Source organism: Bacillus sp. 196mf (assembly GCF_003217275.1).
Lineage (GTDB): Bacteria > Bacillota > Bacilli > Bacillales > Bacillaceae_G > Bacillus_A > Bacillus_A thuringiensis_S.
Genome location: NZ_QJTG01000003.1, coordinates 1 through 57671 on the forward strand (window position 1 = coordinate 1; position 57671 = coordinate 57671).

Consider the following 57671-nt stretch of genomic DNA (forward strand, 5'->3'; position numbering starts at 1 on the left):
TCATTCTCTGATTGGAGTCTTTTCTTTATCATGTTTTCAAATCGGAAACATGTATTTGGCATGCCTTGTTTCCTAACTAAGCTGAGTAGTTACGAGTATAGTATGCTCTTTTCCGTATAATACAAGTATAGATATAATACTAGTGAGAAAGAAGTGCAAACAGGAGGCGCATGTATGAAATTGGTAATTAAAGTTTTAGCTGTATTCGCCATCATTTTAGGGGGAACAGCATATTATTTAAACACAAAAACAGAAGGTGTACATGCTTTTGTAGACAACTTCTTTTCAAATAAAGAAATACAAGATTATTATGCGGTTGTAGATAAAGGTGAGAAAAAAGACGGTGAATATTTGTATACATTTAAAGGGTATACAGAGGACGGAAAGCAACAAATTATTAAAAGAATGGTAAATCGTGAATTGCATGCAGGTGCTTTTATAAAAATTTATGCAAAAGGTATGCAAGGAAAAGGATGGGCTGAAATAACGAAAGAGTCAATCCCGCAAAAAGCATTGCAAAAAATAGAAAAATCATAAAAGGAGCGAATCGTTCGCTCCTTTTTTAGTGCGTTAAAATAGTGATAGATGTATTTTCTTTGTTAGAAATGATTTTGGCACGTCCACCAATTGGAAAAGTAAAAATTGGAGTTGTATGTCCAAAATTTGCATTTGCAATGATAGGAATATGTGCAAGTTCAGGTTTTGAAGAAATCATTTCTTGAATGTCCGCTATCGTACATTCTGCTTCTTTTTGCATTCTTCCTATTACAATACCTGTTATATGTTCAAAATCAGGTTGCTGCATAAGGGAATGTAGATAGCGATCAAAAGTTTTAAGCGTTGATTTTCCTGTTAAACTGTCTTCTTCAAGGAATAAAATTTTGCCCTTTAAGTTTGGCATATATGGTGTGCCTTGTAGTAAATTAAGTGTGCTCATATTGCCACCGATAATTTCTCCTGTCGCTTCCCCCTCTTGAATTGGAACATACCCTTCATTTTTTATAAATTCTCGATTTTCCTGATCCATATACCAAGAATCATCGCTCCACGTTTCCGCCGGAATGATTTCAATAGGCTCATTAGTGGTTAAGCATTGTAAAAAGTAATCGTTTGTATACTCGAGCCCTTTCTCCATTCCAAATGAAGAGAAGTGGGGACCCGAATATGTAACAAGCCCTGTTTTTGTGTAAATTGCATTATTTAAGGCAGTAATATCAGAATAACCACAGAAAAATTTCGGGTTTTTACGAATTAGATCATAATCGAGATGTTTCAATAAACCATTGGAGTTGTATCCGCCAAGTGTCGTCAAAATAGCTTTTACATTAGGGTCTCCAAATGCTTCATGGAGGTCTTGAATGCGGGAAGAAATAGAAGAGGAAGCAAATTGATCTATCTCATCGGCATATTTTGAGAATGTAACTTGAAAGCCCATGTCAGTTAATCTTTTTGTAGCAAGTTTTCTATTTTCATTTGAAACAATACTTAAACTACAGGATGGTGAAATCACGCGTATTTCATCACCCTTTTTTAACTTTGTTGGTATCACTGAATTCACCTCTATAATTAAAAGAATATTTAGATTTAAAAAATATTTTATCACATGAAATAAAGTAGAAGTGAATTATTTTTTGAAATGGAGTTTTCCTGATTTTTCAGCAGACAGACAGCGTCTTTTTTTGATATGATAGGAAAAGTGATTTATTATAAGTAGTATTTAATATCTATAACATTTGAAAGGTGTGCAAGACGTGAAGAAACAACTTGCAGGCTTGCCGGTACACGTTCATTTCGTAACAGAAATCCGTGAAGGGGCGAGGAAGGAAACCGTTGCTTTTGAAGCAAATGGTCAATACTATGTAAAAGGTCAAGGTACATATGTAACATTCCAGGAGCCGAACGAACAAGGCGAAGTGAAAACAATTATTAAAATTCAAGATGAACAAGTTCTCATTATGCGTTCAGGTGCTATTTCTATGCGTCAGACGCATGTGAAAGGTGAATGGACAACGGGTACGTATACGAGTGAACTTGGTACGTTTGCACTGCAAACGAAAACTGATAACGTTCTTTTTAAATGGTCGGATGAAAAGAAAAAAGGACAACTCTTCTTAACGTACGCATTGCTTCTAAGTGAACAAGAAGCTGGCAGATATACAATTACAATTAATTTGAAGGAGGCAAAATAATGAATTCCTTAGAACAGGTAAAAGGATTGATTAAAGAAGAAATTCAAGCTGCTGTATTAAAGGCAGAATTAGCGACAGAAGAACAGATTCCAAACGTTGTATTAGAATCTCCAAAAGATAAAACAAATGGTGACTTCTCTACAAATATGGCAATGCAACTTGCACGCGTTGCGAAAAAAGCACCTCGTATGATTGCAGAAGAACTAGTTGCAAACTTCGATAAAGCAAAAGCTTCTATTGAAAAAATCGAAATCGCTGGTCCTGGTTTTATTAACTTCTATATGGATAATAGCTACTTAACAGATTTAATTCCAACAATCGTAAACGCTGGTGAAGCTTACGGTGAAACGAACACTGGTAAAGGTGAAAAAGTACAAGTTGAGTTCGTATCTGCGAATCCAACAGGTGACCTTCACTTAGGACATGCACGTGGTGCGGCAGTAGGTGACACTTTATGTAACGTATTAGCAAAAGCAGGATACGATGTATCTCGTGAGTACTATATTAATGATGCTGGTAACCAAATTCATAACTTAGCTCTTTCTGTTGAAGCTCGTTACATGCAAGCATTAGGTTTAGAGAAAGAAATGCCAGAAGACGGTTACCATGGTGCGGATATCATTGGAATCGGTAAACGTTTAGCTGAAGAGTTTGGTGATCGTTACGCAAAAGCTGATGAAAAAGAAAGCTATGAATTCTACCGTGAATATGGTTTGAAATATGAGTTAGCAAAACTTCAAAAAGACTTAGAGAGCTTCCGTGTTAAATTTGATGTATGGTTCTCAGAAACATCATTATACAAAAACGGAAAAATTGATGCTGCACTTGCTGTATTAAAAGAGCGTGATGAAATCTTTGAAGAAGGCGGAGCAACTTGGTTCCGTTCAATGACTTACGGTGACGACAAAAACCGTGTATTAATTAAAAATGATGGTTCTTACACATACTTAACGCCAGATATCGCTTATCACCGTGATAAATTAGAGCGTGGTTTCGATAAGTTAATCAACATTTGGGGTGCTGACCACCACGGTTACATTCCTCGTATGAAAGCTGCTATTCAAGCGCTAGGTTACGATAAAGAAACACTTGAAGTAGAAATCATCCAAATGGTACAACTGTACCAAAATGGTGAAAAAATGAAAATGAGTAAGCGTACAGGTAAAGCAGTTACACTTCGTGAGCTTATGGAAGAAGTAGGCGTGGACGCAATGAGATACTTCTTCGCGATGCGTAGCGGTGATTCTCATTTAGACTTCGATATGGACTTAGCTGTATCAAAATCTAATGAAAACCCAGTATACTATGCACAATATGCTCATGCTCGTGTATGCAGTATCCTTCGTCAAGGTGAAGAGTTAGGATTAGCTGCAGATGGAGACGTGAATTACAAACTTGTTACTTCTGAGAAAGAAGTAGAGTTACTGAAAAAACTTGGTGAATTCCCAGCTGTAGTTGCGGATGCAGCACAAAAACGTCTGCCACACCGCATTACAAGCTATGCATTTGAATTAGCAGCAGCATTACACAGCTTCTACAATGCAGAAAAAGTATTGAACCAAGATAACTTAGAATTAAGTAAAGCTCGTTACGAGTTAATGAAAGCAGTACGCACTACACTTCAAAATGCATTAGCAATCGTAGGAGTATCTGCACCAGAAAAAATGTAATTAAGAAAAGCGAAAGCGGCTCGTTTAGAATAGGAGGGGGATGGAGCTCCTGACAGAGAGGCGTACTTTGCCTCGGAGGAAGGCACGAAGCCACCGAGTATTCTAGCAAAGCGGAGCCGATTTTTCGCTTTCAGTAAAAGGCAATCACACGATGTTGTGATTGCCTTTTTGTATGGAGATAATAAAAAAATAAAATTTTATCAAACAAAAGGATAATTTGCGTCGTCTTATATAAATGACAGGAGGCTTATGATGGAAGAAAAGGTAGAAGAATTAATTGATATATATAAGCAGCAAATATATTCCTTATGCTATAAGTTAGCGAAAACGAAAGAAGATGCGGAAGATATTTTTCAAGAGACGTGGATAAAGGTTTTTTCATCAAGGCACCAACTTTCTTATGTGGATAATTATAAAAAGTGGATTACTACAATTTGTGTTCGTACGTTTTATGATTTTTATCGTAAGAAAAAAAGGTGGAAAGATCGAATATTGGATTTGTTTCATAAAGAAGATGGTGGAGAAATAGATTTCGCAGATGAAGTGAATATATCAGAAGAATTTATTCAAAAAGTGGAAGCGGAAATGATACGGGAAGTAATACAGTTATTAAATGAAAAATATAAAACGGTACTCGTACTCTATTACTATGAACAATATTCTTACAAGGAAATGAGTGAAATATTAAATATACCGATTGGTACGGTAATGGTGAAAGATGGTTTTGTAAAAGTGAATTGGGAAGCAAAATAAAGGGCCCTTGAGAAAGGCCCTTTATTTTATTGGATTGTATAAGTAACAGAAAAACTAACAGGACTATAGTAAACGTAAGGTGCATGAAATTGAACGTACATATTTCCATCTGTTTTTGCAGTGAAAATTCGGCCGTAACCATCAGAATAACGTCCAATAAGGTTATGATTTGAGTCATAAACACTGTAACTAGGAGTTTTGCTGTTAGGTTGAATTGTTAACTCTTGTCCCTTTTGAAGGAAAACAGGTTCTTGTTCAGAACTACCTCCAGTTTGCAAAGAATAAAATTTTGTAAAGCTTTGTTCTTGAGCGGCAGCAGCGACTTTTGTTTCAGGAATAAACGCGGTAGCGCCGGTAATTCCTGCTAAAGTTAACGCACCTGCTAAAATCATTTTTTTCATAATAGAAAAAGCCTCCTTATAAGTTGTAATCGATATTGTTACAGTTAATATTGTATACGATAATGAGGAGGATAAAATATGCTTTTATGCATATATATTTTTTCTCAATAAAAGACCACTGATAAAAATCAGTGGTCTTTTATTGATTAAGCAGCTTTCTGTTCAGTTTGAGTAACAGGTTTTTGAAGCGAGTTATAAACCCCTGTTCCGATAACGTCTAATGCTATTTTCATTCGTTCAGGTGAAATATTTTCTAATACGTTATCTTGAGGTGTATGGTATACCTTCTCAATATGATAGATTAATGGATTCCAACTATCGACACCCATCCAAATAAATAGAGCAGCAGGAATACCAGCTTCAGCAAATGGAACATGATCACTAGAACCGAATTTACCTTGTAGGACGAGGTCATTATTTAGTTGTTTACCTGCTTGCAAGGCAGTATCTGTTACAAAGTTTGTAGAGCCATCAGGTGTCATAGCGTATAAATTCTTTGCTTTATCATAATTTGTTGCAACCATGTCTGCGTTAAAGACACCTAAAATTCGATTGCGTTCTTTTTGGGATAGACTATTAACGTAATAATCGGAGCCAAGTAAGCCAGTCTCTTCAGAACCAAAGGTAATAAAACGAATTTCCTTATCAGTTTCTACATTTTGAAAAGCACGAGCTAGTTCTAATACTAATCCAGTTCCAGAAGCATTATCATTTGCGCCAGGTGCTCCGACAACACTATCATAGTGCGAACTTACAACGACTGCTTTTTCATTACCGGTACTCTTTTTTGGTTTCTTTTTGGCGATAACATTTAGAGATGTTAATTTAGATTCATGTCTCGCTTTTAGGGAAAGAATTGTTGTCCCTTTTTTAGCGATTTCTTCTTTAAATGCATTTCCTTGCGCATAAGCAAGACCAAAGACAGGGATAGATTGCTTTTTCGTTAGGCGGGGATTGAAGGTTTGTCCATAATTTCCGCGTCCGCCAATTAAACTGTATAAAAGAACACCTTTTGCACCTTTGCTAACAGCATTTTCAACTTGTTTATTATAGTCTGTAATTGTCGTTCCTCTTTCAAATAAAACAATTTTACCGTTTACTTCATTTGGAATATCTTCTAATTTTGTCCCACCTTGAACAAAGATAAGGGGAGCTGTAACAGCTTCTGTAGAAATTAGTGAATTAGGAGCAGCACCAGCTTGCCAATTACGTTTTATTGACAGTGGTGATTCAATGAATCCAACGTACTGATCGGGAACCTGAAATGGCTGATATTCTACTTCATAGCCCATCGATTTAAGCTGCATACCAATGTAACGAGAAGCCCATTCTTCGGATTTTGTTCCACCGGGTCGAGGACCAATTGTTTCAGATAAGAAACGAACATGTTCAATTGCGCGGTTTGGATCAATCTGTTTTGTAATAGATGGAGTTTGTGTAACCTCTGACGTGGAATCCGCTTTTGCTTGCCCAATTGGAGCTAAGCTAACAGCGAGTGATACAGCAAGCAAAGAGCTTACTATTTTTTGTTTCAATGATTTTCTCATTTTTTCCTCTCCTATTCTTCTATTCTCTGTGACTGACAAAAGAAGACGGATAATGACTTTATTTTACCTTCGCGTCTTTTGTTTTTCAATATTCTGACATTGAGAAATAAAAACAATATATGCATATTTGCATATTTTTGAGGAAGATATGTATGCTATCATTTTAAACGAAGGTTCGCTTTCTACTCTGAAAGCTCCTACATTGCATGAATCTAGTGTACCCAAACTTTAGATTATGTAGAGAAATGGAACCACTGTAGGGTTTCATTTCTCATGTTTGAATCAGTTGATGGTAATTATGTTTCCGCATTTCATAATTATTATCAGTGATATATGTAAGGCATCCATATGAAAATAAGAGGCTGTTCAAAGGTTTTCCGTACTTTTGGGCAGCCTCACCCCGTTAAAAGGACGATACTTTATGTATCGTCCTTTTTGTATAAAAAAACATTATTAATAATGTTTTTTGCGTTTTGTAGCTAAAATACTTAATAATCCAGCTAGTAGAAGGACGATACCTACTGTTTGTGTAGGGTCTTCTTTATGACCTGTATTTGGAAGGTGTTTATCCGTATTTCGATCATCTTGCTGTTTGTTATCTGTTTCATTTGATGTTTCTTCGGAAGTTCCGTTTTTGTGTTTCTCAGATGTTTCATTGCCTTTGTTTTCTTCTTTATTTGGAGGAGTAACTGGCTTGTCATCTCCACCTGACGAAGATTCAATCTTTTTATTTGAAACTGTAATTTGTAGTGGTGTAGCTTGGGCTTTATCAATTGTAAAGTTTATTGGTGATGCATCTAATTGATAGCCTTTAGGAGCCTGTGTTTCTACTAATTGATAATTACCAGGTTTCAAATCATTTACGATTACTTTTCCGTGTTGGTCTGTTTTTAAACCTTCTCGGATGATTTTTCCATCTTGGTCTAAAATATTGAAAATGGCACCTTCAAGTGTTCCATGGTGATCAATATCAACTTTAGTTAACTCAATTGAACCTGTTGTTAAACTATTTAAAGCTGTAACAGAGGTAATCTGAGATTGTCCTTTCGTAATTGTGAAAGGAATTGGTTTAATGTTTAAATCATAGCCAGTTGGAGCTTTCGTTTCAATGAACTGATAATCTCCTGGACGTAAATCAGAAACAGAAATCTTACCATCTTTATCAGTAGTTAAATCAGAATGAACATCCTTACCGTTCATATCTACAATTTTAAAGATAGCCTCTGCAAGAGTAGTACCATCGATGTCATCAACTTTAGTTAATTCAACTGCGCCTTTAGTTAAGCTGTTAGTAGCAGTAACAGAAGCTTTAGCAGTTTGACTCTTTTCAACAGTAAACTTGATAGGATTTTGGTTTAAGTCATAATGCTTAGGAGCTTTCGTTTCAATAAACTGATAATCTCCCGGACGTAAATCAGAAACAGAAATCTTCCCATCTTTATCAGTAGTTAAATCAGAACGAACATCCTTGCCGTTCATATCTACAATTTTAAAGATTGCTCCTTCAAGAGTAGTACCATCGATGTCATCAACTTTAGTTAATTCAACTGCGCCTTTAGTTAAGCTATTCGTAGCAGTAACAGAGGCGATTTTTTCTTGGCCTTTTTTAACTGTGAACTTAATAGGTGTTTTGTTTAAGTCATAGTGTTCAGGAGCTTTTGTTTCGATAAACTCATAGTCTCCTGGCGGTAATTCATCCACAACTAAACGGCCGTTTTTATCAGTAGTTAAATCGGTACGAACATCGTGTCCATCCTTATTAACAATTTTAAATACTGCACCTTCAAGTGTTGTGTTTTGCTTGGCATCATCAACTTTAATTAACTCAACACTACCTTTCGTTAAGCTATTAATAGCTGTAACGAAGACATGCTTTGTTTGACTTCTTTCGATTGTAAACTTAATTGGTTCTTCATTTAAGTCGTAATGTTTAGGAGCTTTTGTTTCAATAAATTGATAGTCTCCTGGTTGTAAGTCTTTAGCGATGATTTTTCCGTCTTTATTGGTAACTAAATTCGTACGAATGTCGTTACCGTTCAGATCAGTAATTTTAAATACCGCACCTTCTAGCATTTCTTTCTTATCTATAGAGTCAACTTTCGTTAATTCCACGCCACCTTTTGTTAGGCCATTCTTAGCAGTAACAGAAGCGTGAGTTAGTTGACTTCTTTCGATAGTGAAGCTAATAGGTGTTTTATTTAAATCGTAATGCTTAGGAGCTTTCGTTTCAATGAATTGATAGTCTCCTGGGCGTAAGTTCGTAGCAGTAATCTTACCATCTTTATCAGTAGTTAAATCAGTGCGAACAATTTTACCTTTCGCATCGATGATGTTAAACACTGCATCAGAAAGTTTTGTATCTGAATTTATATCATCCACTTTTATTAATTCTACAGCACCCTCAGTTAAGCTATTTGTAGTAGTAACTTGGAGCTTTTCTTTTTGGCTTTTCTTAATTGTAAACTTAATAGGTGTACTATCTAATTTATAGTGTTCAGGAGCTTTCGTTTCAACAAACTGATAGTCCCCAGGACGTAAATCAGAAACAGAAATTTTTCCATGTACATCTGTTGTAAGCTCAGTACGAATCTCGTTACCATTCAGATCAGTAATTTTAAATACCGCATCTTTAAGAGCAGTACCATCTACATCATCCACTTTAGAAAGTTCCACAGCGCCTTTCGTTAAGCTATTTGTAGCTGTAACGGAGATAGGATCAGCTTGGCTCTTTGTAATTGTGAATGGAATTGGCTCTTTGTTTAAATCGTAGTGTTTCGGAGCCGTTGTCTCGATGAATTGATAATCACCAGGACGTAGGTCAGAAACGCTAATTTTACCTTGTTGATTCGTAACAAGATTTTTGCGAATTACAGTACCATTCATATCCACAATTTTAAATACTGCGCCTTCAAGAGTAGTGCCATCGACGTCATCCACTTTAGAAAGTTCCACGCCGCCTTTTGTTAAACTATTTTTCATAGTAACGGTAGCAATATCTTTTTGGCTTTTTTCAATTGTAAATATAATTGGTTTTTTGTCTAAATCATAGTGTTCAGGAGCCGTTATTTCAACGAATTGATACGTACCAGGACGTAAGTTTTCGATAACGATTTTACCTTCACTGTTTGTTTTTAAATCTGTTTTAAGTACTTTGCCATCTTGATCCAGTAAATTAAATACCGCATCAGCAAGTTTTGTTTGAGTGTTTAAATCATCAACTTTAAGTAATTCGATACTACCTTGTTTTAAGCTATTTGTAGCAGTTAAAGAAATAGCTTTCTTCTGTCCTTTTTCAATAGTGAATTTGATTGGTGTTTCATCTAAAACGTAATGCTTAGGAGCTTTCGTTTCGATAAATTGGTAATCACCAGGACGTAGGTCATTAATTTCGATTATTCCTTGTTCATTTGTAACAAGGTCTTTATGAACTACATCACCGTTCATATTAACAATTTTAAATACTGCATCTTTAAGAACAGTGCCATCAACATCGTCTACTTTAGAAAGTTTAACTGCACCCTTTGTTAAAGCATTTGTAGCAGTGATATGAAGAGTTTCAGTTTGGCTCTTTTTAATTGTAAATACGATAGGTTTTTTATCTAAATCGTAATGTTCAGGAGCAATTGTTTCAACGAATTGATACGTACCAGGACGTAGGTTTTCAACAACAATTTTACCTTCATCATTTGTTTTTAAGCCTTCTTTAACTAGCTCTCCGTCTGCATCTAATAAATTAAATACGGCGTTAGCAAGTTTTGTAGTTATATCAATATCGTCAATCTTTGTTAGTTCAACGCTACCGTTTTTCAAAGCATTTTTGCCTGTAACATTGATCTCTTTCGTTTGACTTCTTTCAATTGTAAATGGAATCGTTGTTTCATCTAATACATAGTGCTCAGGAGCTTTTGTTTCAATGAACTGATAGTCTCCAGGGCGTAAATCAGAAACAGAAATTTTACCGTTTTTATCTGTAACAAGATTCGTATGAACTTCCTTACCATTCATATCCACAATCTTAAAGATTGCACCTTCGAGCATCGTACGATCGATGTCATCAATTTTTGTTAATGTTACTGCACCTTTCTTTAAACTGTTAGTAGCAGTAACAGTAATATTCTCTTTTTGACTTTTTTCGATAGTGAATGGAATAGGGTCTTTGCTTAAGGTATAGTCTTTTGGAGCTTTTACTTCAATAAATTGATAGTCTCCAGGACGTAAATCAGAAGCAGAAATTTTACCGTTTTTATCAGTTGTTAAACCTTTGCGAATTACCTTTTTAGTATCATGAGCGTCAACGATTATAAATTCTGCACCTTCAAGAGTAGTGCCATCAACATCATCAACTTTTGTTAAAGTGACGCCACCTGTAAGTAAACTATTTTTTACAGTAACAGGGATAGGAAGATCTTCCTTACTACCTTTTTTAATTGTGAACTTAATAGGTGTTTTGTCTAATTTATAATGTTCAGGTGCTTTTGTTTCGATAAATTGATAATCCCCTGGTGCTAAATCAGGAATAACTAACACTCCGTAATCATCTGTTGTTAAATCTTTCATAATTTCTTTGCCAGTTGCATCTTGCAATGTGAATACAGCGCCGGCAAGAGCTTTACTACTTTCCACATCATCTTCTTTAATAAGTTTAACTTTTCCTTTCGTTAAACTATTTTTAAATGTAAGTGGAAGGAGTTTTTGTTGTCCTTTTTCGATTGTAAATTCAATTGGTTCTACATTTACATCGTAATAAGTTGGAGCCTTTGTTTCGATAAGCTTATAGTTACCAGGACGTAAGTCATCTACAACTAGCATTCCTTTACTATTCGTAACAAGGTCCGTACGAACATCTTCATTAGTATCTCTATTAACGATTTTAAATACTGCACCTTCAAGTGTTTCCTTTTCATCTGCAGCATTCACTTTTGTTAACTCAATACCGCCTTTTGTTAAGCTGTTTTTAGCGGTAACAGTAGCCTGAGTTGTTTGACTTTCTGTAATCGTAAATTTAATTGGTTTTGTATTTTTGTCGTAATACTTCGGTGCTGTTACTTCGATAAATTTATAATCGCCAGGGCGTAAGCCAGTAGCGATAGCTTTACCATCCGCACCAGTTTTTACATTTTCGCGAATAACTTTCTTTTCATCATTTGCATCAACAATTTTAAATACAGCACCTTCAAGAGCTGTACCATCGATATCATCAACTTTTGTTAATTCAACATCTCCTGGTTTTAAAGCATTTTCAGCTTTCACAAGTAGAGTTTCTTTCTGACTTCTATCGATTGTAAATTCAATAGGTTCTGCTCGTAAAACGTAATGTTCAGGAGCAGCTATTTCAATAAATTTATACGTACCAGGACGTAGGTTACTAACTTTAACTTTACCGTGTTTATCAGTAGTTAAGTTAGTGTGAGGGGAAACGTCATTATTATTTGTATCGACAAGTTTGAATACAGCACCTTCTAGTGGTTTTTTCTCACCAAACTCATCAACTTTTAATAATTCAACCTCGCCCGTTTTTAAGCTGTTATTTGCCGTAACAGTAGCAAGAGCTTGTTGGCTTTTATCAATTGTAAACTCGATAGGGTTTGTACTTAACGTATAATCCTTAGGAGCTTCTGTTTCGATAAATTTATAAGCACCAGGCTCTAAATCTTTAACGGTAACTTTTCCATCTGAACCTGTTTTTATATTTTCACGAATTACTTGTTTCTCGTCATTCGCATCGACAATTTTAAATACAGCACCTTCAAGGGCAGTGCCATCGACATCATCGACTTTCGTTAAAGTGACACCACCTTTAATGAGGTGATTTGTCGCTGTAACAGTAAGTGCTTTCTGTTGGCTCTTTTCAACTGTAAATTTAAGCGGTTTTTTATCTATTTCATAATGTTCAGGTGCTTTTTCTTCAACAAATTGGTACTCTCCAGGAAGTAAATTTTTCGCTTCGATTTGTCCGTTACCATTTGTCGTTAATTTGGTATAACCAGGAATTCTTTTGTTATTTCGGTCCCGTACACTAAATACTGCACCTTCTAAAGTATTACCCTCTTTATCAACTTTTGTTAGGATAACTGAGCCTCTAATCAAGTTGTTTTGGGCCTCTTTATTAATTACTGTTGTTTGATCTTCCTCGATTGTAAATTCAATAAGTCGATCATCTAATTGATAATGCTCAGGAGCCTTTATTTCTTTTAAGTAGTAAGTTCCTGGTTTTAAATTATCTACAGTAATTTGTCCTTTATCATTTGTTATTAATTCTTTATGTTCAGGAATGACATTATGGTTTTGATCAAGCAGAGAGAAAACTGCATTTTTAAGCTTTTCTTTGTTATGAGCATCAGTCTTTGTAAGTACTACTTTTCCAACAAATTTCTCGTTTTTAAGAGTATATGTTGTAGTTTCTTCTGCACCAAGCTTAACAAGTTTACCTGCTTTTAATTCTTTACTAATGACATAGCCATCAAGAGTTTTCATTTCTCTAAGCAGATATTCATCGCGTTTTAAGTTGTTAAACTGAGCGATACCATTGTCGTCTGTTGTAATTGTTCGAATAGCAGTTGTACCTGTGCGATCGAATAAAGTAAATACTACGCCAGATAAAATTTTATTTGGATCTGCAGTATCTACTTTTTTAATTTGAAGGTTTCCGCGTCCCTTAGTAGCAGAACCGCCTCCAGATCCAGAAGATACTTTAACTACTATTTCTTCAATTTTTTCAGTTTCTGTTAATTTCAAACTATTACCAGTAATCTTCGCTTTATTGCTTACCTTTTCATTATTGTCTGCATTAATGAGTGAACGGTATTCTAAAATATAAGCTCGATCAATAGTATGAAGAAATTCAATTGTAAATTGTTGTTTCCCCGTATTGTTGTCTGTTGTTATTTTGAGTTTATAGTCTTTTCCTTCTTTTAATTCGTTTGTTGTATCTTTCGTTAAAGTGCCATCCACGGCTACTGTTGTCCCATATAGGTGGAATGACTTTTCATCGAGAATTTGATTGTCTGTCGGATCGTCTGTTACGACAGCATTTTCAATCGTTGATTGACTTGCATTAATAGAAACGCTCCAATCAATGTACTTGTCATTTTGTTTTGCTTTTTTCGTAACGCCGCTACCACCATTTTTGATCTCGAATGCACCATGAATATTGGCGATAGTTTCCGATCCATCTTTTAATTTGGCGTAATTATCATAGCGCTTATTAATTTCTTCACCTGCAAGTGAAGTTTTAAAGCTGATATGGTACGCTGTTTTAATTTCATTTTTAAAATGAATCGTTAATGTATTTTTATTATCTTTCGTTGCATTTTCTACCGTATATTCGTCAGGGGAAACAAGTGCCCCTAATTTATAACCGTCTGCACCACCAGTTAATTCCATATGATGAATCTCAATGGAGTCTGGTATAAGTTTTTGATTGTTTTCTAGTACGTCAACGATAGAAGGGTCTTTAATAGTCCTGTTATTATAGTTAAACCCTATGTCCCATTTGATTTCTTTCGTTTGGGCATTGTAAGAACCGTATTTAAATCCGTTTCCTTTTGTATAGCCGTCAGGATTGAATCTATCATGAGATTTACTATTTTTATCGTTCCCATTTATATCTTTCCATGATAAATCAGCTGTATTTTTGAATGATTTATTATCATCCTTTTTAGATAGAGTCTCGTAATTAAAGTCTGTTGTGTACGTGATGGTTAAAGTTTTATCCATATTAGACTTATAACTACCAGCTAGTGTTACTTTGAATCCGTCAGCTGTTACATCAAGTGTGTAATCAGAGTCTAATTTCAGTTCAGTTGATCCATCAGTAATTTTGAAACTATCTTTTTGTAATGTAAGTCCACTATAGTCAAACGTATCAGTGATAACAGCATCATTTAACACGTAATTGTTATCATTTACAATAATTGTCCATTTCGTTGTTTTCTTATTGTAATCTGTATCGTTTGCATTTTTATTATGTTTCTTTATGATGTTTTGTTGTTGTAATGTAACTTTGTTTGTTTTACTCCATTTTCCATCTGCAATAATTGTATTTTCGATTTCGCCATCTTGTATAACATCATTCTTGGCTTTCGATGTATAAGTAATCACATAGGCACTATTAATATCTTCATTAAATTGTAAATCAAATCCCTCATCGGTTTCTTTTACAGTAAAGTTTGTGGCGTTGTCACCTGTAACAAGTTTTCCGTTATTATCATAAGAAGCATTTTTAACCACGATAGAACTTGCATCAACTTTATGAGATTTGTCCAAGATGTCTTTTAAAAGCGCATCAGATTGTTTAATATCTCTTTGGTCACCGTTGAAAGTAATTGTCCATTCAATTGTTTGTGTTTTTGGATTATATTTACTAGTTTTCTCTAGATGTGTACCGCGTGAAACAGTTACAGTTGCATTTGCGGATACATCTCCTTGATTCTTGCTGGATACTTTTGCTTCATTTTTGAAACTAGTAACACTTTCGTCAGTAATTTTTGTCGCATATTCAATTTGATATGCTTTTTTCGTTTCATTTTTAAAAGCGATATTTAATTTATCGGAGGATGAAGTGAGTGTATATTCTTCTTTACTAACTTCGGCTCCACGAGTCGTTTTCCCGTTAATATCTACTTCTAACTCATAAACCTTAATAGAATCTTCATTGAGACTGGCTCCATTTGGAATATTGTCTTGGAAGACAGCGTTTGTAAGAATGTCTTTTGTTTTGTTCATTTCGACTGTCCAATTGATTTGATTCGTATTAATCGGTCTATCAGGTATACCTTTTTTATTCATAGATTTCTTTACATTAGGTTTGAAATCAAGCTCGATAATAACGTCTTGTTCTTTAATTGGGAAAGGAATTTTTTGTTCCGTAGTCCCTTTAATTTTTGTTTTATTGAATTCCGTACCAACTTTTAAATGACCATCTATATTAGGATTGTTTTCAACGTACTCGTTAAAAGTCATAGTTACTTTTCCGTTTAAGTCAACAACGAACGTCCCAATTTCATGTCCTGTTCCATCAACTAAAGGCTGTGTAATGGTGTTGTGGACGATAAAATATTCCGGAAGTTGGAAAATATAGTAATCTCCCTTTTTTACTTTTAATGATTCTAAAACTTCCCATGTAAAATCGATATTGGCAGCAGAATCAGGATTTGGACGATTATCTGTATCATTAAATGGTTTTCCGTCTTTATCTGTTAATTTTACGCTTGTTAAAATATTTTCTTTAATTTGCTTAGGTGATGGGTCTGGATTTTCAACAGGTTGCCCTGTTGTGTTATCACCAGGGTTCTCAGTAGGTTGCTGTGTCCCGCCATCTTTTGGCTGTTCCGTAGGCTGCTGAGGATTCCCGTTTTTCGGCTGTTCCGCAGGTTGCTGAGTGTTCCCGTCTTTTGGTTGTTCCACAGGTTTCTGCTGTGTCTCACCATCTTTTGAATGTTTCGCAGGCTGCTGAGGATTCCCGTCTTTTGGTTGTTCCGCAGGTTTCTGCTGTGTTTCACCATCTTTTGGCTGTTCAGTAGGTTGCTGTGCGTCACCGTTCTTTTGCTCTTCGGTAGTCTGCTTAGCATCATCACTATTAATAGTAGGTGAAGTAGGGTTATCTACTTGAACAGGAACTGAGATAGTCTTAGCTACTGTACCTAGAGGGAAAGTGAGTGGGACGGCTTTTATGCCAGGTTTTAAATCTGGATTGAATACAGTGTCAAATTTAATTTTCCCCTTAACACCTTTTGAATCTTTTACTGAATCGTTAAAGACTATTTTCATTTTGTTATCGTTTGCCGTAACAAAATATTGACCAATAATTTGTTGATCTGCCATCAAGTTTCCTTGTTGGTCATTTTTTACTTTTAATGCGTTAGGTATTTGAAGAACTGTTGCATCTTTTTCTTGTGCAATTTGATGATCTTTTATTGACCAAGCATATTCTAGGTGAATGATTGATCCTGCATTTATTAAGTTTTTAGGATTTAATGCTTCGTCAATAATATGATTCGTTGCATCTTTCATTTCAACAGTGTCAAATAAGGAATCTCCTGTTAAGGTTTCCGCTTTTACTTGATTGTATGGAAAACTAGCAAGTTGCGAAAATAGTACGAATACAATTAAACATACATTGAAAAGTTTTTTCATTTTTCCTCCTCTGAACATTCATTTGTCCATTGGGGACTTATTCCACATGAACAAATGGAATATAAAAAGTATTTTTTATAAGTTATTTACTTTTTGCTATCCCTCCGTTTCTATACGCGTTCTCAGACAAGTAGGATTATGTTCAAAGTAATATTATTTAACGTAAAACAAAATGTATATTTACACAGTTCTGTGGAAATATACACAATTCGACAAAAAATGTCGAAAAAAATACTGATATTAAAGAATGATATCAGACCTTTATATGTGAGATAGTTTTCATGTATATCTAGTAAAAAAGAATGGTTATAAAGGTAAGTTTTACGATACATACTAACCAATGTAGTGTATCCCTTTGTGAAGGCTTATTTTTGCCTTAAAGTTATGTGGAGATAAAAAGCTAGATAGGGTTGGTTTTGGTCAGAATGAAGACAATATGTACTTTGAAAATAGTCATTTATTTTGTCTAAAGAGAGTTGTGCGATTAGTGGACCGAAGTTGAAAGATGATAGTTTCTTACATTGTTAGAGGAATATAAGAATTACAGAATATTCGACTAACACGTTACTACGGTCATTTTTGAGACGTTTAAACAATAAGAAAGAAGGTGTTTTACTCCTTAGTTACAATATCTTTTTAGTAAAGATAAGCTTAAGTAACCTCCGCTAAAGATTATATACTTAAATGATAAAGAGTTCAACAGTAGTTCACATATTTTCCCAAAAATAAAAACGGCTGTTTTATGTGGAATAAATCTACAAAACAGCCGTTTTTGGTATTAGATTTCTGTTAAAATTATTGGTTCGCCGCGCGTTACGACAACGGTATGTTCACATTGTGCAACAAGACTTTTATCAGGTGTAACGAATGTCCAGCCGTCGTCACCACGTTCAATAATATGATCAGCTTTCATAGAGATGAACGGTTCTACAGCGATAACAAGACCGTCTTTTAGAAGCGCATTATCCATTGGATCATAGTAACTTAAAATGTGATTTGGTGCTTCATGTAAGCTAAGACCAATGCCGTGACCAGTTAAGTTTTGAATAACATTGTATCCACTTTTATGTGCGAAGTTTGAAACAGCACGACCAATTTGATTTTGTTTTGAGCCAGCTCTAACCTTTTTCATTGCTGCCCAAAATGCATCAACTGCTGCTTGGCAAAGCTTTTCTTTTGCTTCGTCTTCTCCAAGAACAAATGAGATACCTGTATCTGCATAATAGCCATCAAGTGCAGCAGATACATCGACGTTTACTAAGTCGCCTTCTTTTAATACGCGATCTCCTGGAATACCATGAGCAACTTCCTCATTTACACTAATGCAAGTTACACCTGGGAAATCATATTCTTTTTCAGGTGCAGAAATAGCACCATGCTCATCTAATACTTTTTTACCGATCAAATCAAGCTCTTTCGTTGTCATACCTGGCTTCGCTTGTTTTTTCATTTCTTCACGTGCAAGCGCAACGATGCGGCCGATTTTTCGTAAGCCTTCTAAATCTTGTTCATTACGAATAATCATGAAAACCACTGTCCTTCCTCGAATATATATCTTATCCGATTGTATCATGTTTATTTTCGTCCTGCTACTCGCTTGCGGTATGCAGCTTGATTCCTCTCATAAAGAATACATGACAATTGTCATATCGATGTCATGACGCATCATACTGTTTCCTAAGTTTTCCAAGTAATACAATGTAAATATAAGAAACAGCGGGGGTGGAGAGATGGAAAAGATTATTGAAGTAAATGGTGTTTCTAAAACATTTAAACATAAAAACGCAGTAAATAATGTTTCATTTCATGTAAATAAAGGGGAAATAGTAGCGTTACTTGGTCCGAATGGTGCGGGGAAAACAACGACGATGTCGATGATGCTTGGATTAAAGGACCCAACAGAAGGTAAGGTCTTTATATTTGGAAAGAGTCCAAAGCATAGAGATGTTCGTAATAGCCTCGGTGCGATGCTGCAAGAAGTAAGTGTCATTGATAGTATTACAGTCGAAGAGGCAATTGAGTTGTTCCGTAGTTATTATACGAATCCGGTAGAGAAAGCAACGTTATTACAGCTATCAAATTTAGAATCGGAGCGAAAGCAAAGATGTGAGAAATTATCAGGTGGGCAAAAAAGAAGGTTAAACTTTGCGCTTGCACTTGCGGGAAATCCGGATTTGTTATTTTTAGATGAGCCGACAGTCGGAATGGATATTACGTCTCGAAGAACGTTTTGGGAAACGATTCGAAAGTTAGCAAGTGAAGGGAAAACGATTATTTTAACGACGCATTATTTAGAAGAAGCAGATGCTTTAGCAAATCGTATCTTATTATTTGCGAACGGAAAGATTATCTCAGATGGTACACCAGACGAAATGAAAGCAACGATTTCGAGAAAAACAATCACATTTTACTCAAAGGAAAGCATTCCTACAAAATTACTAAAGGAATTACCAAATGTAATAGAAGTAAAGTCAAACGAAGGCCGCTTCATTTTAACAACGGAGGATACGGATGCAACTTTAAAAGCCATTTATCAAAGGAGTTTACCTGTAACAGATGTTTCAGTTGAACGTGGAAGCCTTGATGAGGCATTTGAACAGTTTGTCGCAAATCAGAAGGAGGAAATCGCATGAGAGCGTTATGGATGCAGTGCAAAATAGAAATTTTACGTACATTCCGCAATAAATTATTTATCTTTTTCTCAATATTAATGCCTGTTATGTTTTACTACATTTTTACAAATGTTGTTCAAGTACCACAAAACGGAGATGCGTGGAAAGCACATTATTTAATTTCGATGGCAACTTTCAGTATTGTAGGGACTGCACTCTTTAGTTTCGGTGTGAGACTTTCTCAGGAAAAAGGGCAAGGATGGACACATCTTTTAAAAATTACACCGCTTCCAGAGGGAGCATATTTAACAGCGAAAATTATCGCTCAAACAGTAGTAAATGCTTTTTCAATATTAGTTATCTTTATTGCAGGGATATTGATTAATCATGTTGAGTTAACGGTAGGGCAATGGATTGGTGCGGGGTTATGGTTATTGTTAGGGGTAACACCATTTTTAGCGTTAGGAACAGTAATAGGTTCCATTAAGAAGGCGGACGCAGCTGCTGGCTTAGCAAATATCTTAAATATGAGTTTAGCTATAGTTGGTGGGTTATGGATGCCGATTGAAGTATTCCCAAAAATATTAAGAACGATTGGTGAATGGACACCAACATACCACTTCGGAAGCGGTGCGTGGGATATTGTAGCTGGAAAATCAATTGGATGGGAAAATATCGCGGTATTAGGAGGTTATTTCCTTATATTTGTTGTAGTATCAATATATATAAGAAAAAGACAGGAAGCGGTATAAATGATAGAGAAGAAGAGGATTGAGATTTTTCCGAAACATATGGGATTCTTCCCGTATATGTGGTTTGTTTATCTATTATTTCCAATTTATCACTTAGCGCAGGCATCAGGATGGAAGCTTGTAATAGGAAGCGGTATGTTGATAATTTTTATCGTCACATACCGTCAGCTTTATTTTGTTCAGAGGACGTTTGTTTTTTGGGCGTGTATTCAAATGGTACTCATCTTTTTATTTGCTTTATTTTATAATCCTTTTATGATATTTTTTGGCTTTTTCACAGCAAGTGCGATGGGATTTGCGCCAAATAAGAAAGTATTTCGAGTGCTGTTATGTTCGTTAGTTATCATGCTTGGAGCATTTTTATTTGTAAATATGAATCAACTAACAACTACAAGTTTAGTAAATATCGTTCCGATGTTTATTTTAATGCTTCTTACGCCATTTGGTATGCGCAATTTTAATCAGAAAAAAATGTTAAAGAACCAACTGAATGAAGCAAACGAGCAAATTAAAGACTTAGTAAAACGTGAAGAACGGCAGCGGATTGCAAGAGATCTTCATGACACATTAGGACATACGTTATCTCTTATTACTTTGAAAAGCCAGCTTGTAGAGAAGTTAATTGTGAAAAATCCGGAGCGTGCAAGTGTGGAAGCGAAGGAAATTACACAAACGTCTCGTACAGCCTTAAAACAGCTGAGAGAATTAATTTCTGATATGCGTATGATTACGGTAGAAGAAGAGCTAGAGCAAATAAAAGCGATCTTACAAGCAGCTAATATTGAATTAGAAGTGAGGCAAGAAGCCAGATCGAGCTCGTTATCACCAATTGAACAAAATATTGTCGGGATGTGTTTACGTGAGGCTGTTACGAATGTTGTAAAACATAGCAAGGCAACGCGATGCGCAGTTTCTGTATTAGAATCGCAAGGTGAGCTGATTTTGAAAGTAAAAGATAACGGAATCGGTTTAACAGATCAAAATCATGATGGAAATGGTATCCGTGGCATGAAAGAACGAATTGCTCTTATTGATGGATTTGTTGAACTAGGTACAATCAATCCAGGGACGTTGTTAACAGTAAAAGTTCCAGTTGTAATTAGAACAGGAAAAGATGAGGTGAGGGCATGATTCGAATTATTATTGCAGAAGATCAACGGATGCTTCGTGGTGCATTAGGGGCCCTACTTGATCTAGAAGATGATATCGAAGTAATTGGGCAAGCGGCAAACGGGGAAGAGGCGCTAAAATTAATTAAATCGTTAAAACCGGATATAAGTATTATGGATATTGAAATGCCGATTCAAAGTGGATTAGATGTTGCTGAAGCGTTAAAAAAAGAAAAATCATTATGTAAAGTAATAATTTTAACAACATTTGCACGGCCAGGATATTTTGAAAGGGCAATGAAAGCTGGTGTGCACGGTTATTTATTAAAGGATAGCCCAAGTGAAGATTTAGCGGCAGCAATTCGTAATGTAATGAAGGGAAAGCGAGAGATCTCCCAAGATTTAATGTTCGGCCTATGGCAGGAGCAAAATCCGTTGTCAGATCGCGAAAAGGAAGTATTGTTGCTTGCGAAAGAAGGAAAGACGGCAAACGAAATTGCGAAGGCACTTTATCTTTCACCGGGTACAGTACGTAATTATATTTCTGAAGTATTAACGAAGCTCGACGCGAAAAATAGAATTGAGGCAATTACAATTGCGGAAGAAAAGGGTTGGATGTAAAAAGAAGGTTACCTATGAGAGGTGACCTTCTTTTTATACTTATTTTACTTCTATTACTTGATTTACTTTTTGTAATGACTTGTAACCATGTGCTTCAAATGCCTTTGCAAATTCATTTGATACGGCAGTGCCATATAGATCTTTTGCAGCTTGTACGATGTGAGATTGAAGTGATTCAAAGTCTTCAGCGGAAGTTGCGTAATTTTGCAATGCACGCATAACAACTTTACTTACTTTTTCATTACCTTGTTTTTGAACAGCAACACCGTTATATGTTTTACCTTCAGCTAATTGATATAATACGTGACTAATAATACCAGAATTTACGTGTGATTCTTGATTATTACCATCGTTATAGAAATCTTGTAAATTTGTATATAGTTTATGGCCGCCGTCACCAATTTCCCTTGGGATATCACGAATTGTTAGGCCACCTAATGTATCGCCCATAATCCAGTTTCCTTTATCTTTCTTTACGTAATATTCGATTTGTGTACCCCAGAAATCTGCTAATCCCTCGTTTAGTGCAGATGTTTCAGCGCTTGGATATCTCACGACTTTATTTTTCGTCGTGCCACTGAATACAGCATGTCCAAATTCATGAGCTGTTACATCAAGAGCTGATGTTAGTTTTCCGTCTAAACCATCACCAAATACCATTTGGTTCCAAGCAGGATGCCAAAATGCATTTACATAGTCTTCTTTTAAACCATCACTAACTTCAGTAGAATCAAAACCGTGTACACTAGCAACAACTTTTGAATCTTTATTGTCGTAACTTTTTAGATTATGTTCTTTCTTAAAGTAATCATAAATATCACTCATGTTCTTCATAGCGCCCGCGGCTTCTTTATCTGCAAAATTAGGAGTACTACTTGAAATTAGTGTCCCTGGATAACCAGCTTGACTATATCCCCCGAGGGAATCGGCGTAGTTTGCATTATAAATATAAATACCATTTCCGCGTGATAAATCGGCTAAATAAAATTTTCCATCAGTTCCTTTGGCAATATTGAAAGAGATGTTTTCTTGAAGTGCATTTTTCCCAGTTCCTTGCTCACTTGCAGGGGATAATCTAGGTGATGTTATTTGATTTATAGTCTTGTTCTCTTTGTTTTTTATGAATTTTTCTTGGAAAAGTACTTCGCCAGTTTTTAGATCAACGATAGCATTGCCGTTTATAATTTGTTCATTGTTTTCATAAGTAAATGTAATAACAGTTGCGAATGTATAATAGCCATCTTTTTTCTTATAAACAACGGTTTCGCTAGAGAATTCCGTCTCAGCTGCATCACTTGGAATTTGAACTATATCGCGTAATTTAGATTTCACTTCATTTTTCGACAAAAAATTTGTTATAGTAAGATTAGGTTGTTGATTTAAATTTTGAACAACTTTACCACTAACAGTTGTGATCACTCCATTTTTATCTACTTTTACAATGAGATCTTGGCCATATACTTTATAGTTTTTATATGTTTGTGCAAGGCGAACTTCGGTTTGATTTTCTTTGGTTTCTTTATTTGTAGGTTGGAAATCTACATTTTTTTCAGTAGTGACTTGTTCTTGTTGAGCTTTAGCCCCATTTACCTCACCTTTTAAATATTTTTTAGCAATATTTTCTTTCGTATCATTTTGAGGTTGTGTTAATTTCCCGATTGTTAAACCAGGCTGAGCGATTTCAACTTTTACTTCACTTTTGTCCAATTTTTGAGCATGAATAGCTTCTGTTGATAAAGGATAAAGAAGACCGAATGTAACGAAAGCACTGGCAAGTTTTCTATAATTCATCTATAACACTCCTAATCTATTATTATATGTGAGATGAATTGTATGAAAAATTTGCCGAATTTTATATATATTATGCATTATTTCATATCAAAAATTGTCGAATTCACATTATTGTAGTGGTATGACAACTTAAAAAATTAGATTGTTATAATGGGATGGTGAGTAAGTATGCAAGCAGAGAAATTAGGAAGTGAAATTAAGAAAATTAGAGTGTTGAGAGGATTAACACAAAAACAGTTATCCGAGAACATATGTCATCAATCGGAAGTAAGCAGAATTGAATCGGGTGCAGTATACCCAAGTATGGATATATTGCAAGGTATTGCAGCAAAATTACAAATTCCCATTATTCATTTTTATGAGGTACTCATTTATTCGGATATTGAAAGAAAAAAACAGTTTAAAGATCAAGTCATTATGCTTTGTAAGCAAAAAAGATATAAAGAAATTTATAATAAAGTATGGAATGAGCTGAAAAAGGAAGAATATCATCCTGAATTCCAGCAATTTCTTCAATGGCAATATTATGTAGCTGCTTACGTATTGAAAAAAGTCGATTACGAATATTGTATTTTAGAATTAAAGAAATTGCTCAATCAACAATTGACAGGAATAGATGTATATCAGAATCTTTATATTGAAAACGCAATTGCAAACATTTATGCTGAAAATGGCTATTTGAAGAAGGGTATTGATTTATTTGAACAAATATTAAAACAATTAGAGGCATTGCATGATAATGAAGAATTTGACGTAAAGGTAAGGTATAATCATGCAAAAGCATTATACTTAGATAATCGATATGAAGAATCACTTTATCAAGTAAATAAAGCGATTGAAATATCATGCCGAATTAATAGTATGGCATTAATTGGACAGCTATATTATCAAAGAGGTGAATGCCTAAGGAAGTTGGAGTATGAAGAGGCAGAGATTGAAGATGCATATAAGAAGGCAAGTTTCTTTTTTGATATATTAGAAATGCATGCATATAAAGAAGCGCTTGTAAATAAAATCAGCAGATAAACAACCTAAAAAGTGGATATGCATAATTGCATACAATGTGAATAAATTTTCATGATATATTAAAAGTAAAAAATGTGGGTGATGGAATATGAAGAAATTACTTATTGGTAGTTTATTAACGTTAGCAATGGCATGGGGTATTTCATTAGGTGATACAGCATTAGAGAAAAGTCAAATAATTTCTCATAATGATCAAGAGGTACAAGTAGCTGCAGATTTACCTTTTGAGTTTTAAAAAACAACCGCCTTATTTAGACGGTTGTTTTTTTATGGAGTAACATCCAAACGTCTTTACTAGAAACAGGTTTGCTAATAAAGAATCCTTGAATGTGATCACAATTTTGTTTATGTAAAAATTCCCATTCTTCTTCTGTTTCTACACCTTCTGCAATCACTTCTAAATTTAATTCTTTTGATAGTGTAATAATGGAAGAGACAATTGCTTCTTCTAAAGGACTAGTTGTAATTCCACAAATAAACTCTCGAGCAATTTTTAATGTGTTGATTGGATATTTTGTTAAATAAGCTAAAGAACTATAACCAGTTCCAAAGTCATCGATTGAAATTTGAATACCGAGATTTTGAAGTTGTTCTAGTTTTGCAACTACAGATTGATTTTGATTAATTGCGATGCTTTCCGTAATTTCAATATCTAGTGCTTCTGGTTTCAGTTCTGTTTCTTCCAACACCTTTGAAATAGTTGGGATTAAATCTGCATGGTTAAATTGAACAACAGATAAATTCACACCAACTTTTAAGTGAGAAAAACCTTGATTATGCCATCTTTTTGCCTCTAAACAGGCAGTACGTAAAATCCAATTACCAAGTTCAATAATAAAACCAGTTTCCTCTGCTAGGGGGATAAATTGGGCCGGAGATACGATACCGAGTTTTGGATGCTTCCAACGTATTAATGCTTCAAAACCGATAATTTGTTTTGTTTTTGTGCTTACTTGTGGCTGGTATTCAAGGGAAAATTCATTTTGTTGTAATGCTTTTGAAAGTTCACCTTCTAAGAATTGAATTTCATTTTGAGCGATACTCATTTCTTTTGAGAAGAAAACAAATCTGTTTTTTCCATTTGCTTTCGCACGGTACATAGCCATATCAGCATTTTTCATTAACTCATTTACATCAGTTCCATAATCAGGGTACATCGCAATTCCGATACTTGGTGTAATAGAGAGTTCTTCGCCTTGAATGAAGAATGGTTTGTTTAAAATAGTTAAAATCTGTTCAGCTATAAAAATTGCACTTTTTTCTGAGTACATTTCTGGTAATAGAATTGTAAACTCATCTCCACCTTGGCGAGCGACGACATCTTTTGAACGCAAGCAACCGCGTAATCTTTTTGCTACTTCAATTAATAATAAATCTCCGACGTCATGACCAAGTCTATCGTTAATTTTTTTAAATCGATCTAAATCAAGAAATATGACGGCGACATCATTGGCGTTAGTTTGAGCTGTATTTAAAATGGCTTTTAAATCTTTTTCGAACTTTCGACGATTTGGTAATCCAGTAAGTGCATCGTGAAAGGCTAAATGTTCTACTTGTTTTTGTTTTTCATATAAAGTGGTAATATCACGCGCTATCCCAAACATTCCGACCACTTCTTTGTTTATAAAAGTAGGGATAAGTGTAATATGGAGATAATAATAATAGCCTTCTTGTTCTTTTGTACGAACTTCTAACGTTTGTGGCCTACCTTCCTTTGTAATTTGTAAAGCCTTCTTTAGTAGTTCGTGGTCTTTTGAATCAATGAAGTGTACCAGAGAATAGCTTGCCACTTCGCAATAATAGGCAGTAAATAAGCTTTCGCATGCCTTATTAGATTGTTGAAAAATGCCATTCATATTTAAAGAGAAAACGGCATCGGGATGGTCCTCGAATAAAGATTTATAACGTTGTTCACTTTTTGATAATGCAAATGCACCTTCTTCAACTTCATCCTCTAGTTGTGTAGTCAACTGTTCATATGTATGGATTAGTGCTTGATTATCTTTCCACATGTAAAGTTGCCGCAAGAATAACAAAATAAGTGATAATACGAGACCGATTAACATGAACTTATCATCCCAAGGTTGAATGATAATAAAAGAAAAAGTAATAATTATACTAAAATAAGGTAGTATAAAACGTACATAATCGAATCGATAATATTTTGCTTTCGTTTCATGCTGCATTGGTTTATCTAAAATATATAGTATGGAAGAAAGTCCAATTAATAAAATAGAAGCAGTGTGTATTAAATAATTAATTTCAGCAGAAGTTTTCATCCCAAAATTCAATTGAAATAGATGAATATAACCGTATACGAGTATAATAGTGAAACCAATAATTAATGCGATTCTACTAGAAGAATATTGTTCTCTTCTATATAGGCTAATAACGGCGTAAATTACTAATGATTGTGCAATGAAATACCCAATTAAAATCCAAGTATCCTTTGTTAACATGCGGAAACTTGAAAGATCTAAGATAAAAGTTAAGGTGAAATAAATGTTCATAATAATAATAAAGATGCTATCGAATGAAAATTGCGAAAGCCCCTTAATAGAGTAATTCTTTATAAACTTTATAGCAAATCCAACAAAGAGCAAAATATATTGTATGATAAAAAAAGGCAATGCTTTATATGAAAATATAGATTGATCATGTATGGAAAGTGAACTAAGAAATAGGGTTATCTCCATAACTAATCCACATAGGCAAGTACATAGTAATAAAATCCAAAATAGTTTATCACTGCGTTTCATTTTCTTAATAGCTTTATATAAACAGTGGCAAGAAAAAAGTGCAGCGAAACAGAATAAGAAAAGAATCCCAATTTCCTTTATATGCGACTCATTTGGAATAAAGAGTATCCAAAGAGCAAATATAGATATGTATATTATGACAAATTGTACATACTTTTTTTGACTAATCATATTATGACTCCGTTTCAATAAAGTTGAATCTCGGGGGAATGCTAATTTAAATAATAGCATATAAAATAGGATGTTTTTTACTATAAAAATTACTTTTTTGAAAAAATGGTGCAAAGTTACAATTTACCACTGTAACTTTGCACCACTTATTCTTTTAATTCCTCTTATAGCAGAAAGTTCATCTATTAATTGGAATAGTGCTAAGTCTTTTTGTTTACTTTCAATCATAATATCGAAATTATGATTGTTTTTTTTTGCAACGTGTAAGAAGGGTTTGATAAACTCTAAATCGATATATTCAGCATGAGCCCTAAATTCTTTTTCCGATCTCGGAGAGGAAATGTGAACTTTAGGAGAGATATTTGTATGTGACCAAGTTTCAAAAATTGCAGGAAGCAACTCTTCTAGTGGTTCCTCGCAAAGATTGGCCATATGATGATGATAATCAAATACAAATGGGATATTTTCTTTTTGGCAAATTGATAAAGTTTCAGAAGTTGTATATGTTTTATCATCGTTTTCAAGAGTCATTTGTTTTTTTATATGTGCAGGAAGTTTTTTTATGTTTTCATGGAAGCGCTCAATTGCCTTTTCTTTATTTCCATAGGCTCCACCTACATGAATATTAATGTAAGAGGAATCTGCAATGCCTATAGCATCTAATACTTTATAATGATAAGTCATATCCGTAATAGCGTTAGTAGTAATATGTGGCTTGTCGCTTGTAAATAGCGTAAATTGATTTGGATGAAAACTTATTCGTAAATTGTGTTCTTTAATTAAAGCTCCTATTTTACGCCAAAGTGGTGTGAATACCCCAATATAGTCAAACTCGACTTCGGGATGTGTTGCAAGTGGGACGATTGAAGACGATAGGCGATATAGTGGGATTTCATGCGCTATATTGTAATGTAGGATACGTATTGTGTGCTCTAAATTTTGCCTTATAACATGGTACAGTTTGTCTTCTCGCTCTTGCTTGCTGAGTTTCTTAAAGCTTGTAAACGTCATTGTTTTGGCAGGAGAACAGTCCCAGAGTGCCATTGCATGTGAGACATATCCAAACCGCATAATCATATAAGATACACCTCTTTTATTCATTGTCTTTCCTATAAAAAGAAAGCAAGCATTGTTCCAATCCATTCCTTTCCTCTATCGATAAGAGAAGTTGGGTTTACATCGCTATAGGAAAGTATGGATGCATTCTTTAGGTCTTCATGGAATTTATTTTTTACTGTTTGAACGAAATGTTTACTATATAACAGGCAGTTTATTTCATGGTTAATATATAAACTTCTCATATCAAAGTTTGCTGTTCCGATATCACAAATATCATCATCCACTATAATAATTTTGGCGTGAAAAAAACCTTGTTGAAATGCATAAATATTGCAACCAGCCTGTATTAATTTTCGGCAGTACGGGAATTTTGCTTCTCGAACGAGAGGGTGATCAGCTTTTTCTGGAACAAGAATTGTGATTTGAACCCCTCTTTCTCTTGCTTTTAATAAGGCATTCATAATTTTTTTTCCAGGAATGAAATATGGTGTACCGATACAGATTTCTTTTTTTGCGCCGTTAATTAAATGTAAAAAAGTATGCTGTAAATAAGCACCATCAGTCGGAATAAATTGATGCAGTATGGTACCTAGGTTTTGTTTTGGAAAATAAAGAGAAGCATCCAATAAATTCTGTTTCGTATCATCAAACCAGTCATGCAAAAATTGCTTTTGTAAATCTTGAACCCCTTCTCCTGTAAGACGTAAATGATAGTCTCGCCATAATCCTAAATATTCATTATGCCCCAGATACTCTTCGCCGATATTAAATCCCCCGATATAGCCAATTTTCCCATCAATCACTGTAATTTTTCTATGGTTTCTTTGATTGGCAGAAAAGAAAAGCAGAGGAAATTTTACCTTATGACAAAATGAAAAAGATACACCATGTTTTCGGAGGGAGCGAATAGCTTCGTTTGATAAAGAATGGCTGCCAAATCGATCAAGTAAAAGTCGTACTTCAATTCCTTCCTGAGCCTTATCAATCAGCAAATTTAAAAATTTACGACTGATTTTATCGTTTTTTACAATGAAGAATAAAATATGAATGTGGTGCTGTGCTTGTTTTATATCAGTAAATAAAGCGTCATACAAATCTTTCCCGTATGTATAAAGGTGAAAATCACTTTGACGTAAAGGGAAAGTGCGAGAGCTTACCCGTTTTAAATGAAGAAATCTCCCGTATGAAAGATCAATTGTAATCCAAAGAGCAACGGATATTAACAAAAGAGATAAGTAGAGCATCAGTGAATTCCCTCCTTCGCATTCTTTTCACCTTCAGTGTGTTACAAATGATACGGGTAGCACGGCTGTTATTATAAATTTCATCAGATGATAGTATGTTGCACTGATTAAAGTTTCACTTTACCCCGCTTTAACGGGCAGTAAGCTTCTCACCTCAAAAACTGATGAATAAGTAGAAGTTAGTTTGGAAATCAACTGCCCGTAAAATCCCGATTGGTTCAACTAATAATCAGTGGGGGATGAACCACCCCTACTGATTAAAGTTTCACTTTATAGTTTCACCGAAATAAACAGCTTTATGAAAAAATGTGTTGTTCTATAACAAAAAACTGTTGACTGAATGCTCACTCATTATATAATGGGGATAGGGGATATAATTCAGAAAATTATATATTTTTGAAGATTCAAAAAAGAAAGAGGGCTTACAAAGAGAGGGGTAGCATAAAAATGAATAGCTTACTGATCATTAATTGGCTGGCTGCCATTGCTGTTATTGCTTATGCAGGATATTTGTTTGTATATCTTATACGGACGAGAATGGCCTACATACAATTAGGAAAAAAAATTGAATTTGACCGTCGTTTTAAAGAGCGTTGGGATCTCCTTAAGGTCAATGTTTTCGGTCAGAAAAAGCTGCTGAAAGATAAGAAAAGCGGCATCATTCACGTTATGTTCTTTTACGGATTTATTCTTGTCCAATTTGGAGCAATTGACTTCGTTTGGAAAGGACTCGCACCAGGATCACATCTTCCACTTGGACCACTATACCCTGCATTTACATTCTTCCAGGAAATTGTCACACTTGTTATTTTAATTGCAGTATTTTGGGCTTTTCATAGACGTTATGTAGAAAAGCTTGTTCGTTTAAAACGTAACTTCAAATCAGGTCTTGTTCTTATCTTTATCGGTGGCTTAATGATTTCTGTGCTACTTGGTAACGGTATGGGACTTATATGGCATGGCGAGGAGCTTTCATGGAGTGAACCAATCGCTTCTGCAATCGCTTACGTTTTTAGCGGGATAAATGAAACCGTAGCCATTTCAGTGTTCTATTTTTCTTGGTGGGTGCATTTACTAATTTTGTTAACGTTTTTAGTCTATGTTCCACAATCAAAACATGCGCATTTAATTGCGGGACCAGCTAATGTATTCTTCGGTCGTCTTTCAAACCCAGGGAAGCTTGAAAAGATTGATTTTGAAGATGAAACGCAAGAAACATTTGGTGTTGGTAAAATTGAAGACTTTAGACAAAATCAACTTATTGACTTATACGCTTGTGTAGAGTGTGGTCGTTGTACAAATATGTGTCCGGCAACAGGAACAGGAAAAATGTTATCGCCGATGGACTTAATTTTAAAACTTCGTGATCATTTAACTGATAAAGGAGCTGCGGTAACATCAAAAGCACCGTGGGTTCCAGTAGTTGCCTTTAATAATACACAAGGAAATCAGTTAGCGATGATGGCAGCTGGAAAAGGACAACAAGAATCAGCGGCTACAACTCTCGCTTACGATCCGAGTTTAATCGGAGATGTTATTACAGAAGAAGAGATTTGGGCATGTACAACGTGTCGTAACTGTGAAGATCAATGTCCAGTTATGAATGAGCATGTTGACAAAATTATTGATTTACGTCGATATCTCGTTTTAACAGAAGGAAAAATGGACGCGGAAGCACAACGCGCGATGACAAATATCGAGCGTCAAGGGAATCCGTGGGGTCTGAACCGTAAAGAGCGTGAAACATGGCGCCAAGGTGATGACGAAGTAACAGTTCCAACTGTAAAAGAAAAATCAAAAGCTGGGGAGGAATTCGAGTATTTATTCTGGGTTGGTTCAATGGGATCATACGACAATCGTAGTCAGAAGATTGCGATATCGTTTGCGAAGTTAATGAACGAAGCAGGCATTTCATTCGCAATTCTCGGTAATAAAGAAAAGAATTCTGGAGATACACCACGCCGCCTTGGAAATGAATTTGTATTCCAAGAGATGGCGACAAAGAATATCGAAGAATTTGAAAAGGCAGGAGTGAAGAAAATCGTTACGATTGATCCTCATGCTTATAACACATTTAAAAATGAGTATCCGGACTTTGGCTTGCAAGCAGAAGTCTATCATCATACAGAATTGTTAGCTCAGTGGGTGAAAGAAGGGCGCTTAAAGCCTGTTCACGCTATTGAAGAAACAGTTACGTACCATGATTCCTGTTATTTAGGAAGATACAACGAAGTGTACGAAGCGCCACGTGACATTTTGAAAGCGATTCCTGGAGTGAATCTTGTAGAAATGGCACGTAACCGTGAAACTGGAATGTGCTGTGGCGCAGGTGGTGGCTTAATGTGGATGGAAGAAACAACAGGTTCTCGTATTAACGTTGCTCGTACAGAACAAGCATTAGCTGTACAGCCATCCATTATCGGTACAGGTTGTCCATATTGCTTAACGATGATCAGTGATGGAACGAAAGCGAAAGAGGTAGAAGAGAAAGTTCAAACTCTTGATGTGACAGAGATTTTAGAACGATCTGTTATCGGACAGAAAAAAGAAGCGATGTAGTTTATAAGAATGTATACAACTTTAGAAAGAGGTGCAATGATTGCACCTCTTCTCAACGTAGGGATACCGAGCGAGCGCTCAGTGTTAAAAAAAGAAATGGGGGAAAGAAACATGAGTAAAACAGTTATTTTAAGTGCTGCAAGAACACCAGTTGGAAAATTTGGAGGATCTTTAAAAGATGTAAAAGCGACGGAACTTGGAGGAATTGCAATTAAAGCAGCGCTTGAAAGAGCAAATGTTGCGGCTAGTGATGTTGAAGAAGTTATATTTGGAACGGTTATTCAGGGGGGACAGGGGCAAATTCCATCGCGTCAAGCTGCAAGGGCTGCTGGAATCCCTTGGGAAGTGCAGACGGAAACAGTGAATAAAGTTTGTGCATCAGGACTTCGTGCGGTTACGTTAGCGGATCAAATTATTCGTACTGGCGATCAATCACTGATTGTAGCTGGCGGTATGGAGTCGATGAGTAACACTCCTTACATTTTACGCGGAGCAAGATGGGGATACAGAATGGGCAACAACGAAGTTATTGATTTAAACGTTGCTGACGGTTTAACATGCGCATTTTCAGGTACACACATGGGTGTTTATGGCGGAGAAGTTGCGAAGGAAGATGGAATTTCTCGCGAAGCGCAAGATGAATGGGCATATCGTAGCCATCAGCGTGCGGTTTCAGCGCATAAAGAAGGACGTTTTGAAGAGGAAATCGTACCAGTAACAATCCCGCAAAGAAAAGGTGATCCTATTGTTGTTGCAAAGGATGAGGCGCCACGTGAAGATACAACGATTGAAAAGTTAGCAAAGTTAAAACCTGTATTTGATAAGACAGCGGCAGTGACAGCTGGTAATGCGCCAGGACTAAACGATGGTGGTGCCGCACTTGTGTTAATGAGCGAAGACAGAGCGAAGCAAGAAGGAAGAAAGCCATTAGCGACAATTTTGGCGCATACAGCAATTGCAGTGGAATCTAAAGATTTCCCAAGAACGCCAGGTTATGCAATTAACGCATTGCTTGAAAAAACAGGCAAGACAATTGAAGACATCGATTTATTCGAGATTAATGAAGCATTTGCAGCGGTAGCAATTGCAAGTACAGAAATCGCAGGAATTGATCCAGAAAAATTGAATGTAAATGGCGGCGCGGTAGCGATGGGCCATCCAATTGGAGCAAGCGGAGCACGCATTATCGTTACGCTAATCCATGCACTTAAGCAGCGCGGCGGCGGAATTGGAATTGCATCGATTTGTAGCGGTGGCGGTCAAGGGGACGCAGTGATGATTGAAGTTCACTAATTAAAGTTCGAGGGTATAAAATTTATTAACAATTAAGGGGGAAGAAAAAATGGGTGTACAAAACATTGTTGTAATTGGTGCAGGGCAAATGGGATCAGGAATTGCACAAGTATGTGCAATGGCAGGATATGACGTGAAGGTACAAGATTTAAAACAAGAGCAATTAGATAGAGGATTGGCTATCATTACGAAAAACTTAGCGCGCCAAGTAGAAAAAGGACGCATGAAGGAAGAAGAGAAGGAAGCGACATTAAATCGTCTTACAGTAACGCTTGATTTAGATTGTGTGAAAGAAGCGGATCTTATTATTGAAGCAGCTGTTGAGAAAATGGATATTAAAAAGAAAATCTTTGCGAATCTAGATGAAATTGCTCCAGAACACGCAATTTTAGCGACAAATACGTCATCTCTGCCAATTACAGAAATTGCAGCGGTAACGAAGCGTCCGGAAAAAGTAATCGGCATGCACTTTATGAATCCAGTTCCAGTTATGAAGCTTGTTGAGATTATTCGTGGTTTGGCTACAGATGATGCAGTATATGAAGCAATTGAAGATATTACGAAAAAAATTGGGAAAGTGCCAGTTGAAGTAAATGATTTCCCAGGTTTTGTATCAAACCGCATTTTGCTACCGATGATTAACGAAGCAATTTATACGTTATACGAAGGTGTAGCGACGAAAGAAGCAATTGATGAGGTCATGAAGCTTGGTATGAACCATCCGATGGGGCCTTTGACACTCGCTGATTTTATCGGTTTAGATACGTGTTTATACATTATGGAAGTGTTGCATGAAGGATTAGGAGATAGTAAATATCGCCCATGTCCGTTATTACGTAAGTATGTAAATGCAGGATGGTTAGGGCGTAAAACAGGTCGTGGATTCTACGTTTACGAATAAATGCCCCTTTTGTTACAAAATAGTGGTCTTACCAAATTATTTAAAGGATATATAGCAAATGGAGGCGGAATATATGAACTTTCGTTTTAATGAAGAGCAGCAAATGATGAGGAAAATGGTTCGGGATTTTGCACAGAAGGAAATTGCTCCCTTTGTTCCTAGTATGGAACAAGGGGTGTTCCCGAAAGAGATTTTGCAAAAGATGGGTGAGCTTGGATTAATGGGTATTCCAGCGCTTGCAAAATACGGCGGGGCAGAAATGGATTTTATTTCTTATATTCTAGCCATTGAGGAAATCTCAAAGGTAAGTGCAACAGTTGGTGTAATTTTAGCTGTACATACGTCAGTTGGAATGAATCCGATTTTATATTTCGGAACAGAAGAACAGAAGAAAAAATATGTTTCTAAACTTGCAACCGGGGAATATTTAGGCGCATTTGCTTTAACAGAGCCAAATGCAGGATCAGATGCAGGGAGTTTGAAATCAAGAGCTGTCAAAAAAGGCAATCATTATATTATTAATGGATCGAAAGTGTTTATTACAAATGGTGGTGAAGCAAGTACATACATTGTATTCGCTTCTACAAATCCAGAGGCAGGGAAAAGTGGTATTTCTGCATTTATAGTAGAGAAAGATACACCTGGTTTAATCATCGGAAAAGATGAACATAAGATGGGGCTCCTCGGTTCTCGTACAGTACAACTTACTTTTGAAGATATGAAAGTGCCAGCGGAGAATTTACTTGGGGAAGAAGGACAAGGATTCAAGGTGGCGATGGCGAATTTAGATGTTGGGCGAATTGGAATCGGTGCACAGGCGTTAGGAATTGCTGAAGCGGCGCTTGCATGTGCGATTGATTATGCAAAAGAACGAGAACAATTTGGGAAACCAATTGCGGCGCAGCAAGGGATTGGCTTCAAGCTTGCAGATATGGCAACAAGTGTCGAAGCAGCAAGGTTACTCGTATATAGAGCGGCGTCTCTTAGGGCACAAGGATTACCATGCGGTAAAGAAGCATCTATTGCGAAATTATTTGCTTCTAAGACAGCGGTTGAAGTCGCGATTGAGGCGGTGCAAGTATTTGGTGGTTACGGTTATACGAAAGAATATCCAGTAGAACGATTTTTCCGTGATGCGAAGATCACGCAAATATATGAAGGAACAAGTGAAATACAGAAACTTGTTATTAGCCGTGCTTTATAAAAGGGCGAGGGGGAGACGGAGATGCATTTTAAACTATCAGAAGAACATGAAATGATAAGAAAAATGGTTCGAGATTTTGCTAAAAATGAAGTAGCACCAACAGCAGCTGAGCGTGATGAGGAAGAGCGATTTGATCGAGAGTTATTTGATCAAATGGCAGAGCTTGGTTTAACCGGTATTCCATGGCCTGAAGAGTACGGCGGAATTGGAAGCGATTACTTAGCTTACGTAATTGCGATTGAAGAATTATCTCGAGTTTGTGCTTCAACAGGTGTAACACTATCTGCGCATACTTCACTTGCGGGATGGCCAATTTTTAAATTTGGGACAGAAGAACAAAAGCAAAAGTTTTTACGACCGATGGCTGAAGGGAAGAAAATTGGTGCATACGGCTTAACGGAGCCAGGATCTGGATCGGATGCTGGTGGAATGAAGACAATCGCAAAAAGAGATGGCGACCATTATATTTTAAATGGATCAAAAATTTTCATTACAAATGGCGGTATTGCTGATATTTATGTTGTTTTTGCGCTAACTGATCCTGAATCGAAGCAGCGCGGTACGAGTGCATTTATTGTAGAAAGTGATACACCGGGATTTTCAGTTGGGAAGAAGGAGAGCAAGCTAGGGATTCGCTCTTCACCAACGACTGAAATTATGTTTGAAGATTGCCGTATTCCGGTAGAGAATCTACTTGGAGAAGAGGGGCAAGGATTTAAAGTTGCGATGCAAACATTAGATGGAGGTCGTAACGGTATTGCGGCGCAAGCTGTTGGTATTGCACAAGGGGCTTTAGATGCTTCTGTAGAATATGCAAGGGAGCGCCATCAATTTGGAAAACCAATTGCGGCGCAGCAAGGGATTGGCTTTAAACTTGCGGATATGGCAACAGATGTAGAAGCGGCACGCCTTTTAACATATCAAGCGGCTTGGCTTGAATCAGAAGGGCTTCCGTATGGAAAAGAATCAGCGATGTCAAAAGTATTTGCAGGGGATACAGCGATGAAGGTGACGACTGAAGCGGTGCAAGTATTTGGTGGTTACGGTTATACGAAAGATTATCCAGTAGAGCGTTATATGCGAGATGCAAAGATTACACAAATATACGAAGGAACACAAGAGATTCAGAGGCTTGTAATTTCTCGTATGTTAACGAAGTAGGGACGAAAGCGTAGGTATTTTCCTACGCTTTTTCCTTCCAAAAAATAATAGAGAGAGGTGAAGGGAATGGTTAAACATAATGTACATGCATCGGTGAAAGATGAAAAATTAGTTGCGTTAAGACGTGAACAAATGATTAAAGGTGCGGTGCAACTGTTTAAACAAAAAGGATTTCCGCGTACAACAACGAGAGAAATTGCAAAAGCGGCTGGATTTAGTATAGGGACACTTTATGAGTACATTCGTACAAAAGATGATGTGTTGTATTTAGTTTGTGATAGTATATATGAACATGTAAAAGAACGATTAGAGGAAGTAGTGTGTACAGAAAAAGGGAGTATAGAAAGTTTAAAGATAGCAATAACGAATTACTTTAAAGTGATGGACGAATTGCAGGAAGAAGTATTGATAATGTATCAAGAGGTACGCTTTTTACCAAAAGAATCACTTCCGTATGTATTAGAAAAGGAGTTTCAAATGGTAGGAATGTTCGAGAATATTTTAGAACAGTGTACGGAAAATGGAACATTTACATTAAATAAAAAAGAAATACAGCTTCTTGCCCATAATATTTTTATACAAGGACAGATGTGGGGATTTAGACGCTGGGCGCTGCAAAAACTGTATACGCTCGAAGAATATACAGAAATGCAAATTAGGTATGTATTGCAAGGGGCCCATATGCTTCCGAAATAAGGGACAGACAAATTATTAATTTTATTACCATATAAAAGTTTCCCGTTTTTTTTTGTAGCATATTTGTGCGACTTTTGTTTATAATGAATAGTATGGATTTTTTTAAGCAGGCCGTTATATATAAGGTTATATTTGATGAAAGGAAGTGCCGCATAAGTGGATTTTAAGCAATATTCACCAGAAGAGCTAAAAGAATGTTCAATGATTGAAGTTGTACATAGCGTTTTAGGGGATAAAAAACAAGCAACGACATTCAACGAGTTGGTTCAAGAAATCGCTCAAGTGCTGGGACTATCTCAAGAGCAAGTTAATGCGAAACTCGCACAATTTTATACAGACTTAAACATCGATGGACGTTTCATTAATTTAGGAGAAAATCGTTGGGGACTACGCAGCTGGTACCCATATGAGCAAATTGATGAAGAAATCTTACCGCAGCCAAAACCGAAGAAGAAACGTAAAGTTGAGGAAGACGGTTTTGACGACTACATTGAAGAAGATGAAGATGACTTTGACGATGCAGACGGAAATGCAGACGACGAAGATGATGTAGAAGATTTGGACAAGGTTCTTGAAGATGAAGACGGAGATGACGACGATCTTGATGATTTAGAAGAAGATGAAGACGACGACTTCGCTGAAGAAGAACTTGAGTATGATGAAACTGAAGAAGAAGAAGAGGAAGAACTGTAGTTCTTGACTTTTCATTATCGTCCATGTAGAATCATTTTTGGGCTCTTTAAAAAAGGACGATAATACTTTTAAAGTGTAAATATAAAAGAAAATTGCTCCCTACTTATTACTTTATGTGATGAGGGGAGCAATTTTCTTTTTTGTTTTTTGTTTAGAAAATAAAAAGAGTCTAACAATAAGATGGATACAGTGTTATCTACATACGTTGCGCTTTGCAACGGTGATTATATAACAGCAAAATAGAAGGGAGCTTTTTCATGACTAAGTATATTTTTGTAACAGGCGGTGTAGTATCGTCTTTAGGAAAAGGTATTACAGCAGCATCTCTTGGAAGACTTTTAAAAAATCGTGGTTTAAACGTAACGATTCAAAAGTTTGATCCATACATTAACGTAGACCCAGGGACTATGAGCCCATATCAACACGGTGAGGTATTCGTAACAGATGATGGCGCAGAAACTGACTTAGACCTTGGTCACTATGAGCGTTTTATCGACATTAACTTAAACAAATACAGCAACGTAACAACAGGTAAAATTTACTCTTCAGTTCTTCAAAAAGAGCGTCGCGGTGAATATTTAGGAGGAACGGTTCAAGTTATTCCTCACATCACTAACGAAATTAAAGAACGCGTATATCGTTCTGGTCGTGAAACAAATGCGGATGTTGTTATTACAGAAATCGGTGGAACTGTTGGTGACATCGAGTCTCTACCATTCTTAGAAGCAATCCGTCAAATTAAGAGCGACATCGGTCGTGACAATGTAATGTACATTCACTGTACGTTAATCCCGTACTTAAAAGCAGCGGGTGAAATGAAAACAAAACCAACGCAACATAGTGTTAAAGAACTTCGTAGCTTAGGTATTCAACCAAACATTATCGTTGTTCGTACAGAAATGCCTGTTTCTCAAGATATGAAAGACAAGCTTGCATTATTCTGTGATATCGATACAAAAGCAGTTATCGAAGCTCGCGATGCAGATACTTTATATGCGGTTCCATTATCTCTTCAAGAACAAAACATGGACCAAATCGTTTGTGATCACTTAAAATTAGACAATCCAGCTGCAGATATGACAGAGTGGACTGCGCTAGTTAACAAAGTACGTAATCTTTCTAAGAAAACAAAAATCGCTCTTGTTGGTAAATATGTAGAACTTCAAGATGCATATATTTCTGTTGTAGAAGCACTTCGTCATGCTGGTTACTCATTCGACACAGATGTAGAAGTAAAATGGGTAAATGCTGAGCACGTAACAGCAGAAAATGTACAAGAATTAGTAGGAGACACAGATGGTATCCTTGTACCAGGTGGCTTCGGCGATCGTGGTGTAGAAGGTAAAATCGTTGCGATTCAATATGCTCGTGAAAACAAAGTTCCATTCTTAGGAATTTGCTTAGGTATGCAACTTGCATCAATCGAATTCGCACGTAATGTATTAGGTTTAGAAGGTGCTAACTCTTCTGAGATCAATCCTGATACGCCATATGCAATCATTGACTTATTACCAGAACAAAAAGATGTAGAGGACTTAGGTGGTACACTTCGTCTTGGTCTATACCCATGTAAGCTTGCTGAAGAAACAAATGCTTACAATGCTTATAATGAGCCGGTTGTATATGAGCGTCATCGTCATCGTTATGAGTTCAACAATCAGTTCCGTCCGGATATGGAAAAAGAAGGATTTGTATTCTCTGGTACAAGCCCAGACGGCCGTCTAGTTGAAATCATTGAATTAAAAGACCACCCTTGGTTCGTGGCAGCACAGTTCCACCCAGAACTTGTTTCTCGTCCAAACCGTCCACAACCATTGTTCCATGACTTCGTAAGAGCTTCTATTACGAATAAAGAGAGCAAGTAATAAAAAAAGCGCCTGAAATAAGGCGCTTTTTTTAATATTCATTTAACATTTCATCAATTGTAAATTTGATTCCGTGATAAGCAAATAAAGCTACTATTAAGCTTGGGAACCCGTAGCGATTACCTTCATCGTCTGGAATAAGACCTTTTAACAGTTTTGTATCAATATGTACGTCTGTATATTGTTCCAGTGATTCCGTACCTTCTTGAAGAGCAGAAATGCCGACAATAGAGTGTCCCTCTTCTTGTAGTTTTTTTGCAATTTCTACAACCGCTTCATCTGTTGAAAAACGGCTAATAAGAAGTACACGATCCGCAGAGGTTACGTCTGCTTCTTTACCATTTTCAAATAAGCGTTTTGCTTGCTTCAATGGTTCAGCACCGAATAGTGCTTCGGCAACAACGCCCTCCATTTCATTTGTACCATATAAATAAATGAAACCATCGCTAACTAGTGCTTGAGCAAGTAAACGAGCGCTATCTTCTATATTCATTTCTTCTTTTTGAGAAATTTTGGAGAAATAACCACTTAATTGAGTTGAAAAAATTTTTAACATAATATTACTCCCTTCGTACGTGCTTGCCGGCTTTCATTATAGTTTATTTTTTTAGAAAGGTGAAATCGTAGGGTAGCATAACAAAATAGGAAACGGTAAAATAAGAAAGAATAGGAAGGAATTTGCCAAAGAATAGCGAAAATAAATCGTTAAGATATAAGAAGCTTTAAATCTTGTACTTACACAGAAAGGTTGGGAATTATGGAAGGTAAAATTTTAATTGTTGATGATCAATATGGGATTCGTGTGTTATTACATGAAGTGTTCCAAAAAGAAGGTTATCAGACATTCCAAGCAGCGAATGGATTTCAAGCTTTAGATATCGTGAAAAAAGATAATCCAGATTTAGTAGTGTTAGATATGAAAATTCCAGGCATGGATGGTATAGAGATTTTAAAGCATGTAAAAGAAATTGATGAGAGTATTAAAGTCATTTTAATGACTGCTTATGGAGAGCTTGATATGATCCAAGAAGCAAAAGATTTAGGAGCTTTAATGCATTTTGCTAAACCATTTGATATTGATGAAATTCGTCAAGCTGTGAGAAATGAGCTCGCTGTAGAGGCGTAAAAATGAATTTTTTATAAAAAATATGGAAAAAAGCGTTTACATGGACTATTGTGCAGGTGAATACGGTTGAGTTTTTGAGTACAAGTTGTTATCCTATTGAGTGTAGAAAAAAGTCCGGTATGTAGATATACATATTTTACCTTATTCTGGTCATACTACCAGCGATAAGAACTTATCGGATACAAAAAACGTTTTTTAGGAGGATTCACCATGCCTTTAGTTTCTATGAAAGAAATGCTAAACAAAGCACTAGAAGGAAAATACGCAGTTGGTCAATTCAACATGAACAACTTAGAGTGGACTCAAGCTATCTTAGCTGCTGCGGAAGAAGAAAAATCTCCTGTAATCCTAGGTGTATCTGAGGGTGCAGCTCGTCATATGACTGGTTTCAAAACAGTTGTAGCTATGGTTAAAGCTTTAATCGAAGAAATGAACATCACTGTTCCTGTAGCGATTCACCTTGACCATGGTTCAAGCTTCGAAAAATGTAAAGAAGCAATCGATGCAGGTTTCACATCTGTAATGATCGACGCTTCTCACCACCCATTCGAAGAAAACGTTGAAACTACTAAACAAGTAGTAGAATACGCACACGCTCGTAACGTATCTGTTGAAGCTGAGCTTGGAACAGTTGGCGGACAAGAAGACGACGTAATCGCTGAAGGCGTAATTTACGCTGACCCAGCAGAGTGTAAGCACCTTGTTGAAGCAACAGGTATCGATTGCCTAGCTCCAGCTTTAGGTTCTGTACACGGTCCTTACAAAGGTGAGCCTAACTTAGGATTCGCTGAAATGGAACAAGTTCGTGACTTCACTGGCGTACCTTTAGTATTACACGGTGGTACTGGTATCCCAACTGCTGATATCGTAAAAGCTATCTCTTTAGGTACTTCAAAAATCAACGTAAACACTGAGAACCAAATCGAGTTTACAAAAGCTGTTCGTGAAGTATTAAACAAAGACCAAGAAGTTTACGATCCTCGTAAATTTATTGGACCTGGCCGCGACGCTATTAAAGCAACTGTTGCTGGTAAAATGCGTGAGTTCGGTTCTAACGGTAAAGCGTAAGAATAAAATTCCGTTTTGGAAACCGTCTAGTCTTTTAGACGGTTTCCTTTCGTTGTATAATGAAAGCGTGAACAAGTCGAAAGATTTTATCATTTTTGGTTTTTAAATAGAAAATAATGTGCATAGTCCTATTAATAAATGTGATAACGTATCTAAATTGATAAAGTGAATTCGATGAATAGTTGATCTTTATCTATTCGTGCTACAGGAGAAATGGAGATAATGGTTTCCTATTTATTGAGTTTTGGGATGGAAAGAGTAATTGAGATTCTTAAGGGGAGCTTTCTATGAAAAGATAGAAAGTAAATACATTCACAAGAAGGGAGCTCAATATGGAAAAATTGCTAATTGAAGGCGGAAGAGCTTTAAATGGAACAATTCGAGTAAGCGGTGCAAAGAACAGTGCCGTTGCATTAATTCCAGCGACAATTTTAGCAGATACTCCAGTAACTATTGGTGGTGTCCCTAATATTTCGGACGTGAAAATGTTAGGCGACTTACTAGAGGAAATTGGAGGGAAAGTAACTTATGGACAGGAGGAAGAGATGGTAGTCGATCCTTCTAACATGGTTGCAATGCCTTTGCCAAATGGAAAAGTGAAAAAATTGCGCGCTTCTTATTATTTAATGGGTGCGATGCTTGGCCGTTTTAAAAAAGCTGTTATTGGGCTTCCGGGTGGATGTCACTTAGGACCGAGGCCGATTGATCAGCATATTAAAGGGTTTGAAGCGCTAGGTGCACATGTTACAAATGAACAAGGTGCTATCTATTTAAGAGCAGATGAACTACATGGAGCACGTATTTATTTAGATGTTGTTAGTGTGGGGGCTACGATTAATATTATGCTAGCAGCTGTACGAGCAAAAGGTAGAACTGTTATTGAAAATGCAGCGAAAGAGCCCGAGATTATTGATGTAGCTACATTGTTAACAAGCATGGGAGCACGTATTAAAGGTGCCGGTACAGATGTAATCCGAATAGATGGTGTGGACTCTTTACATGGTTGTCACCATACTATCATCCCAGATCGTATTGAAGCTGGTACGTATATGATTCTAGGAGCTGCGTCAGGAGGAGAAGTAACGGTTGATAACGTTATTCCTCAGCATTTAGAATCAGTTACTGCTAAGCTAAGAGAAGCTGGTGTTCAAGTTGAAACGAATGATGATCAAATTACAGTGAACGGTAATAGAAAGTTAAAAGTAGTTGATATCAAAACGCTTGTATATCCAGGTTTTCCAACAGATTTACAACAGCCTTTTACGACGCTTTTAACAAAAGCACACGGGACGGGAGTTGTAACAGATACAATTTACGGTGCCCGTTTCAAACACATTGATGAATTACGTCGTATGAATGCTCAAATTAAAGTAGAAGGTCGTTCGGCAATTGTAACTGGTCCTGTGTTACTGCAAGGTGCAAAAGTGAAGGCGAGTGATTTACGAGCGGGAGCAGCACTTGTTATTGCAGGGTTAATGGCAGATGGAATTACAGAAGTAACAGGACTTGAGCATATTGATCGAGGTTATGAGAATATAGTGGACAAGCTTAAAGGGCTTGGAGCAAACATTTGGCGAGAACAAATGACAAAACAAGAAATTGAAGAGATGAAGAACGCATAAGTGATACTTCCGTAAGGGGGAAGCGAAGCATCACTACTTGCGGAAGTACACTTTATAGAAAAACACGGTTCACAAAATACGGCAGAAATATAAAGACTTAAAGGAGAGGGATTATTGTGGAAAGAAGTTTATCTATGGAGTTAGTACGTGTAACAGAGGCTGCAGCATTATCATCAGCGCGTTGGATGGGGCGCGGGAAAAAAGATGAGGCAGACGGTGCAGCAACATCAGCTATGCGTGATGTATTTGATACAATTCCGATGAAAGGTACAGTTGTCATTGGTGAAGGTGAGATGGATGAAGCACCAATGCTATATATCGGAGAGAAATTAGGTACAGGATATGGACCACGTGTAGACGTTGCGGTTGATCCTTTAGAAGGGACAAACATCGTAGCAGCTGGTGGCTGGAATGCTCTTGCTGTTATTGCAATTGCAGATCACGGTAATTTGTTACATGCTCCTGACATGTACATGGATAAAATCGCGGTTGGCCCAGAAGCAGTTGGGGCAGTCGACATTGATGCGCCTATTATTGATAACTTACGTGCAGTTGCGAAAGCGAAAAATAAAGACATTGAAGATGTTGTAGCAACAGTTTTAAACCGTCCACGTCACCAAGCAATTATCGAAGAAATTCGTAAGGCTGGTGCTCGTATTAAATTAATTAACGATGGAGATGTAGCTGGAGCAATTAATACAGCGTTTGACCGTACAGGTGTAGATATTCTATTTGGATCTGGTGGAGCACCTGAAGGTGTATTAGCAGCAGTTGCTTTAAAATGTTTAGGTGGAGAAATTCACGGAAAACTATTGCCACAAAACGAAGCTGAATTAGCACGTTGTAAAAAAATGGGCATAGAAGACATTAATCGTATCCTTCGTATGGAGGACTTAGTAAAAGGTGACGATGCAATCTTTGCAGCAACAGGTGTAACAGATGGTGAACTATTACGTGGTGTTCAATTTAAAGGTAGCGTAGGAACAACACAATCTCTTGTTATGCGTGCAAAATCAGGCACAGTTCGCTTCGTAGATGGTCGTCATAGCTTAAATAAAAAACCGAACTTGGTTATTAAGTAAAAGGTGGAAGCGGCTCGTTCAGAAAGGTTAAAATGGTCGATCTTTTTAACTATCGGAGCCGGAACTAAATTAAATAAGAAGCGAAGACAACTTTTCTTGTCTTCGCTTCTTGTATTTGTGTTCCAACGTATTGATTAAAACTAGATAAAAGGGTTACAATAGTGAATATTACCCTACTTGAACTTATTGCCTTTCATTATTAATTATTTGCCTTCCGTATTTTTTCCCTTTACCCATGAAAAAAGAGAATAACGTTAAAGTGTGGTGTCTGAATGAATTTGTCAATTGCAGCATTAGAAAACATGAAATTAAAAGAGTTATACGAGCTTGCGAAAGAATTTAAGATTTCGTATTATAGCAAGTTAACGAAAAAAGAGTTAATCTTTTCTATTTTGAAAGCTCGAGCAGAAAAAGAAGGTTTCTTTTTCATGGAAGGCGTATTAGAAATTATTCAATCAGAAGGATTTGGATTCCTACGTCCTATCAACTATTCTCCAAGCTCAGAAGATATTTATATCTCAGCTTCGCAAATTCGTCGTTTCGATTTACGTAATGGAGACAAAGTTTCTGGTAAAGTACGACCTCCGAAAGAAAATGAACGCTATTTTGGGTTATTACAAGTTGAAGCTGTAAACGGAGATGATCCAGATTCAGCAAAAGAGCGTGTGCATTTCCCTGCATTAACACCATTATACCCAGATCGCCAAATGAAATTGGAAACGGAACCGAAAAAGTTACCGACACGTATCATGGATTTAATCGCACCAGTTGGATTTGGACAACGTGGTTTAATTGTTGCGCCTCCAAAGGCTGGTAAAACAAGTCTATTAAAAGAAATTGCACACAGTGTTACAACAAATCATCCAGAAGCAGAATTAATTGTGCTTTTAATTGATGAGCGTCCAGAGGAAGTAACAGACATTGAACGTTCTGTTAAGGGCGACGTTGTAAGTTCTACTTTTGATGAAGTACCAGAAAATCATATTAAAGTAGCTGAACTTGTGTTAGAACGTGCAATGCGTCTTGTAGAGCACAAAAAAGATGTTATCATTTTAATGGATAGTATTACCCGTTTAGCGCGAGCTTACAACCTCGTTATTCCGCCAAGTGGTAGAACATTATCGGGTGGTATCGACCCAGCGGCTTTCCATAGACCGAAGCGTTTCTTTGGAGCTGCACGTAATATTGAAGAAGGCGGTAGCTTAACGATTTTAGCAACAGCCCTTGTTGATACAGGATCTCGTATGGACGATGTTATTTACGAGGAATTTAAAGGAACTGGAAATATGGAACTTCACTTAGATCGTTCGTTAGCTGAACGTCGTATCTTCCCAGCGATTGATATTCGTCGTTCTGGTACACGTAAAGAAGATCTATTAATTCCAAAAGAGCATTTAGACAAGTTATGGGGCATTCGTAAAACAATGCGTGATACACCAGACTTTGTTGAAAGTTTCTTACGTAAGCTTCGTCAAACGAAGACAAACGAAGAATTTTTACAAAACATTGTTGCAGACTCGAAAAGATATGTAACAACTAAGTAAAGGGAAAAGATTGGGACTCGCTTATTTTATAGTAAGCGAGTTTTTTATGCCTTTTAGGTGATATTAAAGAGAGAAATAAGTGGGAGAACCTTAGCTGGTCAGAGCAGAACGAACCGCCTCCACTTTAAGATGATATCTAGCTCCAGCGGCTAGAATGGTAGGTGGCTTCGCGTCTTCCTACGAGGTAAAAAGCACCTCTACGTCAGAAGCTCCATCCCCCTCCCATTCTGAACGAGCCGCTTCTGCTTTTAAATTGTATCTAGTTCCGACGGCTAGCTCTTCGTGTCTAAGAACCTCCCGCACTAAAGGTAAAAAGCACCTTTTGTGCGAGAGAACCTTAGCCAGTCAGAGCTAAACGAGCCGTCTACACTTTAAATTTCAAAAGACAAAAACAGGTAGTTGCAAAATGAAGTTAGCCTTGTTATAATTTCATCATATGTGTTTCATCAATATAGTTGTGTATGCAGCTGAAGATGAAAAACTCTGTTTCGAAAATGATTCAGGGCGGAAGGAGATGAAAAGAATGAAAGCAGGAATTCACCCAGATTACAAGAAAGTTGTATTCATGGACACAAACACAGGCTTCAAATTCTTAAGCGGGTCTACTAAAGGCTCTAGCGAAACTGTTGAGTGGGAAGATGGTAACACTTATCCATTACTAAAAGTTGAGATCAGTTCTGATTCTCACCCATTCTACACTGGACGTCAGAAGTTTGCTACTGCAGACGGACGCGTTGATCGCTTCAATAAGAAATACGGTATCAAGTAATAAAAACATAAAACAGGCAAGTGTATGTATTCGCTTGTCTGTTTTTTTTGTGAAAATATTATACCTTTACCCTACTTTTAACTAAAAAGTAGATGAAAGGAGAGCTTCATGTACTTAATAAATCAAAATGGCTGGATTGAAGTGATTTGCGGTAGTATGTTTTCTGGTAAATCAGAAGAGTTAATCCGCCGTGTGCGCCGTACGCAATTTGCGAAACAACATGCAATTGTATTTAAACCATGTATTGATAATCGCTATAGTGAAGAAGACGTTGTATCACATAACGGATTAAAGGTAAAAGCAGTTCCTGTTTCAGCTTCAAAAGATATATTTGAACATATCACTGAAGATATGGATGTAATTGCAATCGATGAGGTACAATTCTTTGATGGGGACATTGTGGAAGTGGTGCAAGTATTGGCAAATCGTGGCTATCGTGTCATTGTAGCTGGTTTAGACCAAGATTTCCGTGGTCTACCATTTGGACAAGTTCCTCAGCTGATGGCGATTGCTGAACATGTAACAAAGCTACAAGCAGTATGTTCTGCATGTGGATCTCCGGCAAGTCGTACACAACGATTAATTGATGGAGAACCAGCGGCATTTGATGATCCGATTATTTTAGTTGGGGCTTCAGAATCGTATGAGCCACGCTGTCGTCATTGTCATGCAGTTCCTACAAACAAAGATAAGTAAAACTCGCTGCGCAAGGCGGGTTTTTTTCAGAATAGAGAGTGTGGTTGGTGTGAGCCGCTTACGCTTTTAAATATATCTAGTTCTGGTGGCTAGCTCTTCGCATCTAAGAACCTTCCGCCCAAAAGGTAAAAAGCACCTTTAGGTCGAAAGAACCTTAGCTGGTCAGAGCTGAAAGAGCCACCGCCACTTTTAAATATAATTTGCGTTTTTTTGAGTAAGTACCATATACTATTTGTATTAGATACTAGGATGTAGAGGTGAATGATGTGTTAGATCGTTTGCAAGCTGTAGAAAATCGTTATGAGAAGTTAAATGAATTGTTAAGTGACCCAGAGGTTATTAGCGATACAAATAAACTTCGTGAATATTCAAAGGAACAGTCTGATATACAGGAAACGGTAGAGGTGTATCGTGAGTATAAGGATGTTCGTGAGCAATTAAAAGATGCGAAAGCAATGTTAGAAGAGAAGTTAGACGCAGAAATGCGTGACATGGTAAAAGAAGAGGTTTCTGAGTTAGAATCACAAGAAAAAACGTTATCAGAACGTCTGAAAATTTTACTAGTTCCAAAGGACCCTAATGATGATAAGAACGTTATCGTTGAGGTTCGTGGGGCTGCTGGTGGCGACGAGGCCGCTTTATTTGCTGGTGACTTATACCGCATGTATAGCCGTTATGCTGAGGTTCAAGGTTGGAAAACAGAAATTATCGAGGCTAGCTATACAGAGTTAGGTGGATATAAAGAGATTATCTTTATGATTAACGGTAAAGGTGCTTTCGCGAAGCTGAAATTCGAGAATGGTGCTCACCGTGTACAACGTGTTCCTGAAACGGAATCTGGTGGACGTATTCATACATCTACAGCAACTGTAGCTGTATTACCAGAGGCAGAAGAAGTAGAAATCGACATTCACGAGAAAGATGTTCGTGTTGATACATTCGCTTCTAGTGGTCCTGGTGGACAAAGTGTTAATACAACGATGTCAGCGGTACGTTTAACGCATTTACCGACTGGTGTAGTTGTATCTTGTCAGGATGAGAAATCACAAATTAAGAATAAAGAAAAAGCGATGAAAGTATTACGCGCACGTGTTTATGATAAGTTTAGACAAGAAGCACAAGCTGAATATGATCAAAACCGTAAACAAGCTGTTGGTACGGGTGATCGTTCAGAGCGTATTCGTACGTATAACTTCCCGCAAAACCGTGTTACAGACCATCGAATCGGTTTAACGATTCAAAAGCTAGATCAAATCTTACAAGGTAAGTTAGATGATTTCATCAATGCCTTAGTGATGGAAGATCAGGCTCAAAGGATGGAGGCAGCTGAGTAATGCGTGTCTATGAAGCCCTGAAATGGGCTTCTTCTTTTTTACAGGAAAATGGACGAGATGAAAATGCGGGAGAAATTGTCCTTTGTCATGTATTAAAGATGAACAGAACAGGATTACTTATGAATATGCGTGAAGAAATAAATGAGGAACAAGAGGCAAGCTTTACGGAGTTTATCCACAAGCATGTAGAAGGTATTCCTATTCAATATATGATTGGTTATGAAATGTTTTATGGCCGGTCGTTCTTTGTGAATGAAGAAGTATTAATACCAAGACCGGAAACAGAAGAGCTTATAGTAGGAGTATTAGAAAGAATTGAGCGCCATTTTGGCGACAAGGAACTACATGTAGCAGATATAGGCACAGGTAGTGGAGCGATTTCTATTACGCTTGCTTTAGAAAATAAAAATCTCCACGTGTATACAGTAGATATTGCACAAGAGTCGATTGAAGTTGCAAAAGAAAATGCAAAAGCTTTAGGTGCAGAAGTAACGTTCTATCACGGTGATTTATTGTCACCATTTGATAAAACGGGTCAAAAGCTAGATGTTGTTGTTTCAAATCCTCCATATATACCGGAAGAGGATTGGCGTGGTCTTTCTCCTGTTGTGAAAGAGCATGAGCCGAAGAGAGCGCTTGTTGGTGGAGAAGACGGATTAGATTTTTATCGCCGTTTTATGGAAGAATTGCCGAATGTGTTGCAGGAGAAAGCAATTGTAGCGTTTGAAATTGGAGTAGGACAAGGTGAGGATGTAAAAAGATTGTTACAACAAGCTTTTCCACATGCCCATGTTGAGGTTGTTTTTGATATTAACGGAAAAGACCGTATGGTATTTGCAGAGATGGAGTAAGGTTCACACCTTACTCCATTTTTTTGTGGGAAAATTCATATAGATTTTGAATTTAATAGTTTAGAAATATGAAAGTCTGTCCACACTGTTTGTAGAGGGGACGGTGGAGGAAATGAAAAAACAAGTTATTGCTTATCTTCTTATACTATTAATTGGTGCACAGTTACTTGTGCAGTTTGGATATATGAAAGCTGATGCAAAAGGGCCTTCAGTTATTCCGAAAGAGGCCGTTCGATTACGCATTTTAGCAAATAGTGATTCAGATAAAGATCAGGCATTAAAGCGTAAAGTGCGTGATGAAGTAAAAGCACAAATTGATGGATGGGTAGCGGATTTAACTTCATTTGAAGAGGCGCGCAAAGTAATTCAAAGTCATATTCCAGAAATCGAGAAAACGGTGGAAAATACGTTAAAAAGAGAAGGAAGTAAAGAATCATTTCAAGTGAAATTTAGTAAGAATGTAAAGTTTCCTACAAAGGTATATGGGAATTTTATTTATCCAGCAGGAGAATATGAAGCGGTATTGATTACAATTGGAGAAGGTGAAGGGGCGAACTGGTGGTGTGTATTATTTCCACCAATGTGTTTCTTAGATTTTTCGAGTGGGACAGCTGTAAGAAAAGAAGAGCACGTTGTGAAGGCGGAATCTCCTGAAGAGGAGCAGGTGAAACAACTAGATGAGGAAGTAGTAAATACAGAAGAGAAGAAAGTGGATAAGGTAAAAGAAACGAAAGTTGTAAAACAGGAAGTAGTAAAAAAAGTAACATCTTCTGAAAAGAAAGTAGTAAAAAATGAAACAAAAGTCGAAGAGCAGCCTGTAAGCAAAGAAGAAACAAAAACTGTGGAAAAAGTGGAGAAACCTGTGGAGAAAAAACAAGAAAAGCAAAATGAGTATGTAAAAGTAGAAGAGGAAGAAGAAAAGCCAGAAGTTAAATTGTTTATTGTAGAAGCTTTTACATCTTTATTCTCTAAATAGTACTATTAATAAATCCCTCCTCATATATAAAAATGAGGAGGGATTTATTATGAAGAAAGTGTATTTTGCTACGAAGGCAGATGTGGAAAGATTACATTCTTTTTTCGGACAAGCTAATAAAAAAGATGATAAAATAAATGAGTTGTACGCACAATTTATGATTTTGGAAGAGGCGGAAGAAATACGAGCTGTAATTGGTTATGAACAAAGTGGGGAAGATGTACTTATTCGTTCTTGTTTATTCACACCTCATGTGGATAAACAGACTTTCTTATATTTTTTTGAAATGTTTTTGCAGTATATGAAAGAAAAAAGTGTTCAACAATTGTACTTACTAACAAACCATCCACAATCTGTACCAATCTTTCAGTTCTTTGACTTTTTTACTATAGAAAAGGATGAGGTTCCAGAGGGAATTCAACAGTTAGAACATTTTTGTAAAAATATAAAAGAGCAGAATGCAATAATACTAAATTGTCAGCTATTCACAAAGTTATCCACGGATTAATTAGGTTTATCCACATTTTGTGGATAAACCTTGTTTGTCTTTTGGATAAATCTCATAGTAAACTAAAAATAGACAAGTATTTAAGGGTAGAAAAGGACGTGGAAAAAAATGCATACAAGTATGTGGGTTGTGGATAATGTTGTGGAAAGAAAAAAATATTATCCACAGTTACAAGAAGCAGCAAAATTATTAAGAGAAAATGAGGCGGTTGCTTTCCCTACGGAAACAGTCTATGGGTTAGGTGCAAACGCGATGGATGATGAAGCAATCGCAAAAATTTTCGAAGCGAAAGGAAGACCGAGTGATAATCCACTCATTGTCCACATAGGTACAAAATCTCAGTTAGATGGCATTGTGAAAGAAATTCCACCAGTTGCAGAGAAGTTAATGGCGCATTTTTGGCCAGGGCCATTAACAATTATTTTGCCGAGAAAAGAAGGGATTTCAGAGAAGGTGACCGCAGGACTTAATACGGTTGGAGTAAGAATGCCTGATCATCCAATTGCACTTGCTCTTATTGAAGAGGCGAATGTACCTGTTGCGGCACCAAGTGCGAATCGTTCAGGGCGTCCAAGTCCAACATTAGCTTCTCACGTATATGAAGATTTGAATGGGAAGATTGCAGGTATTGTTGATGGTGGTGCAACTGGAGTAGGCGTTGAATCAACTGTAATTGATTGTACAAGCGCGGTTCCAACAATATTACGTCCAGGTGGGATTACGAAAGAACAATTAGAAGCAGTGATAGGTACCGTTTCTTTAGATCCAGCTTTAAAGGATGAGAAGGAAAAACCGAAATCACCTGGAATGAAATACACACATTATGCGCCGAAAGCACCACTTAGTATTGTTGAGGGCTCACGTGAGTTTATTCAGCATCTTGTAGATGAGAAAAAGGAAGAAGGATTTAAAGTAGGCGTATTAACGACGGAAGAGTATCAGCATGTATATAGCGCAGATGTTATATTATCTTGTGGTGTTCGAAGTGACTTAGCTAGCGTTGCGACTAAATTATATGATGTACTTAGAACATTTGATGCAAGTGAAGTGGATGTTATTTTTAGTGAGTCGTTCCCTAATGAAGGAATAGGAAATGCTATTATGAATCGTTTAACAAAAGCGGCAGGACATCATATTATTATTGAATGATAAGGTACGATTAGCAAACAGAATATTTCTCCTTGGATAAGCATATTGTGAAGTAGCACGTCCAAGGAGGGGCATGAATGACGTTTGAACAGCTAATACCTTTAATAATTATGGCATTCGCCTTAGGGATGGATGCGTTCTCGGTGAGTCTTGGTATGGGGATGATGCCCCTAAAGTTAAGACAAATCCTGTATATTGGTATGACGATAGGGATATTTCATATTATTATGCCGTTTATAGGGATGGTACTAGGTCGTTTTTTATCAGAGAAGTATGGAGAGATTGCACATTTTGCGGGTGCTATTTTATTAATCGGACTAGGTTTTTATATCGTATATTCGACCATTTTACAAAATGAAGAGACTAGAACTGCCCCTATTGGAATTAGCTTATTCGTATTTGCATTTGGCGTTAGTATAGATAGTTTCTCAGTAGGGCTTAGTCTTGGTATTTATGGGGCACAAACAATCATTACAATATTACTTTTTGGATTTGTTAGCATGTTATTAGCGTGGATTGGTTTATTAATTGGTAGACATGCGAAAGATATGCTCGGTACATATGGCGAGATAGTAGGTGGCATCATTTTGGTTGGATTTGGATTATATATCCTTTTTCCTATATAATTTTATGTAGGAGGGAATTATGAACAATCTATTGGAATGGTAGGTTAAGTTTTTAACCTTCTTTCCTCGATGGCTAAGAATACTTATAATTTGGGGTATTATTTTGCAAATTTCGATGTTAGGTTGGATTAAGTTAATTCGTGAATGGTGAGATGGTTCCTTTCTGTGAATATTTTGTTGGTACTATATTTATTGCACTAAAAATTACAGATATAGAAAGGATGAGATGAATGACGAGATTGAAGCAAGTTTTCGGTATTATTATTAGTTTTTTTGTTTTTTGGTTTAGTATGCTCGGTGTACAAATGTTTGCTGAGTTTTTAGATATTGAGTCATTGAAATTTGTTGCAGGAAAGACTGAGGCGGCGCGTGCCTTTTACTCTCCGTACCCGTTTTTAATTGTTTTTCTTATTACACTGCTTTCCCTATACTTCTTCGTAATGAAGCTAGGGAAACCGAAAAAAGAAAAACTGCCTACTTTAGAGGAAAAGAAGGAAGAATTACAATGATAAAAATCCCCTGCTAAAAAGCAGGGGATTTTTATGTTTGAGTGATGGCAGGAATCGATTCTGAGCGAGCCGCTTTCGCTTTTAGATATTATCCAGTTCCAGCGGCTAGAATGGTCGGTGGCTTCGCGTCTTCCTGCGAGGCAAAAAGCGCCTCTACGTCAGAAGCTCCATCCCCCTCCCATGAGCGAGCCGCTTTCGCTTTTAAATATTATCCAGCTTCAGCGGCTAGAATCTCCGGTCATTTCGCTCTCTCGCATGAAGCAAAAAGCGCTTCAAGGTCGAGAGCTCCAATGCCCTGCGATTCTGAGCGAGCCGCTTTCGCTTTTAGATATTATCCAGTTCCAGTGGCCAGCTCTTCGCATCTAAGAACCTCCCGCACGAAAGGTAAAAAGCACCTTTTGTGCGAGAGAACCTTATCTGGTCAGAGCTAAACGGGCCACTTCCACTTTTAAACTGGCCTAACCAATTCAAATTGTTCTCCTAATTTTGCATAGTTGTGTCCTGCTAGGCGGCTTATTGGTTTGAGTCCTTCTGCGTGAATGCGCCCTTTTTCATATAGATGTTCGGCAACGTGGAAACGAACGACGCGTCCAATTAGTAGATCACAAGCTGGTGAGTCTTCTGTTCCACCAAGTGGAATTGCACGTTCTAATACGCATTCCATTCGAATATTTGCTTCTTTTACACCTGGAACGGAGATGACTTCACTTTCAATTGGTGTTAGTTTTGCTAGTTCAATTTCACTTTCATTTGGCGGGAGATTAGCTGCTGTTTCATTAATTGCTGCTACATATGATTCGTCAGAAATATGTACGACAAATTCACCTTTTTCAATTGCGTTTCGGGAAGTGTCCTTTCTTTCTCCGGCTTTTCGTTGTACAGATACTGAGATAAGTGGTGGATTAGCAGCGACAATATTAAAATAACTATATGGTGCGCCGTTTAATACACCGTCTTTTGTTAAAGAAGTAACGAATGCGACAGGGCGAGGGATGATACTTCCAGTAAGTAATTTGTAATTATCTTTTTCAGTTTGTTCATTTGGATTAATGGATAACATGCTTGTAATCCCCTTTCTAAATATGAATACTTATTGTTTGTTTACAAGATAACGATGAGAAAATCCTGCTGGAAATAATATTTTGTTTCATAAAAAGAACTTACTTCAATTGTAATGAAGTAAGTTCTTTTTCAAGAATCTCAAATCTGAGATAAAAATTAAAGTAAAACGTATGCGCCAGGTCCGATTAAAGCTACACCAACAGCAACAGCGATTAACATTAAGTTATATTCATATCCATTTTGTGTTACCCAGTAACCATTTTTTCCGTGAACAGTGAAGATAGCCATTAACATTGTTCCAACGATAAATAATGAACCAACTACAATGAAAATACCTGATGCGAATAAGAAACCACCTAGTAATTCAGTTGCGCCAGCCATAAATGCCATAAATACACCAGGGCGTAAACCGATTGACTCCATCCAGCCACCTGTTCCTTTTAAACCGTAACCGCCGAACCAACCAAATAATTTTTGAGCGCCATGACCCATGAATGTAATTCCTATAATAAGACGAATAATAAGTAGACCGAAATCCATCATTTTTAAAAACCTCCTAAAAGTTATTAACTTACCTTACGTAAGTAATAATAAAATAGTTACTTACTTTAGTCAAGTGGATTTTGAAAAAAGTTTGAATTAAATTTTACAAATTAACAACAAAAAATAAAATGTGGTAAAGACCTCTAGACAAGTTGGGCAAAAAAAGAGAAAATATAAATAGAAGTTAACTTCTTATTGTTATTCAGACAATCAGAATTGACTGGAATTTTGTGAAGCGCTACAATAAGAGTCTATTAGTAATGACGTAATTTATTTCGAAAGCGTTTTTACAGTATAATATTCGAAGTATGAAGTCTTACATGTATCCCGAGCTTTACTAGGGATTGCCCTATAAACTTTTAGGTAAATTATAAGGAGGACTATCCTATGTTTAAAAAATTATTCGGTCTTGGTTCAAAAACAAATGAAGAAACAATCGTAGCTCCATTAACTGGAGCAGTGAAAAATATTGAAGAAGTACCAGATCCAGTATTCGCTGGTCGTATGATGGGTGACGGTGTTGCAATCGATCCTACTGAAGGTGTAGTTGTATCTCCAGTTGATGGTGAAATCGTACAATTATTCCACACAAAACATGCTATCGGAATTAAAGCGAAAAATGGTACAGAAATTTTAATCCACGTTGGATTAGAAACTGTAAAAATGGAAGGCGAAGGTTTCGAAGCTCACGTTTCTGAAGGCCAAGCTGTAAAAGCTGGAGATAAATTAATCTCATTCGACTTAGAATTAATCCGTGAAAAAGCGAAAAGCACAATTACTCCAATCGTTATTACAAACACAGATGCAGCTGAGTCTATTAAGACAACTGTAGGCGTAACAGCTACAAAAGGTTCAACAGAAGTAATGAAAGTTACAATGAAATAATTGCTGTATAAGAGGAATCCGTTTCGTATGAAATGGATTCCTTATTTTTGTTGCATATTCAGTAGGTATGTTAAAATACTCTGGGCACTTGGAAATAGGGTTTCACATATATGTGGATAAGGCGCATTTTTCTTAGAAAAAATATAAGAGAAATGCGCCTTTTGTATATTCACATTTCTTTTGTTCTATTCTAATGTAAGTTATGATGAGTGGTAAGAAATCGAATATAGGGGTGGGTTTGGATGAAACGAGTATTATTTGTTTGTACTGGCAATACATGTCGTAGTCCAATGGCTGAGGCGTTGCTTCGTCATCACGGAGGAGATAGGTTTGAAGTACAATCTGCTGGTGTTTTCGCCTATCCTGGGAGCGATGCATCGGTACATGCGAAGGAAGCTTTAGCTGAAAAAGGGATTTCAATTGACCATATCGCGCAGCAAGTAAACGAAACTTTGCTTGATTGGGCTGATATTGTCGTAACGATGACAGAAAATCATAAACAAATTGTACTTGGGCATTATCCGAGTGTTGAAAAGAAATTGAATACGTTATATGGATTAACTGAAGGTATAGGCAAGGACATTTCAGATCCATTTGGAGGCTCGCTTTCTATTTATAAAGAAACGTTAGATGAGATGGAAAAACTTGTACAAACTTTACTGAAAAAACATTCGGTAGGTTGATGTTTCGTGTATAATACGATATTGGAGATCACTTCGTCCTATTGAGGTAGCGAGTGTGAAATGAAGATAATTGATTGAAACTTTGGAGGGGTAAAAATGAAAGTAGTAATAGCATCTGATCACGGCGGTATGAATATCCGCAAAGAACTTGTAAATTTATTAGAAGAGTTAAATATTGAATATGTTGATTTAGGTTGTGAATGTGAAGCTGGTTCTGTTGATTACCCTGACTTTGCGTTTCCAGCAGCTGAAATGGTAGCGAATGGTGAAGTGGATCGTGGTATTTTAGTTTGTGGGACAGGCATTGGTATGTCAATCGCAGCAAACAAAGTAAATGGTATCCGTTGTGCGTTAGTGCATGATACTTTCAGCGCGAAAGCAACGAGAGAGCATAATGACACTAACATGCTAGCAATGGGCGAGCGTGT

48 protein-coding genes (1 of these 48 running past the window's edge) are annotated in these 57671 nt (G+C 36.7%); 36 read left to right on the top strand and 12 right to left on the bottom strand.

Features of this window, described 5'->3' with window-relative positions; genetic code table 11:
• The first annotated feature begins 174 nt into the window (after nt 1-174).
• Nucleotides 175-537 (top strand): YxeA family protein, encoded by a 363-nt coding sequence (locus ATL10_RS06715; RefSeq protein WP_000779932.1) that lies wholly within the window; start codon nt 175-177, stop codon nt 535-537.
• A gap of 25 nt (nt 538-562) precedes the next feature.
• On the opposite strand, the gene ATL10_RS06720 is transcribed toward ATL10_RS06715, so the two are convergent.
• Nucleotides 563-1549, bottom strand: coding sequence for a S66 family peptidase (locus ATL10_RS06720; protein ID WP_097924447.1), 987 nt, complete (start codon nt 1547-1549; stop codon nt 563-565).
• Between the two features lie 202 nt (nt 1550-1751).
• Here ATL10_RS06720 and ATL10_RS06725 point away from each other — a divergent pair, with 202 nt between their 5' ends.
• The 3 genes from ATL10_RS06725 to ATL10_RS06735 all read left to right on the top strand — a co-directional run bounded on the left by ATL10_RS06725 (nt 1752) and on the right by ATL10_RS06735 (nt 4612).
• A complete protein-coding gene (locus ATL10_RS06725) occupies nt 1752-2189 on the top strand; it encodes a YwiB family protein (protein ID WP_000744343.1) in 438 nt (145 codons plus the stop codon).
• Complete coding sequence (argS, locus tag ATL10_RS06730) at nt 2189-3859, top strand: arginine--tRNA ligase (RefSeq protein WP_001086464.1); 1671 nt, start codon at nt 2189-2191, stop codon at nt 3857-3859. Before ATL10_RS06725 ends, argS begins: the two co-directional genes overlap by 1 nt.
• A gap of 252 nt (nt 3860-4111) precedes the next feature.
• A complete protein-coding gene (locus tag ATL10_RS06735; protein ID WP_139213327.1) occupies nt 4112-4612 on the top strand; it encodes an RNA polymerase sigma factor in 501 nt (166 codons plus the stop codon).
• A 26-nt stretch (nt 4613-4638) separates the two neighbouring features.
• Here ATL10_RS06735 and ATL10_RS06740 read toward each other — a convergent pair whose 3' ends face one another.
• The 4 genes from ATL10_RS06740 to map form a co-directional block, all read right to left on the bottom strand.
• Entirely contained in the window at nt 4639-5013 is a 375-nt protein-coding gene (locus ATL10_RS06740; RefSeq protein ID WP_000738223.1) for a hypothetical protein, read from the bottom strand.
• A 146-nt stretch (nt 5014-5159) separates the two neighbouring features.
• Nucleotides 5160-6560 carry a M28 family metallopeptidase gene (locus ATL10_RS06745; protein WP_110496624.1) on the bottom strand — a complete coding sequence of 467 codons (1401 nt, stop codon included), beginning with the start codon at nt 6558-6560 and terminating at the stop codon, nt 5160-5162.
• Between the two features lie 453 nt (nt 6561-7013).
• Nucleotides 7014-16694 carry a SpaA isopeptide-forming pilin-related protein gene (locus ATL10_RS06750; protein ID WP_110496626.1) on the bottom strand — a complete coding sequence of 3227 codons (9681 nt, stop codon included), beginning with the start codon at nt 16692-16694 and terminating at the stop codon, nt 7014-7016.
• Nucleotides 16695-17472: 778 nt separating this feature from the next.
• Complete coding sequence (gene map / locus ATL10_RS06755) at nt 17473-18267, bottom strand: type I methionyl aminopeptidase (protein WP_003313889.1); 795 nt, start codon at nt 18265-18267, stop codon at nt 17473-17475.
• A 157-nt stretch (nt 18268-18424) separates the two neighbouring features.
• Between map and ATL10_RS06760 the strand changes: the two genes are divergently transcribed.
• The 4 genes from ATL10_RS06760 to ATL10_RS06775 are packed head-to-tail and all read left to right on the top strand — an operon-like array spanning nt 18425 to nt 21788.
• Nucleotides 18425-19327: an ABC transporter ATP-binding protein gene (locus ATL10_RS06760; RefSeq protein ID WP_097924450.1), complete on the top strand. Its 903-nt coding sequence runs from the start codon at nt 18425-18427 to the stop codon at nt 19325-19327.
• Nucleotides 19324-20058 carry an ABC transporter permease gene (locus tag ATL10_RS06765; RefSeq protein ID WP_097924452.1) on the top strand — a complete coding sequence of 245 codons (735 nt, stop codon included), beginning with the start codon at nt 19324-19326 and terminating at the stop codon, nt 20056-20058. Before ATL10_RS06760 ends, ATL10_RS06765 begins: the two co-directional genes overlap by 4 nt.
• Nucleotides 20059-21189, top strand: a complete 1131-nt coding sequence (locus tag ATL10_RS06770; RefSeq protein ID WP_097924454.1) for a sensor histidine kinase — start codon at nt 20059-20061, stop codon at nt 21187-21189.
• Nucleotides 21186-21788 carry a response regulator transcription factor gene (locus ATL10_RS06775; protein WP_097924456.1) on the top strand — a complete coding sequence of 201 codons (603 nt, stop codon included), beginning with the start codon at nt 21186-21188 and terminating at the stop codon, nt 21786-21788. The genes ATL10_RS06770 and ATL10_RS06775 overlap by 4 nt, the downstream gene beginning before the upstream one ends.
• Before the next feature lie 39 nt (nt 21789-21827).
• Here ATL10_RS06775 and ATL10_RS06780 read toward each other — a convergent pair whose 3' ends face one another.
• A complete protein-coding gene (locus tag ATL10_RS06780) occupies nt 21828-23579 on the bottom strand; it encodes a M4 family metallopeptidase (protein WP_090978295.1) in 1752 nt (583 codons plus the stop codon).
• A gap of 168 nt (nt 23580-23747) precedes the next feature.
• Here ATL10_RS06780 and ATL10_RS06785 point away from each other — a divergent pair, with 168 nt between their 5' ends.
• Nucleotides 23748-24605, top strand: coding sequence for a helix-turn-helix domain-containing protein (locus ATL10_RS06785; RefSeq protein ID WP_090978293.1), 858 nt, complete (start codon nt 23748-23750; stop codon nt 24603-24605).
• 88 nt (nt 24606-24693) lie between these two features.
• Entirely contained in the window at nt 24694-24840 is a 147-nt protein-coding gene (locus tag ATL10_RS06790) for a quorum-sensing peptide PapR (protein ID WP_016079631.1), read from the top strand.
• Nucleotides 24841-24856: 16 nt separating this feature from the next.
• Here the strand turns inward: ATL10_RS06790 and ATL10_RS06795 are convergent, their stop codons facing one another.
• From ATL10_RS06795 to cls, 3 genes are all read right to left on the bottom strand, one after another.
• Nucleotides 24857-27535: a DUF4084 domain-containing protein gene (locus ATL10_RS06795; RefSeq protein ID WP_110496628.1), complete on the bottom strand. Its 2679-nt coding sequence runs from the start codon at nt 27533-27535 to the stop codon at nt 24857-24859.
• Between the two features lie 123 nt (nt 27536-27658).
• Complete coding sequence (uvsE, locus tag ATL10_RS06800; RefSeq protein ID WP_100910598.1) at nt 27659-28612, bottom strand: UV DNA damage repair endonuclease UvsE; 954 nt, start codon at nt 28610-28612, stop codon at nt 27659-27661.
• A gap of 32 nt (nt 28613-28644) precedes the next feature.
• Nucleotides 28645-29838, bottom strand: a complete 1194-nt coding sequence (gene cls / locus ATL10_RS06805) for a cardiolipin synthase (RefSeq protein ID WP_110496630.1) — start codon at nt 29836-29838, stop codon at nt 28645-28647.
• A 447-nt stretch (nt 29839-30285) separates the two neighbouring features.
• Here cls and ATL10_RS06810 point away from each other — a divergent pair, with 447 nt between their 5' ends.
• From ATL10_RS06810 to pyrG, 8 genes are all read left to right on the top strand, one after another.
• Entirely contained in the window at nt 30286-32397 is a 2112-nt protein-coding gene (locus tag ATL10_RS06810; protein ID WP_001086772.1) for a (Fe-S)-binding protein, read from the top strand.
• A 9-nt stretch (nt 32398-32406) separates the two neighbouring features.
• The gene (locus ATL10_RS06815; protein WP_110496632.1) at nt 32407-33690 is read left to right on the top strand and encodes an acetyl-CoA C-acetyltransferase; all 1284 of its coding nucleotides are present in this window, start codon (nt 32407-32409) and stop codon (nt 33688-33690) included.
• 49 nt (nt 33691-33739) lie between these two features.
• On the top strand, nt 33740-34591 hold the full coding sequence (locus ATL10_RS06820) for a 3-hydroxybutyryl-CoA dehydrogenase (RefSeq protein ID WP_000538874.1): 852 nt from the start codon (nt 33740-33742) through the stop codon (nt 34589-34591).
• A 73-nt stretch (nt 34592-34664) separates the two neighbouring features.
• The gene (locus tag ATL10_RS06825; protein WP_110496634.1) at nt 34665-35795 is read left to right on the top strand and encodes an acyl-CoA dehydrogenase; all 1131 of its coding nucleotides are present in this window, start codon (nt 34665-34667) and stop codon (nt 35793-35795) included.
• Between the two features lie 21 nt (nt 35796-35816).
• Nucleotides 35817-36956 carry an acyl-CoA dehydrogenase AcdA gene (acdA, locus tag ATL10_RS06830; RefSeq protein ID WP_000545543.1) on the top strand — a complete coding sequence of 380 codons (1140 nt, stop codon included), beginning with the start codon at nt 35817-35819 and terminating at the stop codon, nt 36954-36956.
• A gap of 66 nt (nt 36957-37022) precedes the next feature.
• Nucleotides 37023-37652 carry a TetR/AcrR family transcriptional regulator gene (locus ATL10_RS06835; RefSeq protein WP_000238599.1) on the top strand — a complete coding sequence of 210 codons (630 nt, stop codon included), beginning with the start codon at nt 37023-37025 and terminating at the stop codon, nt 37650-37652.
• Nucleotides 37653-37808: 156 nt separating this feature from the next.
• A complete protein-coding gene (rpoE, locus tag ATL10_RS06840; RefSeq protein WP_069356559.1) occupies nt 37809-38345 on the top strand; it encodes a DNA-directed RNA polymerase subunit delta in 537 nt (178 codons plus the stop codon).
• Between the two features lie 257 nt (nt 38346-38602).
• A complete protein-coding gene (gene pyrG / locus ATL10_RS06845) occupies nt 38603-40210 on the top strand; it encodes a CTP synthase (RefSeq protein ID WP_000170461.1) in 1608 nt (535 codons plus the stop codon).
• Nucleotides 40211-40241: 31 nt separating this feature from the next.
• On the opposite strand, the gene ATL10_RS06850 is transcribed toward pyrG, so the two are convergent.
• Nucleotides 40242-40766 (bottom strand): DUF2529 domain-containing protein, encoded by a 525-nt coding sequence (locus ATL10_RS06850; protein ID WP_090978283.1) that lies wholly within the window; start codon nt 40764-40766, stop codon nt 40242-40244.
• Between the two features lie 201 nt (nt 40767-40967).
• On the opposite strand from ATL10_RS06850, the gene spo0F reads away from it, so the two are divergent.
• The 15 genes from spo0F (at nt 40968) to ATL10_RS31600 (ending at nt 54436) form a co-directional block, all read left to right on the top strand.
• Nucleotides 40968-41336: a sporulation initiation phosphotransferase Spo0F gene (spo0F, locus tag ATL10_RS06855; RefSeq protein ID WP_000398594.1), complete on the top strand. Its 369-nt coding sequence runs from the start codon at nt 40968-40970 to the stop codon at nt 41334-41336.
• Between the two features lie 210 nt (nt 41337-41546).
• Nucleotides 41547-42404 carry a class II fructose-bisphosphate aldolase gene (locus ATL10_RS06860; protein WP_001131856.1) on the top strand — a complete coding sequence of 286 codons (858 nt, stop codon included), beginning with the start codon at nt 41547-41549 and terminating at the stop codon, nt 42402-42404.
• 332 nt (nt 42405-42736) lie between these two features.
• Nucleotides 42737-44026: a UDP-N-acetylglucosamine 1-carboxyvinyltransferase gene (gene murA / locus ATL10_RS06865; RefSeq protein WP_000413248.1), complete on the top strand. Its 1290-nt coding sequence runs from the start codon at nt 42737-42739 to the stop codon at nt 44024-44026.
• Nucleotides 44027-44142: 116 nt separating this feature from the next.
• A complete protein-coding gene (gene glpX, locus ATL10_RS06870) occupies nt 44143-45108 on the top strand; it encodes a class II fructose-bisphosphatase (protein ID WP_000442336.1) in 966 nt (321 codons plus the stop codon).
• A gap of 272 nt (nt 45109-45380) precedes the next feature.
• A complete protein-coding gene (rho, locus tag ATL10_RS06875; protein WP_001053903.1) occupies nt 45381-46652 on the top strand; it encodes a transcription termination factor Rho in 1272 nt (423 codons plus the stop codon).
• 523 nt (nt 46653-47175) lie between these two features.
• Nucleotides 47176-47421, top strand: coding sequence for a type B 50S ribosomal protein L31 (locus ATL10_RS06885; protein ID WP_000643435.1), 246 nt, complete (start codon nt 47176-47178; stop codon nt 47419-47421).
• A gap of 108 nt (nt 47422-47529) precedes the next feature.
• Nucleotides 47530-48117, top strand: a complete 588-nt coding sequence (locus ATL10_RS06890; protein WP_000280851.1) for a thymidine kinase — start codon at nt 47530-47532, stop codon at nt 48115-48117.
• Between the two features lie 266 nt (nt 48118-48383).
• Nucleotides 48384-49451 carry a peptide chain release factor 1 gene (gene prfA, locus ATL10_RS06895; RefSeq protein ID WP_000887066.1) on the top strand — a complete coding sequence of 356 codons (1068 nt, stop codon included), beginning with the start codon at nt 48384-48386 and terminating at the stop codon, nt 49449-49451.
• On the top strand, nt 49451-50302 hold the full coding sequence (prmC, locus tag ATL10_RS06900; RefSeq protein WP_001267022.1) for a peptide chain release factor N(5)-glutamine methyltransferase: 852 nt from the start codon (nt 49451-49453) through the stop codon (nt 50300-50302). Before prfA ends, prmC begins: the two co-directional genes overlap by 1 nt.
• A gap of 112 nt (nt 50303-50414) precedes the next feature.
• A complete protein-coding gene (spoIIR, locus tag ATL10_RS06905) occupies nt 50415-51278 on the top strand; it encodes a stage II sporulation protein R (RefSeq protein ID WP_000745068.1) in 864 nt (287 codons plus the stop codon).
• 49 nt (nt 51279-51327) lie between these two features.
• A complete protein-coding gene (locus ATL10_RS06910) occupies nt 51328-51786 on the top strand; it encodes a GNAT family N-acetyltransferase (protein ID WP_000758437.1) in 459 nt (152 codons plus the stop codon).
• A 108-nt stretch (nt 51787-51894) separates the two neighbouring features.
• The gene (locus tag ATL10_RS06915) at nt 51895-52935 is read left to right on the top strand and encodes an L-threonylcarbamoyladenylate synthase (RefSeq protein WP_065224442.1); all 1041 of its coding nucleotides are present in this window, start codon (nt 51895-51897) and stop codon (nt 52933-52935) included.
• Nucleotides 52936-53012: 77 nt separating this feature from the next.
• The gene (locus tag ATL10_RS06920; RefSeq protein ID WP_000142477.1) at nt 53013-53561 is read left to right on the top strand and encodes a manganese efflux pump MntP; all 549 of its coding nucleotides are present in this window, start codon (nt 53013-53015) and stop codon (nt 53559-53561) included.
• Between the two features lie 230 nt (nt 53562-53791).
• Nucleotides 53792-54070: a DUF3935 domain-containing protein gene (locus tag ATL10_RS06925; RefSeq protein ID WP_000197475.1), complete on the top strand. Its 279-nt coding sequence runs from the start codon at nt 53792-53794 to the stop codon at nt 54068-54070.
• A gap of 180 nt (nt 54071-54250) precedes the next feature.
• Entirely contained in the window at nt 54251-54436 is a 186-nt protein-coding gene (locus tag ATL10_RS31600; RefSeq protein ID WP_180231653.1) for a hypothetical protein, read from the top strand.
• Between the two features lie 82 nt (nt 54437-54518).
• Here ATL10_RS31600 and ATL10_RS06935 read toward each other — a convergent pair whose 3' ends face one another.
• Both ATL10_RS06935 and ATL10_RS06940 read right to left on the bottom strand, forming a co-directional pair.
• Nucleotides 54519-55130 carry a flavin reductase family protein gene (locus ATL10_RS06935; RefSeq protein WP_000949046.1) on the bottom strand — a complete coding sequence of 204 codons (612 nt, stop codon included), beginning with the start codon at nt 55128-55130 and terminating at the stop codon, nt 54519-54521.
• Between the two features lie 158 nt (nt 55131-55288).
• Nucleotides 55289-55675 (bottom strand): DoxX family protein, encoded by a 387-nt coding sequence (locus ATL10_RS06940; RefSeq protein ID WP_000968616.1) that lies wholly within the window; start codon nt 55673-55675, stop codon nt 55289-55291.
• A 387-nt stretch (nt 55676-56062) separates the two neighbouring features.
• Between ATL10_RS06940 and ATL10_RS06945 the strand changes: the two genes are divergently transcribed.
• The 3 genes from ATL10_RS06945 to rpiB form a co-directional block, all read left to right on the top strand.
• Nucleotides 56063-56560 carry a PTS sugar transporter subunit IIA gene (locus ATL10_RS06945; protein ID WP_000473666.1) on the top strand — a complete coding sequence of 166 codons (498 nt, stop codon included), beginning with the start codon at nt 56063-56065 and terminating at the stop codon, nt 56558-56560.
• A 242-nt stretch (nt 56561-56802) separates the two neighbouring features.
• Complete coding sequence (locus ATL10_RS06955) at nt 56803-57243, top strand: low molecular weight protein arginine phosphatase (protein WP_097924464.1); 441 nt, start codon at nt 56803-56805, stop codon at nt 57241-57243.
• Nucleotides 57244-57339: 96 nt separating this feature from the next.
• Nucleotides 57340-57671, top strand: the 5' portion of a protein-coding gene (rpiB, locus tag ATL10_RS06960; protein ID WP_000869539.1) for a ribose 5-phosphate isomerase B. The gene runs 112 nt beyond the window's last position; the window shows 332 of its 444 coding nt (coding positions 1-332); the start codon lies at nt 57340-57342; its stop codon lies beyond the right edge, outside the window.

Coding starts and splice junctions, on each gene's coding strand:
- uvsE (WP_100910598.1), bottom strand. CDS start 28,612: ATGATTATGCGGTTTGGATATGTCTCACATGCAATGGCACTCTGGGAC.
- spoIIR (WP_000745068.1), top strand. CDS start 50,415: ATGAAAAAACAAGTTATTGCTTATCTTCTTATACTATTAATTGGTGCA.
- ATL10_RS06925 (WP_000197475.1), top strand. CDS start 53,792: ATGACGAGATTGAAGCAAGTTTTCGGTATTATTATTAGTTTTTTTGTT.
- ATL10_RS06940 (WP_000968616.1), bottom strand. CDS start 55,675: ATGATGGATTTCGGTCTACTTATTATTCGTCTTATTATAGGAATTACA.
- ATL10_RS06795 (WP_110496628.1), bottom strand. CDS start 27,535: ATGATTAGTCAAAAAAAGTATGTACAATTTGTCATAATATACATATCT.
- ATL10_RS06775 (WP_097924456.1), top strand. CDS start 21,186: ATGATTCGAATTATTATTGCAGAAGATCAACGGATGCTTCGTGGTGCA.
- cls (WP_110496630.1), bottom strand. CDS start 29,838: ATGCTCTACTTATCTCTTTTGTTAATATCCGTTGCTCTTTGGATTACA.
- ATL10_RS06810 (WP_001086772.1), top strand. CDS start 30,286: ATGAATAGCTTACTGATCATTAATTGGCTGGCTGCCATTGCTGTTATT.
- ATL10_RS06735 (WP_139213327.1), top strand. CDS start 4,112: ATGGAAGAAAAGGTAGAAGAATTAATTGATATATATAAGCAGCAAATA.
- ATL10_RS06860 (WP_001131856.1), top strand. CDS start 41,547: ATGCCTTTAGTTTCTATGAAAGAAATGCTAAACAAAGCACTAGAAGGA.
- spo0F (WP_000398594.1), top strand. CDS start 40,968: ATGGAAGGTAAAATTTTAATTGTTGATGATCAATATGGGATTCGTGTG.
- ATL10_RS06790 (WP_016079631.1), top strand. CDS start 24,694: ATGAAGAAATTACTTATTGGTAGTTTATTAACGTTAGCAATGGCATGG.
- ATL10_RS06740 (WP_000738223.1), bottom strand. CDS start 5,013: ATGAAAAAAATGATTTTAGCAGGTGCGTTAACTTTAGCAGGAATTACC.
- ATL10_RS06955 (WP_097924464.1), top strand. CDS start 56,803: ATGAAACGAGTATTATTTGTTTGTACTGGCAATACATGTCGTAGTCCA.
- ATL10_RS06910 (WP_000758437.1), top strand. CDS start 51,328: ATGAAGAAAGTGTATTTTGCTACGAAGGCAGATGTGGAAAGATTACAT.
- ATL10_RS06750 (WP_110496626.1), bottom strand. CDS start 16,694: ATGAAAAAACTTTTCAATGTATGTTTAATTGTATTCGTACTATTTTCG.
- ATL10_RS06770 (WP_097924454.1), top strand. CDS start 20,059: ATGATAGAGAAGAAGAGGATTGAGATTTTTCCGAAACATATGGGATTC.
- map (WP_003313889.1), bottom strand. CDS start 18,267: ATGATACAATCGGATAAGATATATATTCGAGGAAGGACAGTGGTTTTC.
- ATL10_RS06825 (WP_110496634.1), top strand. CDS start 34,665: ATGAACTTTCGTTTTAATGAAGAGCAGCAAATGATGAGGAAAATGGTT.
- ATL10_RS06785 (WP_090978293.1), top strand. CDS start 23,748: ATGCAAGCAGAGAAATTAGGAAGTGAAATTAAGAAAATTAGAGTGTTG.
- ATL10_RS06915 (WP_065224442.1), top strand. CDS start 51,895: ATGCATACAAGTATGTGGGTTGTGGATAATGTTGTGGAAAGAAAAAAA.
- ATL10_RS31600 (WP_180231653.1), top strand. CDS start 54,251: ATGAGCGAGCCGCTTTCGCTTTTAAATATTATCCAGCTTCAGCGGCTA.
- prmC (WP_001267022.1), top strand. CDS start 49,451: ATGCGTGTCTATGAAGCCCTGAAATGGGCTTCTTCTTTTTTACAGGAA.
- ATL10_RS06935 (WP_000949046.1), bottom strand. CDS start 55,130: ATGTTATCCATTAATCCAAATGAACAAACTGAAAAAGATAATTACAAA.
- ATL10_RS06815 (WP_110496632.1), top strand. CDS start 32,407: ATGTATACAACTTTAGAAAGAGGTGCAATGATTGCACCTCTTCTCAAC.
- ATL10_RS06760 (WP_097924450.1), top strand. CDS start 18,425: ATGGAAAAGATTATTGAAGTAAATGGTGTTTCTAAAACATTTAAACAT.
- argS (WP_001086464.1), top strand. CDS start 2,189: ATGAATTCCTTAGAACAGGTAAAAGGATTGATTAAAGAAGAAATTCAA.
- pyrG (WP_000170461.1), top strand. CDS start 38,603: ATGACTAAGTATATTTTTGTAACAGGCGGTGTAGTATCGTCTTTAGGA.
- ATL10_RS06945 (WP_000473666.1), top strand. CDS start 56,063: ATGTTTAAAAAATTATTCGGTCTTGGTTCAAAAACAAATGAAGAAACA.
- ATL10_RS06820 (WP_000538874.1), top strand. CDS start 33,740: ATGGGTGTACAAAACATTGTTGTAATTGGTGCAGGGCAAATGGGATCA.
- ATL10_RS06765 (WP_097924452.1), top strand. CDS start 19,324: ATGAGAGCGTTATGGATGCAGTGCAAAATAGAAATTTTACGTACATTC.
- ATL10_RS06835 (WP_000238599.1), top strand. CDS start 37,023: ATGGTTAAACATAATGTACATGCATCGGTGAAAGATGAAAAATTAGTT.
- ATL10_RS06850 (WP_090978283.1), bottom strand. CDS start 40,766: ATGTTAAAAATTTTTTCAACTCAATTAAGTGGTTATTTCTCCAAAATT.
- ATL10_RS06920 (WP_000142477.1), top strand. CDS start 53,013: ATGACGTTTGAACAGCTAATACCTTTAATAATTATGGCATTCGCCTTA.
- ATL10_RS06780 (WP_090978295.1), bottom strand. CDS start 23,579: ATGAATTATAGAAAACTTGCCAGTGCTTTCGTTACATTCGGTCTTCTT.
- rho (WP_001053903.1), top strand. CDS start 45,381: ATGAATTTGTCAATTGCAGCATTAGAAAACATGAAATTAAAAGAGTTA.
- ATL10_RS06715 (WP_000779932.1), top strand. CDS start 175: ATGAAATTGGTAATTAAAGTTTTAGCTGTATTCGCCATCATTTTAGGG.
- ATL10_RS06890 (WP_000280851.1), top strand. CDS start 47,530: ATGTACTTAATAAATCAAAATGGCTGGATTGAAGTGATTTGCGGTAGT.
- acdA (WP_000545543.1), top strand. CDS start 35,817: ATGCATTTTAAACTATCAGAAGAACATGAAATGATAAGAAAAATGGTT.
- ATL10_RS06745 (WP_110496624.1), bottom strand. CDS start 6,560: ATGAGAAAATCATTGAAACAAAAAATAGTAAGCTCTTTGCTTGCTGTA.
- ATL10_RS06885 (WP_000643435.1), top strand. CDS start 47,176: ATGAAAGCAGGAATTCACCCAGATTACAAGAAAGTTGTATTCATGGAC.
- murA (WP_000413248.1), top strand. CDS start 42,737: ATGGAAAAATTGCTAATTGAAGGCGGAAGAGCTTTAAATGGAACAATT.